A 41,101-nucleotide genomic window follows, 5' to 3' on the forward strand; every position below is an offset into this window, starting at 1 on the left:
AATCAAAGGCATAATGAGGGGTTGATTTCCGTTTCGACTGAAGTCGCCCAGTCTCCGCTCCAATCAACCTATCCACATGACATACGTTTTAACAAAATGTCATCCAACTTTTGAGTCTTATCGGAACACTTTTGGGATTTATCACCCAACTTTTGAATTTTATCTACCAACTTTCACGTTTTATCTACCAACTTTTGAATTTTATCTACTAACTTTCATGTTTTATCCCCCAACTTCTGAATTTTATCGACATCTCCACCTTTCAAAGAGCAAAAAAGATTCACACACAAACTTGTGCGTGAATCCTTCCTCTATCTTTTTTATGCTAAAACTTTTTTAATATCATCCTCAAAGCTACTTGGCTTATCAGCTGATCCATAGCGTCCAACAACTTCACCTTTACGATTCACAAGGAATTTTGTGAAATTCCACTTTACACTGTTGCCGAGAAAGCCTTTTGAATGCGATGTCAAATGCTCAAAAATAGAGTGTGCATCCTTCCCATTGACCTTCACTATTTCATGCATAGGGAACGTCACCCCATATTCCAAACGACATTGTGATGCCGCTTCCTCAGCAGTTGCTACCTCTTGCTTAAACTGATTTGATGGGAAGCCAAGAACAACAAGGCCATCATCCTGGTATTTTTTATATAGACCTTCTAATTCTTCAAACTGGGGTGTAAAACCACATTTTGAAGCCGTATTAACAATTAACATTGCCTTGCCCTTATAACGATCTAAGCTATATTCAGTACCATCTTCTAGAGCAACCTGAATGTCATAAATGCTCATTTTTAATAACCCCCTATGTTATAAACGCGCATTTATTCTGGCAACCTGTTGTAGCGGATCCCAAACACCATTGAATGGAGGCGCGTAGGCTAAATCTAAATCTAATAAATCTGGTAACGTCATTTTATTGTATAAGGCTGTCGCAAACACATCGATCCGTTTATCAACACCTGCCGGACCAACAATTTGTGCGCCTAAAAGCTGTTGATCTCGTTTACGAACAACAATTTTAATAAACATCCGTTGGGCACCTGGATAATATCCTGCAATATGACGCGCAGACAATTTAAATGCCTCATATTCAAAACCTAGCTCTTTAGCATTGCGCTCATTAATACCAGTCGTGGCAATCGTTAAATTGAAAAACTTTAAAATCGAAGTACCTACAATCCCACGAAACGGCGCAAACTTGCCCGACATATTGAGTCCCGCTAAACGACCTTGCTTATTAGCTGTCGTTCCAAGAGGTATATAATCTAAACGTTCTTTCACAATATTAAAATGCGTTGCACAATCGCCCGCAGCATAAATATTTTCAACAGATGTCTCTAAATGTCGATTGACGATGACTGCGCCATTTTTAGCTAGTGCTATGCCTGTACTCTCTAAAAATTGCGTATTCGGTTTAATCCCCACAGCCATAATGACTAAATCCGTATCATATGTGCCATTGTCCGTCATCACACGCTCAACACGGTGATTCCCCTCAAACGCCTCTACTTTTGTATTTAGCACAAGTTCGATATCATTCTTTTTCGCTTCCTCATGAACATGTTGTGCAAGCTCTTCATCTAGAATCCTAGCTACATAGCTACCTCGTTGAATTAATCTCACTTTTTTGCCGCAAGCATGAATCGTCTCAGCCATCTCTAGTCCAATATAGCCTGCACCTATAATTGTTACATTTTCTATATCTGGCGTTAAATCGGCTAGTAAATCCTCTAGCTGAGGTATTGTTTTCACCGTGTGTATCCCAGTTAAATCTGATCCCTTTTCCACTGGCATAATAGGATCCGCGCCTGTTGCAATCAGTAGCTTATCATAAGGAATTTCAAATGATTCCCCAGACGACTGTGTTCCAAAAACAAGCTTCTTGTCTACATCAATTCCGTTAACCTCATGACCAACACGGGCATCAATACCGTACTTATCACGAAACGTTTCTACATCTCTTGCTATAAGACGCTTTGTCGATGAAATACGCCCATCTACAACATAGGGCAAGCCACACTGCCCATATGAATAAATAAATCCACGTTCTACAGATGTAATCTCTGCTCCTGGTACATTTCGATAAATTTCCATTGCTGCTGACATTCCGGCAGCATCTCCTCCGATGATTACGTATTTCATCCAACAATCCCCCTTATTTTTTTCTCGTTGCTAGTAAGCCTGCATAATAGTCCATATAAAAACGGCGTTTACCTCCACTTACAATGACACGTATTACATGAATAGCAATAACCATTGTTAGAACAAAGTTCGCTATAAAGGCTAACAATGTAATGACAATTTGTAGTACATAAAATGGTGAATCCATATCTAATTTTATATGGCCTATCATTGTTATAATCTCCGAAGTACAGACTACCACGAGAATAGCAACACAACGGCGCCAAGATTGACTTACAATACTTTTGCCGTTTTCACTTATCATTGTAAATCGCATAAACTTCATCCCTAATGTTGCACCTTTTGTAAAGCTTGGAACAACACCAAAGAGCAACATATACAAAGCAATTTTTACTAAAAACTCGAAAATGCCATTATAACCGGTTACGACACTAACGAAGAACAAAATAACTTGCGCTATAAATAAATCTATTGCTAGTGCCAACAAAATAGATAATGGTTTGACAATATCTTTCTCGACCATTTCTGCTGTTTTAGCCGTCACCTCTTCATGAGATGGAAACAGCGCCCACACAACAGGGGCTAAGAAGAACCCTAATAGTGCACCAACACTGTTAAGTATTAAATCATCCACATCAAAAATTCGATACGCACAATTAAAGATGCCATAAATCCCTGTATATTGGGTTACCTCATAAAACAATGTTAGCAAAAAGCTAAATAGAAATGCACGCTTCCAGTACTCTCTTTTTTTAAGAAAATAACGCAAGTACACGCCAAACGGCATGAGCAGTAAGAAATTATAAAATGCCTGATAAAAAGCAGGCTGCTTTGGGATATAAATCCATGTTGATGGATTCGTCAAAACAATCCCACTACCCTTTAAAATATCAGTGACAAATTGAAAAGGATGTAAATTATAATGCACTGTATCTGGAGCTTGCAGAGAGCAAGTATCACGTGTTTCTGGGAAAGGCAATAAGACTAAACATAAAGCCGATAAGAAGTAAAAAATAAATGAGAACGTAATAATCGTTTTGGATACAGATAAGTAGCCATATTTCCGATACGTATAAATTAGCCAAGGTACAAATAGCACAAAGGTTGCGAAAATTGTTATTAAAAAAGCTACCATTATTGAATGTGTATAAACTGACATAGAACACCTCTTCGTTTAAAAATCCCCGTTTTTTTATATCTTAAACATAGTTTAGCTCATGAACACAACACGAATATTTCACTAATCTTAAATAATCCTTAATTTAAAAATAAGGCAGTCAAATATATTTTTGGTCATAAAGTTAAAATTCCGCATAGACTCCCAGGAGACAAACAAGAGTACGCAAATGTAGCTCATGCCTGCCCACTGAAAGAAAAGCGGAATTTTATCAAATAAGGAAATATTAATTTTTGTTAAAAAGACTTTTACGCAGGCATACTATGCTTTGGCGATTTCTTCTTTGCAAAATGCTAAAATCTCTTCTAGCTCTTCATCCTCTAATGCAAAATCTAAATACTCACCTTTAGCTTTTTCTAGGATGAAGTAATTTAAAATATATGGCTCTTCACCTTTTTCAGCAATTAGTACACGAAGCTCAATTCCTGCTTCATGATAAAGCTCATCTTCTTCATCAATATCTACATCTAAAATAAATTCATAACGCTTACCTTCAATAATGTTTGTTGGATCTAAAATTTCTTCCATTGAGAATTGTGTAATTTCCATTGTATGATCTCCTTTTAGTTAACCTGTTCTTTTATATATTAAATCAAATTCAGCATGGGTCAACTAGAAAACTCGTATACACTTGAAAGTAATTATGCCAAAATGAAAATAAAATAATTAAGAGATGTGATTCTCTTAAGGATACTCTACATAAAGGAGGCTTTTTCTTGAAAGAGCTACTATATTATCAAAATGTTATGCTACGTGAATTTGATGCAACAATTGTCAATAAAGGAACAGATATAGATGGCCGTAACTACGTGGTGCTATCAAATACTGCATTCTATCCAACAGGAGGCGGACAACCTCATGATACAGGTACTTTAAATGATATCGAGGTCATTGATGTTGAGAAAATTAATGATGAAATTCGTCACTATATTCAAGGCGATTCTTCAAATTTAGTTGGAAAAGTGCATGGACAGTTGAATTGGCAACGACGCTTTGATCATATGCAGCAGCATGCAGGCCAACATATTTTAACAGCGGCTTTTGTCGAGCTTTTTGATGCACCAACTGTTAGCTTCCATTTAGGTAGTGAGCAGGTCACAATTGATATTGCTGTAGATGCCCTAACGGAAGAACAGCTTATGGCCGCGGAAGCCCGTGCCAATGAAATGATTCTAGAGAACCGTCCAATTGAAACGACATGGATTACAGAAAAAGAACTAGAGAACTACAGCCTACGTAAAGAGGTAGCCGTCACAGGAGATATTCGACTTGTTATTATTCCAGACTTTGATTACAACGGTTGTGGCGGTACCCACCCAACATCAACAGGACAAGTCAGCACAATAAAAATTCTTGGCACAGAAAAAATGAAAGGCAATATTCGTGTCTCCTTTGTCTGTGGTCACCGAGTATTAGCTGAGCTAGCCATGCGAAAGAAAGTACTAGCTGACGTTGCAAGACAATTAAGCGTACCTGAGGCTGAAGCAGCTACAGCACTTACAAAAATCTTAACAACACAGAAAAATACAGAAAAAGCACTTGTGGCGGCAAAAGAAGAGTTGCTAAATTATGAAGCAAAAGCGCTAGTTTCTAGTGAAAAACGTATTATTACCGCTGCCTTTACTCAGCGTACTATGCAAGAGCTTCAAAAATTAGCTCGGACTGTTGTCGCTGAACAGGTAGATGCTATCGTATTACTTGTTTCAGAAAATGAAGACAAGCTTCAGTTTGTCGCAGCACGTGGTGCAAAAGTTGAGAAAAGTATGAAAGACATCGCTGCCAAAGCACTGCCACTCGTTAATGGAAAAGGCGGCGGCAGTGATCAAATGGTACAAGGCGGTGGCGAGCGTACTATCTCTACCGAGCAACTATTAGAAGCTATGCAAGAAATACTAAACTGACTTTTCGATAATAAATTACAACAAAGGAGCTTTTCCATTACTGGGGCGGCTCCTTTATTCATTTATTCACATAATCACTTACCACACATACTATTGCTGCTATCTCCCCCCACCGATTTTATCCACACGTTATCCACAATTAACGCACAACTTATCCACATTTCGTCTCGATTACATCTATTCGATGCATCCGTTGGATTAAATTAAAAATTTTTCCATGTATACCTGATTATTATTTCCTTTTTTTGCTGATTATAAAAAATAGAATAGTTTCTATACATTTTGAGGGGAGGATTTCGATGAGTCCGGAAAAGGATATTTCACGTCGTGATTTTTTAAAAACAACAGGGATCGCAGCAGGTACATTAGTCAGCGGTGGCTTAATAGGAGGTCTTGTAGGCTATAACATGCCCGGTAAAGGAACTGCCACGCTAGAGCATGGTCAGCATGGAACCGTTACTGAAGAGACCGGTTCGCCAAAAGCTAAAATGTTCTTTATGAATCAACGAGATTTTAATATTTTAGCAAATGCTACTGAACGCATTCTCCCTGAGGATGATTTAGGTCCAGGGGCAAAGGGCTTAGATGTGCCCTACTTTATCGATCATCAGCTAGCGGGGCAATACGGCAGCAATTCTAAAGAATATATGCATGGACCCTTTGGTGAAGGTGCACCAACACAAGGCTATCAGAGTCGATTAACTCGTGCGGAAATTTTTAAGCAAGGTGTTCAAAAGCTGGAGTCGGAAGCACAGAATCGCTATAAAAAGAGCTTTAATGATATCGATGGGAAGCAAATGGACGAAATTTTAACTGCCTTCCAGAAAGGTGACGTGCAAATGAGTGGTGTCACATCTGCTTTCTTCTTTACTTTATTACGAGCCGCAACATTAGAGGGCGCTTACTCTGACCCTATTTATGGTGGGAATCGCAATATGGATGGCTGGCGTATGAAAGGTTTCCCTGGTCATCAAATGGCGTATATTACGCAAATCGAAGATCCGAAATTCCAAAAAATTGAGCCTAATTCATTAGGTAGCCACTAATATAAGGGGGTTAGAAAATGGCAACAACATTACCAGGTGTAGACGTTGTTACAGTAGGGGTAGGTTGGACCGGCGGCATTGTCGCTGCAGAGTGCTCAAAGGCTGGCTTAAAGGTTGTTGGTTTAGAGCGTGGACAAAGGCGTGGCACTGAGGATTATCTAACGGTCCATGACGAGTATCGTTATGCAATTCGTTATGATATTATGCAAAACCTTTCTAAGGAAACGGTAAGCTTCCGTAATAATCGCAATATGAAGGCATTGCCTATGCGTCAGCTCGGTTCCTTTTTACTTGGTGAAGGGCTTGGCGGCTCTGGTACACATTGGAACGGTATGACGTATCGCTTCTTACCATATGATTTTCAAATTAAAACATTAACAGACAAACGTTATGGACCGAAAAAACTTGGACCCGATTACTTATTACAGGATTGGGGATTAACATACGATGAACTTGAACCCTATTTCGACAAATTCGAAAAAACGGCTGGTATTTCTGGAGATGATAAAAATCCATTTAGCGGAAAACGTTCAAACCCTTATCCGACCGGCCCTATGAAAATGACACCGATGCTTACGCAATTTGAAACAGCTGCAAAAAAATTAAAATTATCGCCTTACATGGTTCCTTCTGCAAATTTATCAGAAGTTTATAAGAACCCTGACGGTGAAACGATTAATGCTTGTCAATATTGCGGCTTCTGTGAACGCTTTGGCTGTGAATATGGCGCCAAATCATCTGCAGAGATTACTGTTGTTCTTACTGCATTAAAAACAAATAATTTTGACTTACGCTATAATTCCAATGTTGTTGAAATCTTAAAGAAAGGCAATAAAGTAACTGGTGTCCGATACATCGATACAATATCTGGTGAAGAATTTATTCAACCAGCAAACGCTGTTGTACTTACTAGTTACGTCTTTAATAATGCCAAGCTCTTGATGGTTTCTAACATTGGCGAACGCTATGATCCTGCTACTGGAAAAGGGACACTTGGAAGAAACTATTGCTATCAAATACTACCCGGAGCAGCAGGATTTTTTGATGAGCAGTATAACACCTTTATGGGTGCAGGTTCACTTGGTATGAGCTTAGATGACTATAATGGTGATAATTTCGATCATAGTGACTTAGATTTTATTCACGGCGGAAGTATCGCTCTAACACAAACGGGTGCACGCCCTATCGGCTCGAACCCAACACCCCCTGATACACCAACATGGGGATCAGAATTTAAAAAGCAATCGATTCATTACTATACACGCTCATTCGGGATTGGTGCACAAGGGGCTTCGATGCCACATAAAGAAAATTATTTATCTCTTGATTCTACGTATAAGGATGCTTACGGCTTACCTTTAATGCAGTTAACGTACAACTTTACGGATCAGGATCGCGCACTTCATAAATATATTTCAGCACGTGCGGCTGACATTATGAAAGAAATGGGCGCCAAAACTGTTGTCCCAAATGCCGAAATCACTGATTACAATATTGTACCGTATCAAACAACTCATAATACAGGCGGGACAGTTATGAGCTTAAAGCCAGAGGATGGCGTTGTGAATAACTACCTGCAGCATTGGAATGTAGAAAATCTTTTTGCTGTGAGTGCTGGAAACTTTGCACACAATAGTGGTTATAACCCTACAGGTACCTTAGGGGCACTAGCCTACCGCTGTGCAGAAGGTGTTGTGAAATATAGCAAATCAGGCGGTTCCTTAGTATAACTTCTTTCAGCGGGTGTTTGGACACCCGCTGAAATAGAGGAACTCAGTCTAAGAACGCCACGTCCTGTGGCAATTTATCTGTGCGAAAGCGTAGCGGCAGCAACAACAACAACTGAGTGATCAACATCACGTTGGCCCAAAGCCTCCGGCGGATGTCACGGAATCGGAAAGGAGTTCTTTGTGCTTGCACAAAGCCGATTCCAAACGTAATTATGCCGAGGCATAATTGATATACTAAACAAATTATTAAAAGGAGGCAAAACTATGGGAGGTCTTGGAGCAATTGGACTACCTGGATTAATCGTTATTTTGGTCATTGTTTTAATCGTGTTTGGTCCTAAAAAATTGCCGGAAATCGGCGGTGCAGTCGGTAAAACATTCGCAGAGTTTAAAAAGTCCACGAAAGGGCTTATCGATGATGAGGATGATCCGGCGAAAAAAGAAGAAAAAAAATCTGATGCTTCGTAGGAGGTTATCCTATGGATCCATATGAAGAAGGAAAAAGAAAATATTTAAGTCCACTTGATAAGAAAGAAGCCGAGCCTCTCACCTCTGTAGAGGCTTTTGTTAAAGTTCCAGTAGAGACAATTGAACAGGATATGGTAGCAGATGAACCCCTTTTTCCAATTACATCGTTGCTTGAACATCTCACTGAACTACGAAAACAAATGATTAAAGGGCTTATCGTATTTATTCTATTTTTTATTATCGTATTCTCTACCATTAATATTTGGTTTCCTTATGTCACTCGAGGACATTCACTAATTATTTTAGGGCCTTTAGAGGTTGTGAAATTTTACATGACGATTTCCACAACTCTAGCATTCGGGCTATCTATGCCCTTTTTAGTTCATTTTTTGTGGAGTTTCGTAAAGCCAGGTTTAAAAGAAGAAGAAAGCCGTTTTCTCGGTCTTTACGCACCTGTCATGCTTGTACTCTTTTTATTAGGCGTAGCTTTCGGTTATTTCATTGTTAATCCACTCAGCTATTCATTTTTAGTGAGTATAGGGTCAACTAATTTTGATGTTATGGTATCCGCCAATGAATACATGCATTTTTTAGTGATGACAACTGTACCACTCGGACTACTCTTTGAATTACCAATTGTAGCCCTCTTTTTATCGTCCATAGGGATCCTAACAGCTGAATCCATGAAAAAAATACGAGGCTGGTCTTATATCGGGATGGGCGTTGGTTCTGCTTTGATTACACCACCTGATTTTATTAGTCAGCTACTCGTATTAATTCCAATGATTATTTTATATGAAATAAGCATCTATCTCGTTAAACGTATAGAGCGTAAACAAATAGAAAGCACTGCGTAGCAAAGACGCAGTGCTTATTTTTTCTTTAATTCCATTACAAGAATCTCTGGTGGATTAAAAACTCGAATAGGTACTGTACTATTACCTAATCCTCGACTAACGGCCATAGTTGTTGTTCCTTCCTCAATAACGCCTGCCGTATATTTCGGGAATATTCCCTGTCCTCGTGCGAAAAGACCGCCAATACCAGGAATTCGAACTTGTCCACCGTGTGCATGTCCTGCAAATACTAAATCAATTCCAAACTCCACATACGTATTAAACACTTCTGGTCGATGCGCTAGTAAAATCGTTAATACATTTGGTGGAACATTTTTTGTTGCTATCTCTAGCATTTCTTTCGTTGTTCTACCCGATAACGGATCTTCGATGCCAACAATCGCCAAGCGCTCCCCGTCGCGCTCAATGAAGGCCGATTCATTGGACAATACATGTACACCTAACGATGATAGCTCGTCATAAATTACATTCACTTTATTCGTCGCTACTTCATGGTTTCCTAGTACATAATAGACATCCGCTAATTTAACTAATCCTCTAACAGCCTGCAAGCTTCGCTCCAAATTATAACGATTACTATCAACTAAATCACCTGTAATAAAAATCAGGTCAGGATTTGTTGTCTTAACCTTTGCAATGAGTTTCTCTTGCTGTTCGCCAAAGAGAGCATCCTGTAAATCTGTTATTTGCGTAATGCGTAGCCCATCAAAGCTGGCGGGCACTTTTTCTGATTCGAATTCATGCTTGCTTACAACCAGCCAGTGATTGTTTACGTACAAAAAAATGACTATAAAAACAAGAAAAAAAGCTACATATAATAATTTTTTCAATCGCAATCGCTCACTTTGTGGCTACTTTTTCATCAGATCAATTTCGCCTTGGCGTAATTGTAGCTGTCGCTTTGCTTTCGCTACAGAAAACATTTGCCGCTGACGCTTCGCTTTCGCGCAGATAAATTGCCACAGGACGTGGCGTTATTAGACTGAGTTCCTCTCACTGAAAAGGAACACATCTGCATTCATCTCACCACCTTCAGAGGTGGGAGCTTCTACTAAATGAAGATAAAAAATCTGACCCCCCTATTATAAGCATAAAACAAAGTAATTGTAAGCACATACGCATAAAATCATTAGATTGCACAAAAAGAGTAACCTAACGTATACTGTCGACTGACTGTCAAGCATCCTTGGTTTATTACACAAACACTGAGGGTTTTTGTATGGGCACCTCCATGTTTATCATGTATGGATACCTCAACAAATGAACCAAAGTAAACAAAAAACGCATTTAGACCCTCCTTTCAGAAAGTCTAAATGCGTTATCTCATTTATAATACTTTTTCTAAAAAATCCTTCGCACGCTGTGTAGATGGTGATGAGAAAAACTGTTCTGGTGGTGCATCCTCAATTAACTTTCCGCCATCAAGGAATAGTATACGATCAGCCACTTCACGTGCAAAGCCCATCTCATGCGTTACGATTAACATCGTCATCCCAGTATCAGCAAGATTTTTCATAACCGCCAATACCTCTTTTACCATTTCAGGATCAAGAGCTGAAGTAGGCTCGTCAAATAAAATTACTTTTGGATCCATTGCTAGTGCTCGAGCAATAGCAACACGTTGCTTCTGTCCTCCTGATAGACGGCTTGGATATTCATTGCGCTTTTCAAATAGACCTACCTTCGTTAATAAATCTTCAGCCTTTTTGATAGCCGCTGTCTTATCCATTCCTTTCACATTAATCGGTGCGTATGTTAAATTTTCAAGTACCGTTTTATGAGGGAAAAGATGAAAATGCTGAAATACCATACCGACTTCTTCACGGATCTTCATCATGTTTGTCCCTTTGTCCGTTAGAACGTCACCCGCAATTGTAATCTTTCCGCTCGTTGGTTCTTCTAATAAATTTAAGCAGCGCAGGAATGTTGATTTACCAGACCCTGATGGACCAATAATAGCAATTACTTCTTTTTCTTTAATTTCTGTTGAAATACCCTGTAGTACTTCATTTTGTCCATATGATTTGTGTAAATCTTCAATTTTAATCACTTTTTCTCATTCCTTTCTCAATTCGTCTACCAAGGAACGTTAATACAAGCGTCATAATGTAGTAGATCACACCCGCAAATAGTAAAGGCTCAAGATAGCGATATGTTGAACCACCTACAATGTAAGCACGGCGCATAATATCAAGTGCACTAATAACCGTCACAACAGCTGTTTCTTTATTTAATGTAATAAACTCATTTACTAAAGATGGTAAAATATTTTTTACGGCTTGTGGGATAATAATATCTTTCATCATTTTCGCATATGGAATACCTAGCGCTTGTGCCGCTTCCATCTGTCCTTTATCAACCGCATTAATACCAGCGCGGATGATTTCTGAAATATAAGCACCTGAGTTTAACCCGAATGCAATAATAGCCGTTGGAACTGGATCAATTTGAATATCTAATAATTGTGGCACTGCATAATAAATAATCATTAATTGTAATACGAGCGGTGTACCACGGAAAATCGATGTATAAAAATCTGCAAACCAACGCAAAACATTCACTTTGCCAATTTTGCATAACGCTAGTAATATACCAACTATAAAACCGATGATTGATGCACCGATTGCAATTTGAAGTGTAACACCTATCCCTTTTAATATATAAGGAATAGAGGGAATGATAGCTGTAAAATCTAAATTCACAGTGCCCCCTCCTTTCTTGTTCTTTTTTCAGGAAATGAAAGATATAAGCGATAGCTCGAAATAGAGCTATCGCAGATAAACTTGCTTATTTAACTTTTAACCATTTGTCTTCTAGCTCTTTAATTTTACCTTCAGTAGCTAATTCTTTTAATGCTTTGTTAATTTTATCTTTAAGATCGCTTCCTTTTGGAACAGCGATTGCTTTAAAGTCTTCAGGTTGTTCTTTAACAGGGAACGCTTCTAGTTTATCGTTCGTATCAAGATAACCTTTCGCTACGCCACTTTCTACAATCCCCGCATCTAAACGCTTAGACATCATGTCTTGAACAATTTCAGGAATTCGAGTACGTCCTTCAACGCTAGCATCTACTTCTTTTGCAATTTTATTACCTAAAGTTTCTTGGATAGAAGCGTTTTGGACACCAATTTTTTTACCAGCTAAATCAGCCTCTTTTTTAATTCCACTATCCTTTTTCACGATGAACACTTGCTCTGTTTGATTATATTTTTCAGAGAAATCTACAACTTTTTCACGTTCTTCATTAGGTGACATACCAGAAATAACAATATCAACTTTTCCTGCTTGTAAAGCTGGTACTAGACTATTGAAGTCGATATCTTGAACTTGTATTTCTGCACCGATCTTTTCACCAACTAATTTAATTAAATCAATATCAAAACCAATAATATCATCACCTTTTGCAGCATCAACATACTCAAATGGTGCATAATCGGATGAAGTACCTACTTTTAATACTTGCTTTTGTTCTGTACCTCCGCTAGCATTTGAATCTTTATCGCTTGCCTTATCATCTTTTGCGCCACATGCTGCTAGTACACCAATTACTAGAACGAGCATGAGCATGAAAAATTTGTTCTTCATATTCAACGATCTCCTTTTATTTATGTTTTATTGTCTATGAAACTCTTGTTCTTGAAAATTACCGAATGGATATTTATTCACTATAGAGAATAAATATCTATCTGCTAATAAGATATACTCTTTCGAAGTAATAATCAAGCTAATCTGAAAATTTCCCGATAAAATATTATATACATAATTTTCCGAAAAATCAATCCTTTTAGGTTTCCAAAGGGAATACCGACTACCGATGGATAAGCTCAGTAGCACCAGTTCCACTGTAGCGAATTCTGTTTTAAATACTTTAAACGTAGCTTCGTCCACAGCGTTGTCATAAGGGCATCCTTTCATGCTCAGTGACCGTTTGATACCGAATGTTTCAAGACTCTCAGAAATAAGTTTGTTATCAAACTATACATGTTTTATAGGAATCCCTGCTAATCTCATTTCAATTGCTTTCATTTTCACTTCTACTGGATAACTAACTCTTGTCCCCATAGAAAAACACCTTCACGTTGATTTGTTACGGTACAATACCCGTTTTTCAACGAAAGGTGTTTTTTTTATTTGTCTCATTTTTTTAGGTCAGTCTTATTTTCGAATAGAATCCTTTATTGTTCCATTTTTCCTGTTATTACGGTTAAATCTCCTGCCAATGGCGTTTCAATAATTTCCTTAACCCTAGCTAAAGAATTTGTCTGTCCAAGTGCCCACATTAATTTGGCAACGATTGCTTCCGTATTCATATCTCCGGAAAAAATAACTTGATGCTGCGCTACTTTGCGTCCCACTTCATACAGGAGCAAGTCCTCCCCTTCTTCCAGACATTGGGTCGTAATGACAACAGCAATTCCTTTATCCGTCAGCTCTTCGATTTTCGTAAGCAGGCTTCTTTCTTCAAAAGGCAGCCCGCCGTTTCCGAAACTTTCAATAATAATTCCTTTATATAAGTCTTTTAAACAATCAAAAATCTCAGGCTTAGCGCCAGGATATAATTTCATTAGAAATACGTCCGTACATAAATTCATATTGAATACAACCTTCTGTTCACTAGGTGTGGGTTTCCAATTATATTTCACTTCACTTTTATTTACAGAAGCAACATATGGGTGATTGATACTTTCAAACGCATCATAGCTTTTTGTCCGCATCTTAATCGCACGAGTTCCTAGGATCACTCTACCATCAAAAACGATAAACACGCCGCCTATATCCTCGCAAGCGATTCGTAAAGCGTCCGCAACATTTTTCTTAGCATCAGTTTTTTTAAAGCTCATTGGGATTTGCGAGCCGGTTAGCACAACTGGTTTGTCCAGACCTTGAAGCATATAAGACAGCGCTGAGGATGTATAGGCTAACGTATCAGTTCCATGAGTAATTACAAATCCATCGTATTCATCATAATTTTTATATACTGATTCAGCAATTTTTACCCAATGCTCAGGCTGCAAATTTGTACTGTCTATATTCATTAAGATTTTACCGTCGATTTTTATGTTATCGAATGCTTCTGGAAGGAAATGCAACAATTCTTCAACTGATAATACTGGAGTAAGCCCCTCATTTCCTTCTACACATGCAATTGTTCCACCGGTAGTAAGTATTAATATCTTCTTCATAAGCAACATCTCCAAAGTAATACGAAAGGTGTATTTATTAAACACAATAATAGCTTTTACTTTAATTATTACAATATTAATTTAAACGTTTTATTTACACACCGCCCGCACAATGAATTATCTTAGCTTTGGTGGCAGGAGATCTTTCGGGATTGGTGCTGAATAGGTTTGACCCCCAAGCCGTTTGTTATGCTCAGCCTTGGCCGCAGTAAGTATATCAGGAGATTGTATGATTTCAATGGCAGTTGCTGCCATAATTTCTCCGGCTTGGAGCATTGCTTTTTGTGCATAGGAAACAGCACCTTGTGATACAACCTGCCAAGTATGCGGTGCGGTTCCAATCACCCATGTCGCTGTATTACATTGCATAGTTGGGACAATCCAACTAACATCTCCTACATCAGTCGAAGCATACATGAGTTCTTCGGTTTTAGACAGAGGTGGGATAACCGTAGCAATCGGTGAAGCAAGAAGCTTCTCTTGTGTTTCAAAATCAAACTTCATAATATTTTGTTGAATATCCTTATTACTTAAAGTTTGCTGAATTTCCCGAGCAAAATCCATTTCATCTTGTGTATACGTCGGCAGTCCAATTTCCTGTATTTTCTCATACATGACATTAGCCATAGTAGAGTTTGGAATTAACTCTGAATAGCCTCCTTCAAATTTGTAGTTCATGCTTACACTTGTCATTAACGCTGCACCTTTTGCAATATCAACGACCCGTTCAAAAATCTCATCAAGTTGCTCCCGTTTGGGTGCACGAATGGAATACACAACATCAGTATGAGCTTGTACAACATTTGGTGCATCGCCGCCTGCATTGGTAATCGCATAATGAATACGTGCTTCAGGGATAATATGCTCGCGCAAAAAGTTGACACCAACATTCATTAATTCAACAGCATCTAACGCGCTTCGCCCGAGATGAGGTACAGCTGCTGCATGAGCACTTCGACCTTCAAAGGAGAATTTAACTGTATAAGTAGCAAGAAAAGACATATTTAAAGGGGCGGTATAATTGCCAGGATGCCAGCTGAGAGCGAAGTCTACATCGTTAAATAATCCCTCCCTTACCATAAATACTTTGCCACCGCCACTTTCTTCAGCTGGACATCCATAATAACGAATCGTTCCACTCAGTTTGTGCTGCTTTAAATATTCTTTTATGGCCACGACAGCTGCAAATGATCCTGTGCCTAATAAATTATGACCACATCCATGTCCATGTCCGCCTTTGAGAATTGGAACGTGCTTTGAAATCCCTTCTTGTTGGCTTAACCCTTCTAGTGCATCGAACTCACCTAAAATTGCAACAATCGGGTGTCCTGAACCGCACGAGGCAACAAAACCTGTATCAAGCCCAGCAACAGGTGATTGAACTTCGAACCCTTCTTTCATTAAGGCTTCTTTCATTGCATTAGAGGATTTCTCCTCCTCAAAGCGGATTTCAGGGTGTGTCCAAATAAAATCACTTAGCTCAATAAATTGTTGTCTTTTTTTGTTAATTACATTTTTGGCAAATTGGGAAAATAATATTGAAGTTGAATTTGACATATGAAATACCTCCTTATTAAGACACGCTTGATGATAGTTGCTCTGGTTGCTCAGGCTGCTTTGTTGTACGGAATGTAATAATTGCAATCAAGCAGACAATAGCAAAGCCAATTAGCATCCAAAATGCCATGTCAAAGCTTCCTGATGCATCAAAAATAAAGCCAATTAATGTAGGTGCTAAAAAGCCAGCTAGCTGTCCTCCTACATTTACAAACCCCATTGCAGATCCCGCCACTGAAGTTGGTGTATTTTTAAGAAGGATGGCGTTTAATAGAATAATGACAACAGCAATTGCGAAAGTTACGATTGTTTGAAATATAATAAAACTTGTAATAGATGTCGCTGTAAACATAAAGTACATTAATACAGCGATTAGAACTGTACCGATAATACCAGGTATCTTTTCTTTCCCCTGTGGAATTTTATCCATAATAACGCCACCTAGTAACATACCTATAAGCATAGCAACACCTGGAATTGTTTGAACCCAACCAATGGATACTAAATCTAATCCGCGCACACTTGACAAATAGCTAGGAATCCAGCTTGTTAGCCCCCATTGAACCGTATAAATGGCAAAGAAGGATACAAAAATACTCCATAACAATGGCATTTTTAATACTGTCTTTAAAGGACTTTTACCTTGTTGTACCTGCACACTGGCTGAATCTTGACTAATTGCTTCATGTGGTACTTTTAAGAAATAGAGATAAAGCACTACAACTAAGGCACCGATTAAGGCAACACCTATAAATAGCGGCCGCCATCCAAAAGAGATCAATAAATAGGCTGAAAGAATGGGTGTTAATATCGCCATAACACCACCACTTGACAATAAAATGGATTGTGCACGTCCACGTTCTTTATGCGGGAAGGTTTCTGAAATTGCTTTCGTTGAAGCAGGCATAAAGCCTCCCTCACCTAAGCCGAATAGGAAACGTATGACTAACAGCATAAATAAAGAATTGACACCCCCTGTTAATCCTGTAAATAGTGAAAGAAGCAGAACCGAAATTGTAACTATTTTACGGGGTCCGAATTTATCTGCCAACAAGCCTCCCGGTATTTGCATAATTGCATAACCTAGGAAAAATGTGCTTAATACAATTCCCGTATGTGTTGCATTAAGCGATAAATCTTTAGAAATATCAACGATCGCATAATTAATAACAAAACGATCGAAATTACCTAAAGCCCATCCCAAAAATAAAAGTGCTAAGATTACGGACTTATTCTTCATCCAATCCCTCCAAGCATTTAGAATATTTAGTTTATTGTAAAAGATATAAATATAGAAGAAGCTCCATAATTTTCATAAAAAACATAGAGCTTCTTCTATATCAAATAAGATGATTATCGTATAAATAGCATGCTAGTTGTATTCTTAATAAATGCTCGCGATTATCAAATGAAAGGTTTAAAATCTTTTCGATTTTACCTAGACGTTGATAAAGTGTATTAATATGAATAAATAATTGATTCGCTGTTTCTTTTGGAGAGGTATTACATGCAACATATGCCCTTAGCGTGTTAGCCAAATCATTTCTTTCCTGACTAAGAGGATCAAATATTTCATTTATAAAGCTCTCAATATACTCCTTTGATTGTGTCAAAAATAATGTATTGATTCCGAGACTATCATAAGAAATTACACTAGTATTTTGATTACGAGCCCCATAATCACATGCCTTTTGTGCTTCATCTGTTAGTTTTTTTATATATGCCAAATCTCGTTGACCAGTGCTAATACCAGCGTATAGAGGAACACGGAAAAATATAGAAAAGTTGCTAATCAGGGTTGATATTTCTTTTTTAATGGTTTTAAATTCCACCCAATCATTATATGGTACAAAAATAGTAATCTGATTATTTGTTCCAAATAAAAATATTCCATAGTCCCTTAGCTGCTTTTCGATAGCAACAATAAGCTTATGAAGCTCCAATTCAGAAGAAATAGAATGTTTTTCCTGGGCTATCATTACAACAATCATGCAAAAGGATTGATTAAAATGATAGTCTATTTTTTGATTTAATAGCTGGATGGCCTCCGTGCTTGGAACAGAGGAAATACGATGAAAAAATTCCTGGTTATGTTTCAAATAGCGATCCATCAACGACTGTTTTTTCAGAATCTCGTTGGAAATCATCATTGCACATTGTTCAAGTACCATACGATTTGTCTCGGAAATCTCCTGCTTAGCTTCAACAACTAGTGCTGCTATAATAAAATGATCAAGGATAATTGGTTGTGCGTAAAAAGCTTCCCCTTCCATTTCAACATAATCCCCTTCTGGATAAACTTGGATTTTCTTAAACAGCTCATCGAAAAATTTATCGTCCCTTTTAGATGGATTGGTCTGAATTTCCTCATAATATATAAAATCATAATAAATCAGAGTCATTTGAAGGATGGACTGAATTTCTTTTACAATGGCTGGAATACCTTTGTTCGATAAAGAAAGAGACATTAATGTATCGTGAATTTGATTGCGAATGGATAAGTAATTTTCGCGTTCCTGGAGTTGTTGGTATATACGTGCATTAAAAATAGCCAGTGCCATTTGCGAGGCAAAGTGCTCCATTGTTTTCACATCTAACTCCGAAAAGGACCATTGTTTTTTTTGCTGATGAAGTAAAATAACACCCACCGTTTTTTCAGACAACTTAATTGGTACAGCAATGAGCCCACTAGATTGATAAAGCTTTTCTTCTGGTGCTAGTATTGCTAAATTTTTTTCAGAAACATCATTAAAGTATTGAACGATTTCTGCTCGGTTAGTAAATAACTTTGATTCCCCCTCAGCAAAGATTTTTCCCACAATTGCTTCACCAATTTGAAATTTAGCATGGCGAATCTTTTTATTCAAACCGACTGTAGCGATATTTTCAAGTATCTTTGTTTGCTCATTATAGAGTGTTAAAATGCCTGTGGAAGCTGCCGGAATTGCAACAACTGCGTTTTGTAGAATATTCTCAAGTAGCGATTCCACTTTTTCATTTGTCACAATGGCTTGTAGCCCTTCTTGAAGTTTTTGAATTTCATTTTCTTTGTAATATACACTTTTTTTAATAAATATTATTTCAAATAAATCCTGAAAGTAGGCAAGCTCTTCTTCCGTTAGAGACTTGTTCACTTCAAACAATACTGTCAATGTTTCAGCGTAGTAAAATGAGTAACGTTTACCTTGTAGTTCCTCCTGAACAATCCACTCAATTGAGGGCTGCCAATCTTCCTTAAAACCAAGCGAAAACTTTGAAATCTGAAACTTCTTTAGCGTCCTACTGAAAAATAGTTGCAAATCCATAGTCATCACCATCCCTAATTTATTCAAGTGAATTTCTATTAATAAATCACAGGAAACCTCTTAACTTGTACGAAAAAATTAAGACCCTATTTGGATCTGTTACACTATTAGAGAACATCACCTTCATCTCGGCAGAGCTAAGGCCTAACCCCCCACAACCATTTTGGGGGTACTTTTTCCTTTTGCTCTTTTAATTCAATTTTTTATTGACTCAGCGTATTGGAGAGATTGTAACTAAGATAGTCACTATTGGTAGGACCTCTTATTGTATATAAAAAAACTACTTCAATCCGAAGTAGTTATCTCTCATTAAATCCCCATTTTGATCCATCTAGTTTTAGATAAGCTAAGGATAATTAAATTTATGATAGTAATGGAAATTAAATATGAAATAATATATAGAACATCATTACTCTCGAGTATCGTATCATCAGAGTGCAATACTTTATCTATACGAGGATACATTGCATTTCCTGCCTCAAAAGGAGCCATGAAACCAAACGTCTCCTTGCTTATAGCTACTAAAACGACTGAAGTAATCCAATAAACGATACTTACACCTATACTAATTAATATATTAGGACATAACATGCTTATAGTCCCGATAATTAAAATGTACTGTAATATAATCGAAGAAAATAAAAATAATAATAATATAAAATGTGAGAAATTATGATACATTAACGATATGACCAGCAAGCCTAGCATTATGAACATAAAACACTCTATAAATAAAATAGCTACCTTTTTATAAAAAAAGGTATAGATGTTTTCCCCTATTAATTTGTAAAATAGAATATTTTTGTTTGAATACTCTCTATTAATAAAGAAAGCTATAACAAATGAAAATAACATGAAACCGAACTCAGTGGCAACAGTATAGGAGCTAAAGAAAAAATCAGCATATGTAACTTTTTCAACTTTATCTATTCCAACCGGTAAAAAATACCCCAGTAAAAACAAAAAAAAGAACATAGACCCTAATATAATTATAATTTTGTTACTAAGGCTTTTTTTAAACTCTAATTTCATTATATGCCTCCACTATTGCATTTTACTCATTTATATATACTTCAATTAATTTTTCCACCGAATCATATTTTAGAATATTTTGATTATTAAATATATAGTAATCCCCATCGATCGCCTTTAAATCAGACAAATTGTGTGTAATATTAATTATAATCTTCTTGGGGTTCTCATGAATATATTCTTTTAGAAAACGGTGAATTTCCATGACTGTTCTTTTGTCTAATGCATTCGTTATTTCGTCTAAAATAATAATATTTTTGTCTTCTAATAAGAAGCTAAGTAATTTTAATTTTTGCTTTTGCCCATCACTCAAGTTTTTGATAAGAACTTTACCATCAATATTATCAAGATTAAGTAAAGGTACAATCTTATTTATCATTTCCGAACCAAATTTACGGCCCAATAAATTTAATAAAAAATCCTTTGAAACATCATTAGGTATATTCGATGAGCTAGATATTAAAGAAACACTTTGACGTATATCTCTATTGATTCTCATACTATTATTTAATAAAAAATCTTTAGCAAGTTGTGATTTGCCGACTCCATTTTTCCCTACAATATGGTTGACCTTACCTTGCGAAAAATGTAAATCTACATCTTGAAGTAACGTTTTATCTTTCACTTTTAAAGTATAATTCGCTATGTTCATATACATACTCCTAATTGTCACAAGTAATTTGGCTCTACTAAATGTGGCTATCGTACTCCTTCCGATATTCTCTTTAATGGAGTAGTGCCCAATTTATCTATTTAAAAAGGTGTTTATTTTTAACTAGCAGTACCAACAATACCCATCTTTAATTTATGATAATTTTCCCTAACAATCAATTTGGATTCAAAGTGTACTGCATCTTGTGACCATTGTTGTTTTTCTTGTTCACCAACTTCTACAAAATATATTTTGTTCGCTTTCTATCCTATGCTAAATTCCCAAATAATCAAAATCAAAATTTGTTGTATTTTCTGCAATTTTTGATAATTTGTTAGATTTATGCTTGATATCGGCTGTGTTAAGCAGAATGAAATCGAAAATTATTAAAATTATACTCAACGACAGTCTACCATCTATCTCTATAAAAGGATGTGTAACATCAAGTAAGTAAAAAAACCATTTATTTTTCTTGGTTTTTGATGTAATTTGCACTTTACATCAAAAAGAGGGGTTTATTTGAAAAATAATATTAAACAATTGAGGGAACGATTTGATTTAACTCAAGAAGATTTAGCTAGGGAAATAGATATTTCTAGACAAACTATTATTTCTTTGGAGAAAGAACATTTTAGTCCTTCGATTATTCTTGCTTTTAAGCTGACTAAATTATTCAATTGTCAGATTGAGAATATCTTTATTTATTAGGAGAATTAACTATGAAAAAAAGTGATTTTTAAATACTAGTAGGAACAGTCGTGTTGCATATTTATTTTCGGGTATTATTTGTACAATAATTGGTATATTTATAAATAATCCAGCGATTACATCTAATTATTTTCCTGAAAGTTATATATTATTAGCGATTGGAATTGGCCAAATTATGCTTACGTATGTGGCTCCACATAATATGATGAACGTTCTAAAAAATTGTTGGTAGGGCTATGTATATAGTTATTTTGTATTATTTATCATGTTGTTCGTTTTATATTTACTTATTAGTTCGGATATTTGGGTTTTTAGTGGAGTTCAATTTTTATTTATTATATTTTCAGTGATGGTTATATCAATACCGGCTAGGCTACAATGATTATTTATACTAAAAAATATTAATAAAGGTTTTGAAACAAGGAAACCCAGTAAAGCAGCCGGAAAACACTGTGAATTCAACGATTAATCTTGCATACATAAACAATGGCTTAAAGAAAAGGCGTAACAAAGTTGGAATCGAATTTTCGACAAGCAAAGACCTCCAAAAAATGGAGGTCAGCTGCTTATTTTTCATCTGCAAAAAGCTTTTCCTTTAACTCATCCTCCCCTGACCCTTCTGCTAAAGGTACTCGAGAGCGATACGCTGCACGACATATTAAATGCCCTGCTACAGGAGCTGTTACAAAAACGAAGCCAATTCCTAAAATTAAACGTACACTAACATATCCATCATGTACCCAAAAGTAAATAAATGCGCCTAATAGACATGTTAAGACCGATAATGTCGAACTTTTCGTTGCAGCATGTGAACGCGTGTATACGTCAGGTAAACGAATCATCCCAAATGCGCTAATAACACTGACAATGGAGCCAATCAATATAAGGATAACTGCCGCCCATTCAATCATTTGATTTACGTTCAACAATCACACCTCTTTCAATATATTTCGTAAACGCAATCGTGCCGATAAAAGCTAAAATCCCTAATATTAAAATGGCTTCTAAATACGCCTTTGTTTTTAATATAATGGAGACGATTGCGATTGCTGAAAGTAGGTTAACACCTATTGTATCAAGTGCAATGGCACGGTCAGGCAACGAAGGACCCCGAATCACACGAAATAGCGACAACGCAATCGATACACTGAATAATGCAAGAGCCAAAAGTAAAATTTTATCAATCATTAACGTGTCACCTCCATGATTGCTTGTTCAAATTTCCCTATTGAACGAATGACAGCTTCTTTCGATTGTTCAATATCCATTGCATGAATATAAAACAGATCTCCTTCTTCAGAAACTTCCATCACGACTGAACCTGGAGTCAGGGTGAGCAACAACGCAAGAGCTGTTATTTCCCAATCTCCTTTAAGCGCTGTTTTATACGTAAATATTCCAGGAGTAATAGCGAGCTTCGGCGTAGTAATTTGTCTTAATACGCTGTAACTCGATAATAGTAGCTCCCAATTAAAGAGCCATAATAATTTAATGATTGAGAACACGCGTCTTAAATAAAATTGTGTGCCGTAAAAGCGGTGCATCGCATATAAAATCCCTATTCCGACGATAAACCCCATTAAAAATGTCGAAAACTGCGGTATAACTTCATCCTGTAACAAGAGCCAAAGTGTTGCGATAAATAAATTCAAGATAAATTGCATCGCCATTATTTATTCACCTCGCCTTGCCATGTTGTGCCATCCAGCACTGCATCAATATAGATCGATGGCGTATAGAGCGTCTTTGCTGCATCTGTTACATAAGGAGCCATCCATTCAGCTCCAATTCCTAAAGCAATTGTACAAGCTACCAACAATGTTAATGGTAAGACCATACGCTTTGGTAACGGCTTTTCATCCTCTAGACTAATAATCGTTTCACCAAAGAATGAGGAGAGAAATATTCGTAATAGTGAATACAAAACAATTAAACTAGATAAAAACCCTAGCCCTAGTAGAACAAAATTGCCTCCTTCAATAGCTCCTTGTCCAATTAAAATCTTACCTAAAAAGCCACTCAATGGTGGTATCCCAGCAAGAGAACACATGACAATAAAGAATAACCAGCCAAATAAAGGGTAATTTCGAATAAGCCCACTCATTTTATCAATAACCGTTTCACCGGTAACATACATCATCATGCCAACTGCTAAAAATAGCATGGCCTTAGCTACCATATCGTGCATCAAATAGTATGTTACGCCCTGTAAGGCAGACTCCGTACCGATCGCTAGACCAGCTACTATAAAGCCTACACCAATAAGGACGTTATAAGCGGCAATTGTTCTTACATCTCGCCCTGCTAGTGCTCCCATACATCCAGCAATAATCGTAACTCCCGCCATAATTCCTAGCACCATATGAGTCACTTCAGTATTAGTTGGGAAAAGTAATGTAAAGGTACGGACGAGTGCATAAATTCCAACCTTCGTTAATAATGCTGCAAAAAGTGCAGCTATAGCGGTTGGAGGTGCGCTGTATGAGCCTGGAAGCCAGAAGAATAATAATAGACCAGCCTTCAAGCTAAAAACAATTAAGAAAATAAGAGCCACAGTCGTGATCAGTGGGTCAGCTCCTAGCTCCATCACGCGGACAGAAATATGTGCCATATTCAACGTTCCAACGGTTCCATATAAAAAAGCTAGTGCCACTAGGAAAATCCAAGAGGCAACAATATTAATAAGGACATATTTTAATGCCTCTCGCAGCTGAACTTTCTCTCCACCTAAACTAATGAGCGCATAAGAAGCAAGTAACATCACCTCAAAGCACACAAACAAGTTAAAAATATCTCCTGTTAGAAACGAGCCGTTAACTCCCGCTACCATAAGTAGGACAAACGGGTAGAAATACATCTTTTCAAAGTTCTTACCGATTGTAAACATGGCATATAACAGACAAATGGCTGCGACAATATTCGCCACTAATACAAGAAGCATTGCGAACGAATCAGCAACAAATGAAATGCCGAAAGGTGGTGCCCAGCCACTAAAATCAATACGCATTACACCTTGTTTCTGAATCTCTTGTAATAAAATGACACTAATAAGGACAACAAAGCTTAATGTCAATAAACTAATGATGCGCTGTAAAAAAATATTTTCACGTAAAAACACAAGTAAAATCGCCGTAATAACCGGCACAATTAATGGTAAAACAATCATATTACTCATCCGGCGTACCTCTCATTTCGTCAAAATTCGCCGAACCGTTCGTTTTATAGGCTCTGTAACCAAGAACAAGCACGAACGCTGTCACCGCAAAGCTAATCACGATTGCCGTTAAAATTAATGCTTGCGGCAGAGCGTCTGTGTAGGGACCTTCAGATTCCTCTAAAAGTGGTACATTCCCCTTCTTCAGTCCACCCATCGTTAAAATCAGTAAATGTGCCGCATGCGATAATACCGCCGTTCCTAAAATCACACGTAATAACTGTTTCGAGAGGATTAAGTACGTCGCAACAGCTACTAATACACCAACTAAAACTAGTATTAAAGACTCCATTGGCTACTCATCCTCACTTATACTTAAAATAATTGTGACTACAACACCTACTACCGTTAAAGCCACACCAGCCTCGAAAATGGTTACAGTCGAAAAGCCCATCTTCCCGAAGATCGGTACATTTATATAACTATGTGTCTGCGTTAAAAACGGAACATCAAAAAATAATGAGCCGATTGCTGTGCCTGTCGCCAGTAATACGCCAAACGCTGCAACTTTTTTAAAATCAAATGGCATCCCTTTATGCACTGTTTCAATGTCATACGCTAAATACAGTAGAACAATGCCAGAGGCTAGCACGAGACCACCTATAAAACCTCCACCCGGCGCATGATGCCCTGCAAAGAATAGATAAATACCAAGAGTTAAAATAATGAATACGACCGTCTTTGTGACCGTACGTAAAATAACGTCATTTATTTTCATGATCCGCTTCCTCCTTTCGTGGCTTTAGCTTCGTTAATGTATACACCCCTAAGCCAGCAATCAGAAGAACGACAACTTCTAGCATCGTATCAAATGCACGGAAATCGCCTAATATGGTGTTGACGATATTTGAACCACCCGCTAGTTTGTAGGAATCATTGAAGTAAGTAGATACTGGCTCAAATCGATCGAAATGGACAACTGCCAGGCCTACTAATGTAACTGTTGCGCCAACGAAAATGGAGATAATCACCTTAGACCATTGCATTTTTTTACGAGAGGCTTCAGGCATTAAATCAGGTAAATATTTAAAGCATAGAAGGAATAAAGCAGTTGTCACAGATTCAACGACTAATTGGGTTAATGCTAAATCAGGAGCACGGAAAATTACAAAGAAAAATGCGATTGAATAGCCAAGTACGCCATTCAACAACATGGCTGTTACGCGGCCTTTAGCGAAAATCATCCACACTGCAGCGAACATCATGACAAACACTAAAATGAGCTCATAGGACTCAATTGGGGAATCCTTCGCAAAATTAAATGCAGTAGCATCCGACCATATAAAATATCCTGCGATAAGAGCAACAAAGAATACATATATATAGACAAAATAATGCGTTAAATTACCTGTCATATAACGATTCGTAAGCTTTGCAGAACTATTTTCACCAAACTCAATCAAACGATTGTAATACATATTAAACGTATATCTTTGCGGGAATATCCGATACAAAGGCTTCCAGCTTTTTAACGTTTTAAATAAGATGATCCCCATAATAATGACACCAAAAGTCATTAACAATTCAGCATTAATGCCATGCCAAGTATGAATATGCGGTGTTAATTCACTAGTTGATGGGAATGTTGGATAAATACTTGCCATAGCAGGCTCTAAAATATAATGCCCTAGCACGTTTGGAAAGAAGAAGATTCCCACTACAAAGACGCATAGAATGATTGGCGAAAGTAGCATACCTAACGGAGCTTCATGCGGTTTTTTATCCAACTTATCAAGCTTTAGTTTTCCGAAAAACGTTCGACTGATTAAAATCAAACAGTAAACAAATGTAAAGATACTTGCCACCCATGCCACTATTGGAAAGAGCAGTCCTAAATCAGTTATTGAAAAGGCCTCGACATCGCGAATAGCTAGTACCGCGGTGAAAAACATTTCTTTACTTAAGAAGCCATTAAATGGAGGTAAACCGGCCATAGAAAATCCGCCAATGACTGCAATTGTGAAAGTTACCGGCATTAAGGCCATTAATCCCCCGAGACGGCGAATATCGCGTGTGCCCGCCTCATGATCGACAATACCAACCATCATGAATAGTGCACCTTTAAACGTGGAGTGATTAATAAGATGAAACAACGCTGCAAAGCTTGCCTGCGTGTAAAGAACGGTATCTGCAGCATAGCCGTAATAATGACCAACGGATCCTAGTCCAAATAAACTCATAATTAAACCGAGCTGACTAACCGTTGAAAAGGCCAGTAACGCCTTTAAATCTGTTTGCCGCACAGCATTAAAGGAGCCCCAGAACAACGTTACAAGGCCAATCACACTGACTAGCCAGAACCAAACCGCCTCTCCTCCAAATACTGGAGAAAAACGCGCAACTAAGTAGATCCCGGCCTTTACCATTGTTGCCGAGTGTAAGTAAGCACTGACAGGTGTTGGTGCCTCCATCGCATCTGGTAGCCAAATATGGAAAGGAAACTGTGCAGATTTTGTAAATGCACCGATTAGAATAAGAATTAACGCTGGGATAAACAGTGTATGATCTCGTATGATTCCTACATTAGCTACAATTTCACGAATACTAAATGTACCCGATGCTACATAGAGCATTAGAAATCCCGCTAGCATTGAAAGACCACCAAAAACGGTAATTGTCATCGCTTTTCTTGCACCAGCACGAGATGCTTTTCGATGATGCCAAAATGCAATTAACAGGAATGAAGATACACTTGTTAGCTCCCAAAATGTGTATAATACCATTAAATTATCTGAAAAGACGACGCCAAGCATAGCGCCCATGAATAGTAATAAATAGCAGTAAAAATGGTGAAGAGATTCTTTCGTTGATAAATAAAAAATAGAATATAAAATGACTAAACTACCTACACCCGTAATCAGCAAGCCAAAAATCATACTGAGTCCGTCGAGATATGTTGTGAAATTTATATTAAAAGAGGGAATCCACTCATATGTATGAATAAACGTTTTACCCTCGGCAATTTGAGGAATGTAGCGCGCGAGTAAAAGAAACAAGATGAATGGAACGGATAAAACAAACCAGCCAAGATGTGCAACACGCCTTAGTCGCCTATAAAGTAGCGGAATAAGTGCAGCACAAACAAATGGTAAAAGTATCGCAATGAGAACTGTAACCAAGTGAAAACCTCCTACTTTCAATTTCGTTCAGCAACTGTTGGTTGAGATGGTGCGAAAAACTGTATATATGAGAAATAACCGATAATAAAGTATTCCCAAATCTACTGAAGTTACTACTGTTTTATACTTTGCTTCACACACAAAAATCTATAACAATTGCTGGAGAGCGTTTAACTTCTTTCAGCGGGTGTCCAAACATCCGCTGAAAAGCATCACGCAGGCTTAAGCACAAAGCAGATTCCGGACGCAATTATGCCGAGGCATAATTGCTATAACTCACTGAAAAATACTAAAGCCTTTATGCTTCTTGCCATCCCAAAGACGGCAGATATTGGGTGAATAAAGCTAACTAACATATCAGAAATTCTCTTGAAATTTGATTTTTATCACGTAATAAAGTGTGTACTCCTTGAATTGGAAAGTAAGTGGTATGTGTTGAAGTAATAGACAATAATAAATAAGGACAAATCTAGTTCATTTCAACATTCAGCGCATATTTTATGGGTGATAGTACTGCATAAAACCAGGGGAACTTTTTAGTCTATAAGCTTCATATCTTGGGAAGCCTGAATAACCAATAGCGTATTTCCTTAAAGCCTTTAGAAAATAGCATGACTTTTAAAGAGATAAAATGTACACACTATTCCTGTCACTATGGCGTACCAAGTCACTTGACTATCTTTTTAACAAACTGCATAATAGTGTGGCATATAGAAGCAAATTGGTTTAGATGCACGAAATGCATAAATCAAATAACTGTAAAGTATAGAGATAACCTAGTTTACTTAAGGTTTTCCCAATATATTATCATTAACCTTTATACGTTTTTTAGTATACAATATAAATGAGCATAATGCACTGTATCAGTATCGATTTTAGCTGTTTTAGGATAATTTTTTCGAAACCGACAGTGAAATTGACAAAATAACGACAAGATAAGAGGTGTTGATTTTTATGAAGCATGTAAAAGGGCGTTTAGACGAAAGTATATTAGTTTGTGTTTACTATGGGCTTAACGGCGAGCGATTAATACGACGTGGTCATAAAATGGCTACAATGCTAGATTGTCCACTCTATATCCTTTCGGTCGATTCGCAACCCCTTGATGCATTTGACGCAGAGAAATCTAGCTACATTGAGCAATGGAAAAAGTTATCTGATGAGCTTGAAATTGAAGAGTTCATATTACAAGATAATGAAAAGCGTCCCATACAAAAAGTTATTGCAGAAGTGGCAAAAAATTACGGAATTTCTCAAATTATCGTAGGTCAAAGTGCACAAAGTCGCTGGGAAGAGATTACAAAGGGTTCCTTCCTAAACGTTTTATTAAAAGAGGTTCCTTTTGTTGATTTTCATATCGTAGCTGTCCAACGTCCAACTGACGACGATGCGAACGATACATTTGAAAAAGGTGTGCGTGCTTATTTAATCCAAGATCATGAAGACTTTAAAGTAGCATTTACATGTCCTAAATATGTATCCATTGAAGGTATATTCTTCAAAGAGATTGGTACTGACTTTGATAATGGTATTTTTAAATTCACTTACAATGATAAAATGCATGAAGTTCACATATCAGAGGGCTATATACTAGATAAGGAAAAACTTCCATCTGAATTTTTATCACCATTACGTCAATAATAAAAACGCGTTCCCTTGAGAACGCGTTTTTATCTATCCCTCTTACCTAAGTCTTACACAGTCGAAGCTGGTTTATCTTTAGGTAAGAAAAATGCTACTAGTAATAATAATGGTAGCAAAGATACGACCATCATCGTAAAATCAATACCCCTATGATCCATTAAGACACCAATGACCATCGCACCTATTGCACCCATTCCGAAAGCAAAGCCAGTTGTTAAACCAGCCATTGTACCAATTTTTGTCGGAACAAGCTCCTGTGCGTAAACCACCGTTACCGAGAAGCTGATCATAATGAGTGTACCGATAATCACTAAAAATAGCACAGCTGCCCATAATGGTACATAAGGCAACGCTAAACAAAACGGCATCGGTACAACGACGGACAGTAAAATAACGTTTTTTCTACCAATTCGATCTGATAATGAACCCCCGAAAAATGTACCAACGACGCCAAATGCCATAAAGGTGAATATTAAAATTTGGCCAAGTTGAAGACTAACCCCATAATGATTCATTAAATAAAACACATAAAAACTTGTAATATTAGTTGTATAAAATGATCTCGCAAAAATAATAGTAAATAGTAACGTCAACGCAATGCCTACTTGTTTCTTTGTTAATGGAGGCAAATTAGAAACTAATACTCGCTTTTTCTTTGCTATACGTTCTTGCTCCAACTGCTTTTTATACCACGTTGCAATTTTACTTAATAGTAGAATACCAATTGCTGCCACTACTAAGACAATTGCGGCACCACGTTGTCCAAAAATAGCAAAAATATAAGCACTAATTAGTGGTGCAAGTGCTTGCCCAGAGTTACCTCCGACTTGATAAATCGATTGAGCAAGCCCTCTTTTTGAGCCTGCTGCCATAAAGGAAACACGTGAACCCTCAGGATGAAAAATAGCTGAGCCAAACCCTATAAATAATACCGCGATAATAATTATCCAATATTGTGAAGTGAACGCTATAATGGCAATGCCTATGAATGAACTTGCCATACCAATTGGTAAAGCGTAAGGCATCGGCTTTTTATCGCTAGCAAAACCAACTACAGGTTGCAAAACAGAGGCAAACATATTTAATACAAACGAAATCAGACCTATTTGTGTGAAAGTTAGCCCTAAATCACTCTTCAATATTGGGAACATCGCCGGAATAACAGCTTGCATCGTGTCATTGATAAGATGGGCAACAGCTATTGCGATCATAATGGGATAGACCGGATTATTTAAATTTTCTATTTTCTTATTCATGTCGCCACCTACTTTCCAATTTTATTCAATCTCCATTTATAAGAGATCGTCGCATACTATTAACCTTTTTGCACAAGCTATCCATTGAAATAGCAGTTTTAAGGGAGTTGATTTATGTATGAATATAGACGAATTTTTTAAAGCTGATTTTTGGGAAATGATACTTAGGTCCACACTTTCCTTCTTTGCGTTACTCATCGTAACCCGATTACTAGGGAAAAAACAGCTTGGACAACTTACATTCTTCCACTATACAACAGGTATCACATTTGGTTCCATTGCATCAGAAATAGCAGCACAGGCTGAGACACCCTTTTTAGATGGACTTATTGCCCTTATTTGGTGGAGCGTTTTAACATATTTAATGACCATCATTACCATTAAATCTAAAAAAGCTCGTGTGATTGTTGATGACAAGCCAACAATCCTTATTCAAAATGGAATTATTTTAGAGTCTGCCTTAAAGAAGAATCGCTTGCATATGGATGAATTAGCGATGATGCTAAGGGAACAAGCCGTATTCTCTGTACAAGATGTACAATACGCATTACTTGAAACTACGGGTAAACTAAGTGTACTACCAAAGCCTGCTGAACAACCAGCTACAAAACAAGATGTAAAGGCCGATGTTACACCACCAACCTATATACCAACAGAAGTAGCTTCAGATGGGAAGGTTATTTATGAAAACTTAGTTGAACTTGAATTAACCGAAGATTGGCTTATGAAAAAGCTGAAAAAGCAAAACGTCCAATCTGTAGAAGATGTTTATTTTGCTCAGGTTCAAGCAAACGGCTCCCTCTATATAAGCATGAAGGATAAAGCAAGACGATCAAGCTCTTAACAGCTTGTCTCGTCTTGCTTAATCTATTTTTACAATATCTAATGGTGTCACAATGCCGATTAGTTTTTGATGTGGTTTCCCATGCTCCGTTATTAATAATGCTTCAAAGTGGCGTCCCTTCTACACTCCTTGTTTAAAAATATCTTCAGCCTCATAAATCGTTATGTATCTACTCACAAATTTATAATTCACTCTATTTTTTTCATGCAATCAATTATGTCTCTGCATAATTGCGTCCGGAATCGGCTTTGTGCTTAGGCCTGCGTGATGCAGGTCAGTTAGCCGTTATCGCATGGATGCGATGATTTTAGGCTAACATCCTTTAAGAGCTCCTTTCTGATTCCGTGACATCCGCCGGAGGCTTTAACTTCTTTCAGCAGATGTCTTTTGTGCCGAAAGCGTAGCGACAGGTACAGGTGTTTGGACACCTGCTGAAAGAAGTTAAATGCTATGAGAAAGCGATCGGAATTTTCTGTAGCCAATTGCTACATTATATTCCTAAGTAATGGATATTCCAAGAACAGTTCTTAGATAAAAAAGCATCAACTCGGTAGGAATTTACCAGGTTGATGCTCTTAAATATGATTAAACCATTAAAATAAAGTTACTTATGTGTAACGGAATAGCACTTCAACAGACATGAAATTCTTACTTTAACCATGTAGCTAAGTACCCTATAGTTTTCTATTAGCAAGGTATATTTCCTTTAAATTTTCGTCATCGAAGCATTTTTCTTCATTGTCAAAATTCCTATGCTTATACAAATTATCGTGATAACTAATGTAATAGATAGGCTCCACCAATAATCGGACATCTCCATCGTACCCCTCATTAATTGAACGCCATATACCGGTAATTTCCACGGTGATATTGTCCAAAATGTCCCAACTAAAGCATCCACTATTTGCCCAATAAATATAAAAGCGAATGCACATGCTGTTGCTACCACTGTTTTAAAAGTCGCACTCATCATTAATGTCACTGCTATCACGAAGAGTAGCCAAGAAAAATACGTGAAAAAACTTGCCACAAGTGGCCCTATCTCAAATGTCCCATAAAGCACGACCGTATAGTATACGCTCGCAGCAAAACCAGCTAAAATGCTAATAAAGCTAATAGTACTCATGACGATAAATTTACTCATAAAATAAGCGCCGAACGATATAGGACGAACATACAATAAAGTAGCCATTCCACTTGCTCTTTCTTTACTAATAGCTCCTACAAAAGAAGCCATTAATACGAGTAAACATATCGTTTGAAATTGCCCAATGGAAGCTTGTAATAGGTCAACTGGCATTAATTTCGGCATCAACATTTCAAAGCCTTCTGGTAGGTTACCAACAGCATTTAAAATATCCATCATATAATAGTTTGTTAGTGGATCACTCATACCGAGCAATGCAAATACAAGAGGTATCCACAAAAACTTCCAGCTTCGCCAAGCTTCTCTGAATTCCTTTTGCAGAAGCACAGTAAATCCTCTCATATTTTTCTCGCCACCTTCATGAAAATCTCTTCAAGTGATGCTGTTTGTCGCTCCACTTTTCGTATCTTATTAGGGCAACTGCTTAAATGTTGAAGCAGTTCCTGCATACTCGGTTTTTCATCAATAATTTCTATATATACATGACTGCCCTTAACTTCTCCAATAAGTTCAGATTGACTGGCAAAAAGTTGTGCCTCTTTTTCAGTGCCAAACTCTACAACATAATTTGGTTCATCGAAACGTTGTCGAACTTCACGTAATGTCCCCTGTTCTACTAGCTTCCCATCACGTAAAAACAATAATTGATCTGTCATCTCTTCGGCATCATTTAAAATATGTGTCGAATATAAAATAGTTGTTTCTTGCTGTAAGCCCTTTAATAAATCAAGAACTTCCCTACGACCTACTGGATCCAACGCAGACACAGGTTCATCTAGTAAGAGTAATTTAGGCTTATGCACAATTGCTTGGGAAATACCTAGTCGTTGCTTCATGCCACCGGAAAATGTAGCAATCTTCTTATTTAAATCATTACCTAGACCTACAAACTCAAGTGTTTTTTGTGCTTCTACTTTTGCTTTTTTTGCAGGCACACCATTTAACTTTGCAGCCATTTCAGTAAACTCTAACGCACTTAACCAAGGATGGAATTGCGGATATTGTGGCAAGAAACCAATGTTGGCTCTTACATCACCCTCCAGCATTTTTACACTTCCAGAGGTCGGTTTTAATAAGCCTGTTAGCATCGATAATGTCGTTGTTTTACCAGCTCCATTGGGTCCAATTAAAGCTGTCGATGTATTTTTTTCTAATGTGAACTCGATTTCGTCCACAACTACTTTCTCTCCAAATTGCTTTGTTAGTCCTGTTACCTGAAATAATATCGTCATGATTGTTTTCTCCCCACTATAAAGTACGCAATCGACCCAAGATAACTAGTAAAAATGATAAGAAACACCCATAAAATTTTAGGCCCGTTTGTTGCATGGATTTTACGTAAATCAACTAGAGCTACAATCATTAAAATAATTTGGACCACAATTAGTGGTGCTATAACTGCCCATGGAACTTTCGCTAACTCCTCCATCATAGAGATCACCTCACCATTGTTATATTATTACTATAACAAAATCTGTTCTAATATGTATAGCACAATTTCACATGTAAAATTGTTTACTTTTTTTGATAATGGTTATGAGGACTATTTAAAATAACGTTGTATTATTCGAAGTTAAGAATGAGCCACTTCGCTCGTGTTGCTCGCTCCAATCAACCTATGCACATGACATACGTTTTAACAAAATGTCATCCAACTTTTTAATTTTATCGGAATACTTTCAGGAATTATCGACCAACTTTTAATATTTATCGACATCCACCTTTTTCAAAAATCATGAACAGTTTATTCACCTAACTAAAAAAGAAGATGTACCAAGGTTGAAAAAACCTTCTTGGTACATCTTCTCATTTATTTATATAACTTCTGCAAAGCATCTGCCATTTTTGGACGAATTGTTACTTGTGGACGCGCGTTCTTTACAGCCGCTTCCGCTTCCTTTAGAGAATCGGTCATGCCAAGCTCCATTAATACTGCAGTAGCAGCCACTCCTGCGCGACCTCCCCCACTTCCGCAATGGAAGTACACTTTCTGCCCATTCTCATAGGCAGAAACGATTTCTTTCGCAACTTTTTGAATAGATGGTGCTACTTCTATGTCCTCATCAGCAATCGGCATATGCTTGTACACATATGAAGCCGCCTCCTGCTCCTCATTAGATAAGCCATTTACGCGAACATCAATTACAATATCCACCGTTTCTTGTTTAAAAGCTACATCTGCATCTTTCGCACCGCCAAAGAATAATCGATCTTTTACTAATACATCGTAATTTTTCTCCATTGTACGCACGCTCCAAACGACTATTTAAGTAAATGCTTAATATCATCATAGTATGGAAGAGCTGTTAATGCCCCTGCTTTAGTGGCTGCTAAGGCACCTAGCTTATTGCCAAAACTTGCACAACGAACAAGTTCATCCTCCGTTGTAGGTAAACCATTGTAATGAACATCGCGTAATACTCCAGCCATAAATGCATCTCCAGCACCCGTAGTATCTACTGGCACAACCTTTTCCGTCGGTACATGGATAACCTCACCATTTAATACCGCATATGTGCCATTTTCCCCTACTGTAACTAAAATAATGGGTACTAAATAACTGTTTAATTGCTCAATTCCCTCTTCCAAACTTGTTGTTTCTGTCAGGAAAAATAATTCTTCATCCGTGACCTTTAAAATGTCTACGTGCTCAAAAAATGACGTGATCGTTTCACGGCAAACTTGCTCACTGCTCCAACGTAGAGGGCGTATATTCGCATCCATTGCGATAATTGCCCCTTTTTCCTTTGCCATCTCTACCGCAGCACGTGTTGTATCAAGGGCTGTAGGATGGAACATAGTTCCCGAGCACACTGTTAAAGCAGATGCATGTTTAAAAGCTGCTTCGTTTAATTGTATTGCTTCTACTTGTAAATCTGGCGTTTCATCGACATAATCCTTAAAAATTCGCTCACATGCTTCTGTTAAATGTACATAGACACCACTAACACGCTTCGCAGGGTTAAAGACGGCATAATCCAGGTTTACCCCTTCTTGTGCAAGGCCATCTCGAACGAATTGAGAGCCTTCGTCATCTCCTGTGATCGTAATTAATGCAGATGGAGCACCGATACGGCTAATTCCCGCAGCAACATTTACCGTTGCACCACCCATATATTTAGTAAAAGATGTGTTAGTTACATCATCAGCGATATAGTCAATAAAAGCATCTCCATAAACTAATATATAATCCTTATCTTCCTTTGTCATTGTTGTCCTCCCGAAACTCTAGTCATTATAGATTAACACGAAATCAGATATCGTATAAAGTTTTAAACTTTCGGAAAAATAATCAATTATGCCTTGGCATAATTGCGTCCAGAGGCTTTAACTTCTTTCAGCGGGTGCCAAACACCTGCTGAAAGAAGTTAAAGCTGCCGTAAGAATATCACCATTTATTCAAAAACTTGAGTCATCCTCTATCTTTGTTATACTTGCCTATAGAAAGGTAGGGATTTTGACAATGAGTATTACAATTCGACAAGCGCAACCGCAGGATACCCATGCCGCTGTACCATTAATTATTGATGCGATTGGTGATATTGCCAACCGTTTAACAGGAGAACAGACAGCTAAAGCAGTGGAACAAGAGCTTACTGTACTATTCAAGCGTGAGGACAACCGACATTCCTATTTAAATACTTTTGTTGCCGTTGAGAATGAGCAAGTACTAGGAATTCTTGTTTACTATAATGGTGTCGAAGCCATTCATATGGATGCGAATCTCGTAAAATGGCTTGAGGAAAAAAATGCGCCATCCATCATCATCGATCAAGAAGCGCATGAAGATGAATATTATATCGATACTATTTGTGTAGCACCAGAAGCTCGTGGTAAAGGAATAGGAACCTTATTACTGCAATTTGCCATAGAGGAAACACAAAAACGAGGTTATACAAAATTATCATTAAATGTTGAAATGGAAAAAGAGGACGCTCGTCGCCTTTATGAACGTATGGGCTTTGTTATTACAGAACCATGGTCCATAATCGATGAACCATTTCATCATATGGTGAAGCAATTTTAGGAAGTGAAACAAAAAACATGAAGAAAAATTTATTTTATCCTCTTTTAATTGTCATTGCCTCTAGTAGCTACGGAATACTATCGACAATTGTCAAAGTAGCTATGCAGCATGGCTTTACAACAGGAGAGGCAGTATCAAGCCAATATATTATTGGCTTTATGCTTGTTGCAACTATTTTTATAGTGACACAAAGGCAATTACCAAAGCTTTCTAAAAAGGGACTGCTTATTTTAGTGTGTGCTGGGATATTTACCGGTACTACAGGGATTGTATACGGAGAATCATTAAAGTATCTACCAGCCTCTCTTGCCGTAGTAATGCTCTTTCAATTCACGTGGATAGGCTTATTAATAGATTGCGCACTTCATAAACGCTTACCAAGTCGGACTGAAGTGATTTCTATCATTGTATTATTTGCTGGAACTATTTTAGCTGCTGGTGTACTAAATGTAGATTTAAGTGATATTCCTATTCAAGGCTGGCTGTTAGGCTTTGCTGCTGCCTTTACTTTTGCTTGCTTTATCCAATTTAACTCTCGTCACGTGGAAGGTATTACAACTACATCACGCGTGTTGATTGTTTCCTTTGTCGCTCTTATAGTGATTAGTATTTTCCTAAACCCTGAAGTTCTTTGGAACGGTAAATTATTTGCCGGTGGTTTATGGAAATTTGGACTAGCACTAGGGCTCTTCGGTATTATTTTGCCGATTTATTTATTCTCTATAGCTGTTCCGAAAGTAGGAGGAGCTCTTGCCTCTATTTTAAGCGCTATGGAGTTACCCGTGGCTGTAACTGTTTCAGTTATTGTTTTACATGAACCTTTAACTTCTTTACAAATAGCGGGTATTATTTTGGTTATTCTAGGTATGATGCTACCGACAATACTTTCGCAGCGACGACAAAAGAATAAATCTTTAGAGCCTAATAGTAAGTAAATACTTTAATCTAAATTAGAAAGGGAGATGTATCACATTTTTTGATACATCTCCCTTATTTCTGTATTAACTTTTATAAACCAAGCGCTCTATACACGCACGCCGTAAATTCTGCGCGTGTTAAGTTATCATTTGGTCTAAAATTACCGTTGTCATCGCCTAGTGCAATGTTATGATCTGCTAGAGTAGCAATATATCCACTCGCCCAGTGTGATGGATCGACATCCTTGAATGTACTATTGCCTTCTGGCGTTAAGCCAAATGCAAGCACCAATATTTTTGCCATTTCGGCACGTGTTATAGAAGCGTTTGGTCGAAACGCTCCATTTGAACCGTCCACGATACCCGCTCGTTGTAGTCGTGTAATTTGTTCATAATTCACATGACTTTTAGGGACATCCAAAAAGGATACAGCTTCTCGAATTGATGCTGGTTGTAACGCACGGTCAATCATAAGCACCACGTGTTGACGTTGAATCATATCATTTGGTCGAAAAGTGCCATCTGGGTAACCTATAATAATGCATCGCTTGGCAACTTCTTTAATCATATCTTGTGCCCAGTTATGATCAATATCCTTGAAAGTAATGTCACAGCGCTTACTATCCTTCATCCATCGAGCATATAATGTGAGATCTTCTGTAACGACATCTTTTGCAAAGTCCCATGCTTTTGTGAATTTTTCATTTTTATACCAGCCGATAAATAGGTAGCCTTCCTTCTTCGGATTAGAAGGGGCTTTCACTAAAGCTTTATATGGCACTGTTTGCGACGAAACTTCACTGCCACCATTTGAATCAAAAGTAACAGTATAGTCCTTTGTCCACTTCGCATACAAAGTTATTTCTGCGGTTACTTTATCTTTCGCAAAGTCCCATGCATTATTAAGCTCTTTATCCTTATACCAATCAACGAATTGATAGCCTTCTTTCTCCGGAATAGACGGAGCTTTCACGAGGTCGTTATAGCCAACCGTTTGTGACGGCACTTTACTTCCTCCATTAGAGTCAAAAGTGACTTTATAGTTTGGCGAACCTCCGCCCGATCCTCCACCAGCCCCCCCTCCCGACGTATGATCCTTTGTCCATTTCGCATACAACATAACATTTTTAGTCACTACGTCTTTTGTGAAATCCCATGGTACTGTCAATTCGTTATCTTTGTGCCAGCCGTCGAATGTATAGCCTGCCTTCTTTGGAGCGGCTGGTGCTTTTACTAATTCACTATGTCCTACAGATAGGGATGGGACTTCGCTTCCGCCATTGGCATCAAAAGTAACGATGTAGCTTGCTTTCGACCATTTTGCGTATAGCGTTATATCTTTCTTCACTACATTTTGATCGAAATTCCATGCTTCTACCAGCCCTTTATCTTTATACCACCCCACAAATGTGTACCCTCCTTTTACCGGAGTGGATGGGGCTTTTACTAAATCACCAGGCTCTACTGTTTGAGATGGAACTTCATTTCCGCCATCGGTATCAAACATGACAATGACGGGACTCCACTTAGCGTAAACAGTCATTGGTTTGGATACAGTATTACTCCAATTTATCGTATAATCTTCATCTTCAAACCATCCTAAAAAAGATTTCCCACTCTTAAATTGAAATTTAAAAGGAGTTGTAGCCCATCGGAATTCATGTGCTCCTTGGAAGGTTATAAAATCTAATTGATTATAAGCAAATGCATAGTTTTCTATCGTTTTTACGCTTGCGGGGATCTCTATACTTGTTAATTGATTACTAAAAAATGCTCGCTCTCCTATCGTTGTTACGCCTGAGGATAGTTTTATACTTGTTAATTGATTATAAGCAAATGCACTATTCCCTATGGTCGTCACGCTTGGGGGTAGTTCTATACTTGTTAATTGATTTTCAGAAAATGCACCGATTTCTATCGTTGTCACGCTTGGGGGGATTTTTATACTTGTTAATTGATTATAAGCAAATGCATATGGTTCTATCTTTTTCACCCTTGAGGGGATCTCTATACTTGTTAATTGATTTTTATAAAATGCACTGCTTCCTATTGTTGTCACGCTTGATGGTATTTCTACACTTGTTAATTGATTATAAGCAAATGCACTCTCTCCTATCATTGTCACGCCTGAGGGGATTTCTACACTTGTTAATTGATTATCAGAAAATGCGCGATCTCCTATCGTTGTTACACTTAAGGGGATTTCTACACTTGTTAATTGATTTTGAGCAAATGCACCCTCTCCTATCGTTGTCACGCTTGACGGAATTGATACACTTGTGAAACTTTTATTAGCAAATGCTCTGTATCCTATTTCAATAACTGGTTTACCATTGATTTCACTAGGAATTACGATTTCTGATTTATTGCCTCGATATCCTATAATGGCAACACCATTGCCTACATCATTTGTTAAGTATTCATCTTCATTATCCCCTAAAGTATCTCCCTCATTATCAAAAATGGTACTACTCTCCGCCTCATCATTATTCGGCACAACAATATCTTCACTATCTGCATTTACGGTTTCGTCTTCGTTGTTTGGTAATTCGCTCTCATTTTCATGTTCACTTGGCAATACAATGTCATTCTCGTCATTACTTATCGCATAAACGGATAGACTACCCAATGATAATTGCGAAAACGCCAAAAGCATGATAGCTAATAATATAAAGACTTTTTTCATCTTGTAATCTCCTTTCAACACTTTAAAATAAAAAAATACCCATTAAATGGATACCCCTTATGAAGCAGTTATAAACTTTATTAATATATTAAAATCAATATTTACTTGTTTTAGAGCATTTGTTGATAATCTATTTTATCCAAATCCAACCAAGTTCAAGTAAAAATATGATATGCCTCACTTCATGGTAATACTTTATAATCCGAGTGCTCGGAGATTCTCCCAATTCTATTTTTTTAAAATCAAATATTGCCTTTTTGGCACGAAAAAATATAACATTAATTTCAAAATCAAAAAAATCAATTTTTGTTGGTTTTTAAACAAAACTTGATAATATCCATTTTTCAGAGTTTCAAATTCGCATCTAATATGACTTAGATAGACAAATAAAATTTTTATATAAGAACGATAAAGCGGCTTAAACCGCTTTAAGCATTTTTGAGGGTCCCAGATTGCAACCGAACTTACCTGCTTGCATGAATAC

At 37.4% G+C, this 41,101-nt stretch carries 38 protein-coding genes and 1 pseudogene; 11 read left to right on the forward strand and 28 right to left on the reverse strand.

Annotated features, from left to right (window positions below):
- Nucleotides 1–320: 320 nt before the first annotated feature.
- The 4 genes from ACFCYJ_RS13100 to ACFCYJ_RS13115 all read right to left on the reverse strand — a co-directional run bounded on the left by ACFCYJ_RS13100 (nucleotide 321) and on the right by ACFCYJ_RS13115 (nucleotide 3,873).
- Nucleotides 321–794, reverse strand: a complete 474-nt coding sequence (locus ACFCYJ_RS13100; protein WP_376074377.1) for a glutathione peroxidase — start codon at nucleotides 792–794, stop codon at nucleotides 321–323.
- A gap of 18 nt (nucleotides 795–812) precedes the next feature.
- A complete protein-coding gene (locus ACFCYJ_RS13105; protein WP_376074378.1) occupies nucleotides 813–2,147 on the reverse strand; it encodes an FAD-dependent oxidoreductase in 1,335 nt (444 codons plus the stop codon).
- 13 nt (nucleotides 2,148–2,160) lie between these two features.
- On the reverse strand, nucleotides 2,161–3,306 hold the full coding sequence (locus ACFCYJ_RS13110) for a VanZ family protein (RefSeq protein WP_376074379.1): 1,146 nt from the start codon (nucleotides 3,304–3,306) through the stop codon (nucleotides 2,161–2,163).
- Nucleotides 3,307–3,585: 279 nt separating this feature from the next.
- Nucleotides 3,586–3,873: a DUF6509 family protein gene (locus tag ACFCYJ_RS13115; protein ID WP_376074380.1), complete on the reverse strand. Its 288-nt coding sequence runs from the start codon at nucleotides 3,871–3,873 to the stop codon at nucleotides 3,586–3,588.
- 167 nt (nucleotides 3,874–4,040) lie between these two features.
- Here ACFCYJ_RS13115 and ACFCYJ_RS13120 point away from each other — a divergent pair, with 167 nt between their 5' ends.
- From ACFCYJ_RS13120 to tatC, 5 genes are all read left to right on the forward strand, one after another.
- Nucleotides 4,041–5,225 carry an alanyl-tRNA editing protein gene (locus ACFCYJ_RS13120; protein WP_376074381.1) on the forward strand — a complete coding sequence of 395 codons (1,185 nt, stop codon included), beginning with the start codon at nucleotides 4,041–4,043 and terminating at the stop codon, nucleotides 5,223–5,225.
- A 299-nt stretch (nucleotides 5,226–5,524) separates the two neighbouring features.
- Complete coding sequence (locus ACFCYJ_RS13125; protein WP_376074382.1) at nucleotides 5,525–6,271, forward strand: gluconate 2-dehydrogenase subunit 3 family protein; 747 nt, start codon at nucleotides 5,525–5,527, stop codon at nucleotides 6,269–6,271.
- 17 nt (nucleotides 6,272–6,288) lie between these two features.
- Nucleotides 6,289–8,001 (forward strand): GMC family oxidoreductase, encoded by a 1,713-nt coding sequence (locus tag ACFCYJ_RS13130; RefSeq protein ID WP_376074383.1) that lies wholly within the window; start codon nucleotides 6,289–6,291, stop codon nucleotides 7,999–8,001.
- Nucleotides 8,002–8,265: 264 nt separating this feature from the next.
- Entirely contained in the window at nucleotides 8,266–8,469 is a 204-nt protein-coding gene (gene tatA / locus ACFCYJ_RS13135) for a twin-arginine translocase TatA/TatE family subunit (protein WP_376074384.1), read from the forward strand.
- A gap of 11 nt (nucleotides 8,470–8,480) precedes the next feature.
- On the forward strand, nucleotides 8,481–9,326 hold the full coding sequence (gene tatC / locus ACFCYJ_RS13140; RefSeq protein ID WP_376074385.1) for a twin-arginine translocase subunit TatC: 846 nt from the start codon (nucleotides 8,481–8,483) through the stop codon (nucleotides 9,324–9,326).
- A gap of 14 nt (nucleotides 9,327–9,340) precedes the next feature.
- Here the strand turns inward: tatC and ACFCYJ_RS13145 are convergent, their stop codons facing one another.
- The 10 genes from ACFCYJ_RS13145 to ACFCYJ_RS13195 all read right to left on the reverse strand — a co-directional run bounded on the left by ACFCYJ_RS13145 (nucleotide 9,341) and on the right by ACFCYJ_RS13195 (nucleotide 21,055).
- Nucleotides 9,341–10,156, reverse strand: coding sequence for a metallophosphoesterase (locus ACFCYJ_RS13145; RefSeq protein WP_376074386.1), 816 nt, complete (start codon nucleotides 10,154–10,156; stop codon nucleotides 9,341–9,343).
- A 497-nt stretch (nucleotides 10,157–10,653) separates the two neighbouring features.
- On the reverse strand, nucleotides 10,654–11,376 hold the full coding sequence (locus tag ACFCYJ_RS13150; RefSeq protein ID WP_376074387.1) for an amino acid ABC transporter ATP-binding protein: 723 nt from the start codon (nucleotides 11,374–11,376) through the stop codon (nucleotides 10,654–10,656).
- Nucleotides 11,369–12,028 (reverse strand): amino acid ABC transporter permease, encoded by a 660-nt coding sequence (locus tag ACFCYJ_RS13155; RefSeq protein WP_376074388.1) that lies wholly within the window; start codon nucleotides 12,026–12,028, stop codon nucleotides 11,369–11,371. The genes ACFCYJ_RS13150 and ACFCYJ_RS13155 overlap by 8 nt, the downstream gene beginning before the upstream one ends.
- Nucleotides 12,029–12,113: 85 nt before the next feature.
- On the reverse strand, nucleotides 12,114–12,911 hold the full coding sequence (locus ACFCYJ_RS13160) for a transporter substrate-binding domain-containing protein (protein ID WP_376074389.1): 798 nt from the start codon (nucleotides 12,909–12,911) through the stop codon (nucleotides 12,114–12,116).
- A 590-nt stretch (nucleotides 12,912–13,501) separates the two neighbouring features.
- The gene (locus ACFCYJ_RS13170) at nucleotides 13,502–14,509 is read right to left on the reverse strand and encodes an asparaginase (protein ID WP_376074390.1); all 1,008 of its coding nucleotides are present in this window, start codon (nucleotides 14,507–14,509) and stop codon (nucleotides 13,502–13,504) included.
- A gap of 117 nt (nucleotides 14,510–14,626) precedes the next feature.
- Nucleotides 14,627–16,066, reverse strand: coding sequence for a M20 family metallopeptidase (locus tag ACFCYJ_RS13175; RefSeq protein ID WP_376074391.1), 1,440 nt, complete (start codon nucleotides 16,064–16,066; stop codon nucleotides 14,627–14,629).
- 16 nt (nucleotides 16,067–16,082) lie between these two features.
- Complete coding sequence (locus ACFCYJ_RS13180) at nucleotides 16,083–17,306, reverse strand: MFS transporter (protein WP_376074392.1); 1,224 nt, start codon at nucleotides 17,304–17,306, stop codon at nucleotides 16,083–16,085.
- A gap of 100 nt (nucleotides 17,307–17,406) precedes the next feature.
- Complete coding sequence (locus ACFCYJ_RS13185) at nucleotides 17,407–19,371, reverse strand: helix-turn-helix domain-containing protein (protein ID WP_376074393.1); 1,965 nt, start codon at nucleotides 19,369–19,371, stop codon at nucleotides 17,407–17,409.
- Between the two features lie 309 nt (nucleotides 19,372–19,680).
- Nucleotides 19,681–20,403 (reverse strand): peptide ABC transporter permease, encoded by a 723-nt coding sequence (locus ACFCYJ_RS13190; protein ID WP_376074394.1) that lies wholly within the window; start codon nucleotides 20,401–20,403, stop codon nucleotides 19,681–19,683.
- A gap of 22 nt (nucleotides 20,404–20,425) precedes the next feature.
- Entirely contained in the window at nucleotides 20,426–21,055 is a 630-nt protein-coding gene (locus ACFCYJ_RS13195) for an ATP-binding cassette domain-containing protein (protein WP_376074395.1), read from the reverse strand.
- A gap of 174 nt (nucleotides 21,056–21,229) precedes the next feature.
- On the opposite strand from ACFCYJ_RS13195, the pseudogene ACFCYJ_RS13200 reads away from it, so the two are divergent.
- Nucleotides 21,230–21,298, forward strand: a pseudogene (locus ACFCYJ_RS13200) (hypothetical protein); the annotation flags it as partial.
- A gap of 276 nt (nucleotides 21,299–21,574) precedes the next feature.
- Nucleotides 21,575–21,763 carry a helix-turn-helix transcriptional regulator gene (locus ACFCYJ_RS13205; RefSeq protein WP_376074396.1) on the forward strand — a complete coding sequence of 63 codons (189 nt, stop codon included), beginning with the start codon at nucleotides 21,575–21,577 and terminating at the stop codon, nucleotides 21,761–21,763.
- Nucleotides 21,764–22,329: 566 nt separating this feature from the next.
- Here ACFCYJ_RS13205 and ACFCYJ_RS13210 read toward each other — a convergent pair.
- From ACFCYJ_RS13210 to ACFCYJ_RS13240, 7 genes are read right to left on the reverse strand one after another with little or no spacing between them, the layout of a single operon-like run.
- Nucleotides 22,330–22,689, reverse strand: a complete 360-nt coding sequence (locus ACFCYJ_RS13210) for a Na+/H+ antiporter subunit G (protein ID WP_079562765.1) — start codon at nucleotides 22,687–22,689, stop codon at nucleotides 22,330–22,332.
- A complete protein-coding gene (locus ACFCYJ_RS13215) occupies nucleotides 22,667–22,951 on the reverse strand; it encodes a Na(+)/H(+) antiporter subunit F1 (protein ID WP_079562764.1) in 285 nt (94 codons plus the stop codon). The genes ACFCYJ_RS13210 and ACFCYJ_RS13215 overlap by 23 nt, the downstream gene beginning before the upstream one ends.
- Nucleotides 22,951–23,433, reverse strand: a complete 483-nt coding sequence (locus ACFCYJ_RS13220; protein WP_376074397.1) for a Na+/H+ antiporter subunit E — start codon at nucleotides 23,431–23,433, stop codon at nucleotides 22,951–22,953. The genes ACFCYJ_RS13215 and ACFCYJ_RS13220 overlap by 1 nt, the downstream gene beginning before the upstream one ends.
- The gene (locus ACFCYJ_RS13225) at nucleotides 23,433–24,938 is read right to left on the reverse strand and encodes a Na+/H+ antiporter subunit D (RefSeq protein WP_376074398.1); all 1,506 of its coding nucleotides are present in this window, start codon (nucleotides 24,936–24,938) and stop codon (nucleotides 23,433–23,435) included. The genes ACFCYJ_RS13220 and ACFCYJ_RS13225 overlap by 1 nt, the downstream gene beginning before the upstream one ends.
- Nucleotides 24,931–25,269 (reverse strand): Na(+)/H(+) antiporter subunit C, encoded by a 339-nt coding sequence (locus ACFCYJ_RS13230; RefSeq protein WP_370045412.1) that lies wholly within the window; start codon nucleotides 25,267–25,269, stop codon nucleotides 24,931–24,933. Before ACFCYJ_RS13230 ends, ACFCYJ_RS13225 begins: the two co-directional genes overlap by 8 nt.
- Before the next feature lie 3 nt (nucleotides 25,270–25,272).
- Nucleotides 25,273–25,695: a Na(+)/H(+) antiporter subunit B gene (locus tag ACFCYJ_RS13235; RefSeq protein WP_376074399.1), complete on the reverse strand. Its 423-nt coding sequence runs from the start codon at nucleotides 25,693–25,695 to the stop codon at nucleotides 25,273–25,275.
- Nucleotides 25,682–28,096, reverse strand: a complete 2,415-nt coding sequence (locus ACFCYJ_RS13240) for a Na+/H+ antiporter subunit A (protein ID WP_376074400.1) — start codon at nucleotides 28,094–28,096, stop codon at nucleotides 25,682–25,684. Before ACFCYJ_RS13240 ends, ACFCYJ_RS13235 begins: the two co-directional genes overlap by 14 nt.
- 954 nt (nucleotides 28,097–29,050) lie before the next feature.
- Between ACFCYJ_RS13240 and ACFCYJ_RS13245 the strand changes: the two genes are divergently transcribed.
- Nucleotides 29,051–29,737, forward strand: a complete 687-nt coding sequence (locus tag ACFCYJ_RS13245) for a histidine kinase (protein WP_376074401.1) — start codon at nucleotides 29,051–29,053, stop codon at nucleotides 29,735–29,737.
- 53 nt (nucleotides 29,738–29,790) lie between these two features.
- On the opposite strand, the gene ACFCYJ_RS13250 is transcribed toward ACFCYJ_RS13245, so the two are convergent.
- Nucleotides 29,791–30,996: an MFS transporter gene (locus tag ACFCYJ_RS13250; protein ID WP_376074402.1), complete on the reverse strand. Its 1,206-nt coding sequence runs from the start codon at nucleotides 30,994–30,996 to the stop codon at nucleotides 29,791–29,793.
- A gap of 118 nt (nucleotides 30,997–31,114) precedes the next feature.
- On the opposite strand from ACFCYJ_RS13250, the gene ACFCYJ_RS13255 reads away from it, so the two are divergent.
- Nucleotides 31,115–31,840 (forward strand): DUF421 domain-containing protein, encoded by a 726-nt coding sequence (locus tag ACFCYJ_RS13255; RefSeq protein WP_376074403.1) that lies wholly within the window; start codon nucleotides 31,115–31,117, stop codon nucleotides 31,838–31,840.
- A gap of 706 nt (nucleotides 31,841–32,546) precedes the next feature.
- Here ACFCYJ_RS13255 and ACFCYJ_RS13260 read toward each other — a convergent pair.
- The 5 genes from ACFCYJ_RS13260 to ACFCYJ_RS13280 all read right to left on the reverse strand — a co-directional run bounded on the left by ACFCYJ_RS13260 (nucleotide 32,547) and on the right by ACFCYJ_RS13280 (nucleotide 36,197).
- Nucleotides 32,547–33,329 carry an ABC transporter permease gene (locus ACFCYJ_RS13260; RefSeq protein WP_376074404.1) on the reverse strand — a complete coding sequence of 261 codons (783 nt, stop codon included), beginning with the start codon at nucleotides 33,327–33,329 and terminating at the stop codon, nucleotides 32,547–32,549.
- Nucleotides 33,326–34,219, reverse strand: coding sequence for an ABC transporter ATP-binding protein (locus ACFCYJ_RS13265; protein WP_376074405.1), 894 nt, complete (start codon nucleotides 34,217–34,219; stop codon nucleotides 33,326–33,328). The genes ACFCYJ_RS13260 and ACFCYJ_RS13265 overlap by 4 nt, the downstream gene beginning before the upstream one ends.
- Nucleotides 34,216–34,419, reverse strand: coding sequence for a PLDc N-terminal domain-containing protein (locus ACFCYJ_RS13270; protein WP_376074406.1), 204 nt, complete (start codon nucleotides 34,417–34,419; stop codon nucleotides 34,216–34,218). The genes ACFCYJ_RS13265 and ACFCYJ_RS13270 overlap by 4 nt, the downstream gene beginning before the upstream one ends.
- 378 nt (nucleotides 34,420–34,797) lie before the next feature.
- The gene (locus ACFCYJ_RS13275) at nucleotides 34,798–35,229 is read right to left on the reverse strand and encodes a protein-tyrosine phosphatase family protein (RefSeq protein WP_376074407.1); all 432 of its coding nucleotides are present in this window, start codon (nucleotides 35,227–35,229) and stop codon (nucleotides 34,798–34,800) included.
- A 20-nt stretch (nucleotides 35,230–35,249) separates the two neighbouring features.
- The gene (locus tag ACFCYJ_RS13280; RefSeq protein ID WP_376074408.1) at nucleotides 35,250–36,197 is read right to left on the reverse strand and encodes a carbohydrate kinase family protein; all 948 of its coding nucleotides are present in this window, start codon (nucleotides 36,195–36,197) and stop codon (nucleotides 35,250–35,252) included.
- A 253-nt stretch (nucleotides 36,198–36,450) separates the two neighbouring features.
- On the opposite strand from ACFCYJ_RS13280, the gene ACFCYJ_RS13285 reads away from it, so the two are divergent.
- Complete coding sequence (locus ACFCYJ_RS13285) at nucleotides 36,451–37,014, forward strand: GNAT family N-acetyltransferase (RefSeq protein WP_376074409.1); 564 nt, start codon at nucleotides 36,451–36,453, stop codon at nucleotides 37,012–37,014.
- 17 nt (nucleotides 37,015–37,031) lie between these two features.
- Nucleotides 37,032–37,949, forward strand: coding sequence for an EamA family transporter (locus tag ACFCYJ_RS13290; protein ID WP_376074410.1), 918 nt, complete (start codon nucleotides 37,032–37,034; stop codon nucleotides 37,947–37,949).
- Between the two features lie 73 nt (nucleotides 37,950–38,022).
- Here ACFCYJ_RS13290 and ACFCYJ_RS13295 read toward each other — a convergent pair whose 3' ends face one another.
- On the reverse strand, nucleotides 38,023–40,617 hold the full coding sequence (locus ACFCYJ_RS13295; protein ID WP_376074411.1) for an InlB B-repeat-containing protein: 2,595 nt from the start codon (nucleotides 40,615–40,617) through the stop codon (nucleotides 38,023–38,025).
- Nucleotides 40,618–41,101: the final 484 nt, after the last annotated feature.

This window comes from Lysinibacillus sp. NPDC056232 (assembly GCF_042267565.1).
Taxonomy (GTDB): Bacteria; Bacillota; Bacilli; order Bacillales_A; family Planococcaceae; genus Lysinibacillus.

Coding starts and splice junctions, on each gene's coding strand:
- ACFCYJ_RS13100 (WP_376074377.1), bottom strand. CDS start 794: ATGAGCATTTATGACATTCAGGTTGCTCTAGAAGATGGTACTGAATAT.
- ACFCYJ_RS13105 (WP_376074378.1), bottom strand. CDS start 2,147: ATGAAATACGTAATCATCGGAGGAGATGCTGCCGGAATGTCAGCAGCA.
- ACFCYJ_RS13110 (WP_376074379.1), bottom strand. CDS start 3,306: ATGTCAGTTTATACACATTCAATAATGGTAGCTTTTTTAATAACAATT.
- ACFCYJ_RS13115 (WP_376074380.1), bottom strand. CDS start 3,873: ATGGAAATTACACAATTCTCAATGGAAGAAATTTTAGATCCAACAAAC.
- ACFCYJ_RS13125 (WP_376074382.1), top strand. CDS start 5,525: ATGAGTCCGGAAAAGGATATTTCACGTCGTGATTTTTTAAAAACAACA.
- ACFCYJ_RS13130 (WP_376074383.1), top strand. CDS start 6,289: ATGGCAACAACATTACCAGGTGTAGACGTTGTTACAGTAGGGGTAGGT.
- tatA (WP_376074384.1), top strand. CDS start 8,266: ATGGGAGGTCTTGGAGCAATTGGACTACCTGGATTAATCGTTATTTTG.
- tatC (WP_376074385.1), top strand. CDS start 8,481: ATGGATCCATATGAAGAAGGAAAAAGAAAATATTTAAGTCCACTTGAT.
- ACFCYJ_RS13160 (WP_376074389.1), bottom strand. CDS start 12,911: ATGAAGAACAAATTTTTCATGCTCATGCTCGTTCTAGTAATTGGTGTA.
- ACFCYJ_RS13170 (WP_376074390.1), bottom strand. CDS start 14,509: ATGAAGAAGATATTAATACTTACTACCGGTGGAACAATTGCATGTGTA.
- ACFCYJ_RS13175 (WP_376074391.1), bottom strand. CDS start 16,066: ATGTCAAATTCAACTTCAATATTATTTTCCCAATTTGCCAAAAATGTA.
- ACFCYJ_RS13180 (WP_376074392.1), bottom strand. CDS start 17,306: ATGAAGAATAAGTCCGTAATCTTAGCACTTTTATTTTTGGGATGGGCT.
- ACFCYJ_RS13185 (WP_376074393.1), bottom strand. CDS start 19,371: ATGGATTTGCAACTATTTTTCAGTAGGACGCTAAAGAAGTTTCAGATT.
- ACFCYJ_RS13190 (WP_376074394.1), bottom strand. CDS start 20,403: ATGAAATTAGAGTTTAAAAAAAGCCTTAGTAACAAAATTATAATTATA.
- ACFCYJ_RS13195 (WP_376074395.1), bottom strand. CDS start 21,055: ATGAACATAGCGAATTATACTTTAAAAGTGAAAGATAAAACGTTACTT.
- ACFCYJ_RS13215 (WP_079562764.1), bottom strand. CDS start 22,951: ATGATTGATAAAATTTTACTTTTGGCTCTTGCATTATTCAGTGTATCG.
- ACFCYJ_RS13220 (WP_376074397.1), bottom strand. CDS start 23,433: ATGGCGATGCAATTTATCTTGAATTTATTTATCGCAACACTTTGGCTC.
- ACFCYJ_RS13225 (WP_376074398.1), bottom strand. CDS start 24,938: ATGAGTAATATGATTGTTTTACCATTAATTGTGCCGGTTATTACGGCG.
- ACFCYJ_RS13230 (WP_370045412.1), bottom strand. CDS start 25,269: ATGGAGTCTTTAATACTAGTTTTAGTTGGTGTATTAGTAGCTGTTGCG.
- ACFCYJ_RS13235 (WP_376074399.1), bottom strand. CDS start 25,695: ATGAAAATAAATGACGTTATTTTACGTACGGTCACAAAGACGGTCGTA.
- ACFCYJ_RS13245 (WP_376074401.1), top strand. CDS start 29,051: ATGAAGCATGTAAAAGGGCGTTTAGACGAAAGTATATTAGTTTGTGTT.
- ACFCYJ_RS13250 (WP_376074402.1), bottom strand. CDS start 30,996: ATGAATAAGAAAATAGAAAATTTAAATAATCCGGTCTATCCCATTATG.
- ACFCYJ_RS13255 (WP_376074403.1), top strand. CDS start 31,115: ATGAATATAGACGAATTTTTTAAAGCTGATTTTTGGGAAATGATACTT.
- ACFCYJ_RS13260 (WP_376074404.1), bottom strand. CDS start 33,329: ATGAGAGGATTTACTGTGCTTCTGCAAAAGGAATTCAGAGAAGCTTGG.
- ACFCYJ_RS13265 (WP_376074405.1), bottom strand. CDS start 34,219: ATGACGATATTATTTCAGGTAACAGGACTAACAAAGCAATTTGGAGAG.
- ACFCYJ_RS13270 (WP_376074406.1), bottom strand. CDS start 34,419: ATGATGGAGGAGTTAGCGAAAGTTCCATGGGCAGTTATAGCACCACTA.
- ACFCYJ_RS13275 (WP_376074407.1), bottom strand. CDS start 35,229: ATGGAGAAAAATTACGATGTATTAGTAAAAGATCGATTATTCTTTGGC.
- ACFCYJ_RS13280 (WP_376074408.1), bottom strand. CDS start 36,197: ATGACAAAGGAAGATAAGGATTATATATTAGTTTATGGAGATGCTTTT.
- ACFCYJ_RS13285 (WP_376074409.1), top strand. CDS start 36,451: ATGAGTATTACAATTCGACAAGCGCAACCGCAGGATACCCATGCCGCT.
- ACFCYJ_RS13290 (WP_376074410.1), top strand. CDS start 37,032: ATGAAGAAAAATTTATTTTATCCTCTTTTAATTGTCATTGCCTCTAGT.
- ACFCYJ_RS13295 (WP_376074411.1), bottom strand. CDS start 40,617: ATGAAAAAAGTCTTTATATTATTAGCTATCATGCTTTTGGCGTTTTCG.